At 71.8% G+C, this 57,671-nt stretch carries 48 protein-coding genes, 1 tRNA gene and 1 riboswitch (1 of these 50 running past the window's edge); of the genes, 30 read left to right on the top strand and 19 right to left on the bottom strand.

Annotated elements, in window-relative coordinates:
* Positions 1–77, top strand: partial view of a cation:proton antiporter gene (locus BGM09_RS22925; RefSeq protein WP_188283554.1) — the 3' portion only. Its footprint begins 1,237 nt before the window's first position; the window shows 77 of its 1,314 coding nt (coding positions 1,238–1,314); its start codon lies beyond the left edge, outside the window; the stop codon is at positions 75–77.
* Between the two features lie 33 nt (positions 78–110).
* Here the strand turns inward: BGM09_RS22925 and BGM09_RS22920 are convergent, their stop codons facing one another.
* On the bottom strand, positions 111–509 hold the full coding sequence (locus BGM09_RS22920) for an ArsR/SmtB family transcription factor (RefSeq protein WP_188283553.1): 399 nt from the start codon (positions 507–509) through the stop codon (positions 111–113).
* 145 nt (positions 510–654) lie between these two features.
* On the opposite strand from BGM09_RS22920, the gene BGM09_RS22915 reads away from it, so the two are divergent.
* A complete protein-coding gene (locus tag BGM09_RS22915; protein ID WP_188283552.1) occupies positions 655–1,425 on the top strand; it encodes a hypothetical protein in 771 nt (256 codons plus the stop codon).
* A 103-nt stretch (positions 1,426–1,528) separates the two neighbouring features.
* On the opposite strand, the gene BGM09_RS22910 is transcribed toward BGM09_RS22915, so the two are convergent.
* A complete protein-coding gene (locus tag BGM09_RS22910; protein WP_317452845.1) occupies positions 1,529–1,966 on the bottom strand; it encodes a Sec-independent protein translocase TatB in 438 nt (145 codons plus the stop codon).
* A 181-nt stretch (positions 1,967–2,147) separates the two neighbouring features.
* Between BGM09_RS22910 and tatA the strand changes: the two genes are divergently transcribed.
* Complete coding sequence (gene tatA / locus BGM09_RS22905; RefSeq protein ID WP_188283551.1) at positions 2,148–2,426, top strand: Sec-independent protein translocase subunit TatA; 279 nt, start codon at positions 2,148–2,150, stop codon at positions 2,424–2,426.
* A 62-nt stretch (positions 2,427–2,488) separates the two neighbouring features.
* Here tatA and BGM09_RS22900 read toward each other — a convergent pair whose 3' ends face one another.
* A complete protein-coding gene (locus tag BGM09_RS22900; protein ID WP_411158359.1) occupies positions 2,489–2,722 on the bottom strand; it encodes a hypothetical protein in 234 nt (77 codons plus the stop codon).
* A gap of 242 nt (positions 2,723–2,964) precedes the next feature.
* Between BGM09_RS22900 and BGM09_RS22895 the strand changes: the two genes are divergently transcribed.
* The 3 genes from BGM09_RS22895 (at position 2,965) to BGM09_RS22885 (ending at position 6,381) form a co-directional block, all read left to right on the top strand.
* Positions 2,965–4,623, top strand: a complete 1,659-nt coding sequence (locus BGM09_RS22895) for an LCP family protein (protein WP_188283549.1) — start codon at positions 2,965–2,967, stop codon at positions 4,621–4,623.
* Between the two features lie 218 nt (positions 4,624–4,841).
* A complete protein-coding gene (locus BGM09_RS22890) occupies positions 4,842–5,417 on the top strand; it encodes a TerD family protein (protein ID WP_188283548.1) in 576 nt (191 codons plus the stop codon).
* Positions 5,418–5,535: 118 nt separating this feature from the next.
* Positions 5,536–6,381 (top strand): undecaprenyl-diphosphate phosphatase, encoded by an 846-nt coding sequence (locus tag BGM09_RS22885; RefSeq protein WP_188283573.1) that lies wholly within the window; start codon positions 5,536–5,538, stop codon positions 6,379–6,381.
* Between the two features lie 18 nt (positions 6,382–6,399).
* On the opposite strand, the gene BGM09_RS22880 is transcribed toward BGM09_RS22885, so the two are convergent.
* From BGM09_RS22880 to BGM09_RS22870, 3 genes are read right to left on the bottom strand one after another with little or no spacing between them, the layout of a single operon-like run.
* A complete protein-coding gene (locus BGM09_RS22880) occupies positions 6,400–7,545 on the bottom strand; it encodes a bifunctional 2-methylcitrate synthase/citrate synthase (RefSeq protein WP_188283547.1) in 1,146 nt (381 codons plus the stop codon).
* Between the two features lie 52 nt (positions 7,546–7,597).
* On the bottom strand, positions 7,598–8,503 hold the full coding sequence (gene prpB, locus BGM09_RS22875; RefSeq protein WP_188283546.1) for a methylisocitrate lyase: 906 nt from the start codon (positions 8,501–8,503) through the stop codon (positions 7,598–7,600).
* Positions 8,503–10,023 carry an MmgE/PrpD family protein gene (locus tag BGM09_RS22870; RefSeq protein WP_188283545.1) on the bottom strand — a complete coding sequence of 507 codons (1,521 nt, stop codon included), beginning with the start codon at positions 10,021–10,023 and terminating at the stop codon, positions 8,503–8,505. The genes prpB and BGM09_RS22870 overlap by 1 nt, the downstream gene beginning before the upstream one ends.
* 287 nt (positions 10,024–10,310) lie before the next feature.
* Here BGM09_RS22870 and BGM09_RS22865 point away from each other — a divergent pair, with 287 nt between their 5' ends.
* Together BGM09_RS22865 and metE are read left to right on the top strand one after the other, a co-directional pair.
* A complete protein-coding gene (locus tag BGM09_RS22865) occupies positions 10,311–11,762 on the top strand; it encodes a short-chain fatty acyl-CoA regulator family protein (protein WP_188283544.1) in 1,452 nt (483 codons plus the stop codon).
* 66 nt (positions 11,763–11,828) lie between these two features.
* A riboswitch (cobalamin riboswitch) is annotated at positions 11,829–12,021 on the top strand.
* Between the two features lie 179 nt (positions 12,022–12,200).
* Complete coding sequence (gene metE, locus BGM09_RS22860; protein WP_188283543.1) at positions 12,201–14,510, top strand: 5-methyltetrahydropteroyltriglutamate--homocysteine S-methyltransferase; 2,310 nt, start codon at positions 12,201–12,203, stop codon at positions 14,508–14,510.
* Between the two features lie 97 nt (positions 14,511–14,607).
* Here the strand turns inward: metE and BGM09_RS22855 are convergent, their stop codons facing one another.
* The 3 genes from BGM09_RS22855 to BGM09_RS22845 form a co-directional block, all read right to left on the bottom strand.
* On the bottom strand, positions 14,608–15,705 hold the full coding sequence (locus BGM09_RS22855; protein ID WP_188283542.1) for a Gfo/Idh/MocA family protein: 1,098 nt from the start codon (positions 15,703–15,705) through the stop codon (positions 14,608–14,610).
* The gene (locus BGM09_RS22850) at positions 15,702–16,304 is read right to left on the bottom strand and encodes an alpha/beta hydrolase (protein WP_223187451.1); all 603 of its coding nucleotides are present in this window, start codon (positions 16,302–16,304) and stop codon (positions 15,702–15,704) included. Before BGM09_RS22850 ends, BGM09_RS22855 begins: the two co-directional genes overlap by 4 nt.
* 96 nt (positions 16,305–16,400) lie before the next feature.
* Positions 16,401–18,635 carry a hypothetical protein gene (locus BGM09_RS22845; RefSeq protein WP_188283541.1) on the bottom strand — a complete coding sequence of 745 codons (2,235 nt, stop codon included), beginning with the start codon at positions 18,633–18,635 and terminating at the stop codon, positions 16,401–16,403.
* Positions 18,636–18,861: 226 nt separating this feature from the next.
* Between BGM09_RS22845 and BGM09_RS22840 the strand changes: the two genes are divergently transcribed.
* From BGM09_RS22840 to BGM09_RS22830, 3 genes are all read left to right on the top strand, one after another.
* Positions 18,862–19,890: a LacI family DNA-binding transcriptional regulator gene (locus BGM09_RS22840; RefSeq protein WP_188283540.1), complete on the top strand. Its 1,029-nt coding sequence runs from the start codon at positions 18,862–18,864 to the stop codon at positions 19,888–19,890.
* Positions 19,891–20,044: 154 nt separating this feature from the next.
* Entirely contained in the window at positions 20,045–23,071 is a 3,027-nt protein-coding gene (locus BGM09_RS22835; RefSeq protein WP_188283539.1) for a glycoside hydrolase family 2 TIM barrel-domain containing protein, read from the top strand.
* An 84-nt stretch (positions 23,072–23,155) separates the two neighbouring features.
* Positions 23,156–24,256, top strand: coding sequence for a LacI family DNA-binding transcriptional regulator (locus BGM09_RS22830; protein ID WP_317452844.1), 1,101 nt, complete (start codon positions 23,156–23,158; stop codon positions 24,254–24,256).
* A gap of 123 nt (positions 24,257–24,379) precedes the next feature.
* On the opposite strand, the gene BGM09_RS22825 is transcribed toward BGM09_RS22830, so the two are convergent.
* Positions 24,380–25,357 carry an SMP-30/gluconolactonase/LRE family protein gene (locus BGM09_RS22825; RefSeq protein WP_188283538.1) on the bottom strand — a complete coding sequence of 326 codons (978 nt, stop codon included), beginning with the start codon at positions 25,355–25,357 and terminating at the stop codon, positions 24,380–24,382.
* 346 nt (positions 25,358–25,703) lie between these two features.
* Here BGM09_RS22825 and BGM09_RS22820 point away from each other — a divergent pair, with 346 nt between their 5' ends.
* The 9 genes from BGM09_RS22820 to BGM09_RS22780 all read left to right on the top strand — a co-directional run bounded on the left by BGM09_RS22820 (position 25,704) and on the right by BGM09_RS22780 (position 41,562).
* The gene (locus tag BGM09_RS22820) at positions 25,704–27,929 is read left to right on the top strand and encodes an alpha-galactosidase (RefSeq protein WP_188283537.1); all 2,226 of its coding nucleotides are present in this window, start codon (positions 25,704–25,706) and stop codon (positions 27,927–27,929) included.
* 19 nt (positions 27,930–27,948) lie between these two features.
* Positions 27,949–30,867 carry a hypothetical protein gene (locus BGM09_RS22815; protein ID WP_188283536.1) on the top strand — a complete coding sequence of 973 codons (2,919 nt, stop codon included), beginning with the start codon at positions 27,949–27,951 and terminating at the stop codon, positions 30,865–30,867.
* Between the two features lie 53 nt (positions 30,868–30,920).
* Positions 30,921–32,222: an enolase C-terminal domain-like protein gene (locus BGM09_RS22810; RefSeq protein ID WP_317452843.1), complete on the top strand. Its 1,302-nt coding sequence runs from the start codon at positions 30,921–30,923 to the stop codon at positions 32,220–32,222.
* Between the two features lie 119 nt (positions 32,223–32,341).
* The gene (locus tag BGM09_RS22805) at positions 32,342–33,688 is read left to right on the top strand and encodes an ABC transporter substrate-binding protein (RefSeq protein WP_188283535.1); all 1,347 of its coding nucleotides are present in this window, start codon (positions 32,342–32,344) and stop codon (positions 33,686–33,688) included.
* Between the two features lie 48 nt (positions 33,689–33,736).
* Entirely contained in the window at positions 33,737–34,636 is a 900-nt protein-coding gene (locus BGM09_RS22800) for a carbohydrate ABC transporter permease (protein ID WP_188283534.1), read from the top strand.
* Between the two features lie 11 nt (positions 34,637–34,647).
* On the top strand, positions 34,648–35,598 hold the full coding sequence (locus tag BGM09_RS22795) for a carbohydrate ABC transporter permease (RefSeq protein WP_223187450.1): 951 nt from the start codon (positions 34,648–34,650) through the stop codon (positions 35,596–35,598).
* Positions 35,595–39,755, top strand: coding sequence for a hypothetical protein (locus BGM09_RS22790; protein ID WP_188283533.1), 4,161 nt, complete (start codon positions 35,595–35,597; stop codon positions 39,753–39,755). The genes BGM09_RS22795 and BGM09_RS22790 overlap by 4 nt, the downstream gene beginning before the upstream one ends.
* Positions 39,749–40,621 (top strand): NAD-dependent epimerase/dehydratase family protein, encoded by an 873-nt coding sequence (locus tag BGM09_RS22785; protein WP_188283532.1) that lies wholly within the window; start codon positions 39,749–39,751, stop codon positions 40,619–40,621. Before BGM09_RS22790 ends, BGM09_RS22785 begins: the two co-directional genes overlap by 7 nt.
* 107 nt (positions 40,622–40,728) lie before the next feature.
* Positions 40,729–41,562: an SDR family NAD(P)-dependent oxidoreductase gene (locus tag BGM09_RS22780; protein WP_188283531.1), complete on the top strand. Its 834-nt coding sequence runs from the start codon at positions 40,729–40,731 to the stop codon at positions 41,560–41,562.
* Positions 41,563–41,697: 135 nt separating this feature from the next.
* On the opposite strand, the gene BGM09_RS22775 is transcribed toward BGM09_RS22780, so the two are convergent.
* Positions 41,698–42,789: an aminoglycoside phosphotransferase family protein gene (locus tag BGM09_RS22775; protein ID WP_188283530.1), complete on the bottom strand. Its 1,092-nt coding sequence runs from the start codon at positions 42,787–42,789 to the stop codon at positions 41,698–41,700.
* Positions 42,790–42,944: 155 nt separating this feature from the next.
* Between BGM09_RS22775 and BGM09_RS22770 the strand changes: the two genes are divergently transcribed.
* The 6 genes from BGM09_RS22770 (at position 42,945) to BGM09_RS22745 (ending at position 48,991) form a co-directional block, all read left to right on the top strand.
* Positions 42,945–43,937 carry an ABC transporter ATP-binding protein gene (locus tag BGM09_RS22770; RefSeq protein WP_188283529.1) on the top strand — a complete coding sequence of 331 codons (993 nt, stop codon included), beginning with the start codon at positions 42,945–42,947 and terminating at the stop codon, positions 43,935–43,937.
* The gene (locus BGM09_RS22765) at positions 43,934–44,749 is read left to right on the top strand and encodes an ABC transporter permease (RefSeq protein WP_188283528.1); all 816 of its coding nucleotides are present in this window, start codon (positions 43,934–43,936) and stop codon (positions 44,747–44,749) included. The genes BGM09_RS22770 and BGM09_RS22765 overlap by 4 nt, the downstream gene beginning before the upstream one ends.
* Before the next feature lie 120 nt (positions 44,750–44,869).
* Positions 44,870–46,213, top strand: coding sequence for a sensor histidine kinase (locus BGM09_RS22760; RefSeq protein WP_317452842.1), 1,344 nt, complete (start codon positions 44,870–44,872; stop codon positions 46,211–46,213).
* Positions 46,210–46,815 carry a DNA-binding response regulator gene (locus tag BGM09_RS22755; protein WP_188283527.1) on the top strand — a complete coding sequence of 202 codons (606 nt, stop codon included), beginning with the start codon at positions 46,210–46,212 and terminating at the stop codon, positions 46,813–46,815. Before BGM09_RS22760 ends, BGM09_RS22755 begins: the two co-directional genes overlap by 4 nt.
* 208 nt (positions 46,816–47,023) lie before the next feature.
* A complete protein-coding gene (locus tag BGM09_RS22750; protein ID WP_223187449.1) occupies positions 47,024–48,109 on the top strand; it encodes a YihY/virulence factor BrkB family protein in 1,086 nt (361 codons plus the stop codon).
* Between the two features lie 39 nt (positions 48,110–48,148).
* Positions 48,149–48,991, top strand: a complete 843-nt coding sequence (locus BGM09_RS22745) for a DUF1206 domain-containing protein (protein ID WP_188283526.1) — start codon at positions 48,149–48,151, stop codon at positions 48,989–48,991.
* Between the two features lie 57 nt (positions 48,992–49,048).
* On the opposite strand, the gene BGM09_RS22740 is transcribed toward BGM09_RS22745, so the two are convergent.
* Positions 49,049–49,225 carry a hypothetical protein gene (locus tag BGM09_RS22740; RefSeq protein ID WP_188283525.1) on the bottom strand — a complete coding sequence of 59 codons (177 nt, stop codon included), beginning with the start codon at positions 49,223–49,225 and terminating at the stop codon, positions 49,049–49,051.
* Positions 49,226–49,358: 133 nt separating this feature from the next.
* Between BGM09_RS22740 and BGM09_RS22735 the strand changes: the two genes are divergently transcribed.
* Positions 49,359–49,799 (top strand): type II toxin-antitoxin system PemK/MazF family toxin, encoded by a 441-nt coding sequence (locus BGM09_RS22735; protein ID WP_188283524.1) that lies wholly within the window; start codon positions 49,359–49,361, stop codon positions 49,797–49,799.
* Between the two features lie 48 nt (positions 49,800–49,847).
* Here the strand turns inward: BGM09_RS22735 and BGM09_RS22730 are convergent, their stop codons facing one another.
* From BGM09_RS22730 to BGM09_RS22710, 5 genes are all read right to left on the bottom strand, one after another.
* A complete protein-coding gene (locus BGM09_RS22730) occupies positions 49,848–50,852 on the bottom strand; it encodes a YdcF family protein (RefSeq protein ID WP_188283523.1) in 1,005 nt (334 codons plus the stop codon).
* A 67-nt stretch (positions 50,853–50,919) separates the two neighbouring features.
* Positions 50,920–51,585, bottom strand: a complete 666-nt coding sequence (locus tag BGM09_RS22725; RefSeq protein ID WP_188283522.1) for a response regulator — start codon at positions 51,583–51,585, stop codon at positions 50,920–50,922.
* A complete protein-coding gene (locus BGM09_RS22720; RefSeq protein ID WP_188283566.1) occupies positions 51,582–52,688 on the bottom strand; it encodes a histidine kinase in 1,107 nt (368 codons plus the stop codon). The genes BGM09_RS22725 and BGM09_RS22720 overlap by 4 nt, the downstream gene beginning before the upstream one ends.
* A 107-nt stretch (positions 52,689–52,795) precedes the next feature.
* Positions 52,796–53,320 carry a hypothetical protein gene (locus BGM09_RS22715; protein ID WP_188283521.1) on the bottom strand — a complete coding sequence of 175 codons (525 nt, stop codon included), beginning with the start codon at positions 53,318–53,320 and terminating at the stop codon, positions 52,796–52,798.
* 158 nt (positions 53,321–53,478) lie between these two features.
* Positions 53,479–53,563, bottom strand: a tRNA-Leu gene (locus BGM09_RS22710).
* A gap of 270 nt (positions 53,564–53,833) precedes the next feature.
* Between BGM09_RS22710 and BGM09_RS22705 the strand changes: the two genes are divergently transcribed.
* Both BGM09_RS22705 and BGM09_RS22700 read left to right on the top strand, forming a co-directional pair.
* Positions 53,834–55,171: a M20/M25/M40 family metallo-hydrolase gene (locus BGM09_RS22705; protein ID WP_188283520.1), complete on the top strand. Its 1,338-nt coding sequence runs from the start codon at positions 53,834–53,836 to the stop codon at positions 55,169–55,171.
* A 146-nt stretch (positions 55,172–55,317) separates the two neighbouring features.
* On the top strand, positions 55,318–55,551 hold the full coding sequence (locus BGM09_RS22700) for a chaplin (RefSeq protein ID WP_188283519.1): 234 nt from the start codon (positions 55,318–55,320) through the stop codon (positions 55,549–55,551).
* 120 nt (positions 55,552–55,671) lie between these two features.
* Here BGM09_RS22700 and BGM09_RS22695 read toward each other — a convergent pair whose 3' ends face one another.
* A complete protein-coding gene (locus BGM09_RS22695) occupies positions 55,672–55,860 on the bottom strand; it encodes a DUF5703 family protein (protein WP_188283518.1) in 189 nt (62 codons plus the stop codon).
* Positions 55,861–55,907: 47 nt separating this feature from the next.
* Here BGM09_RS22695 and BGM09_RS22690 point away from each other — a divergent pair, with 47 nt between their 5' ends.
* On the top strand, positions 55,908–56,516 hold the full coding sequence (locus BGM09_RS22690) for a hypothetical protein (protein ID WP_188283517.1): 609 nt from the start codon (positions 55,908–55,910) through the stop codon (positions 56,514–56,516).
* 149 nt (positions 56,517–56,665) lie between these two features.
* On the opposite strand, the gene BGM09_RS22685 is transcribed toward BGM09_RS22690, so the two are convergent.
* On the bottom strand, positions 56,666–57,671 hold a 1,006-nt coding region (locus BGM09_RS22685), incomplete at its 5' end, for an ATP-dependent RecD-like DNA helicase (protein WP_188283516.1).

The raw sequence follows: 57,671 nt of genomic DNA, 5'->3' as shown, positions 1-57,671 counted from the left end.
TGGAGCCGGTGGAGCCCGTCGAGCCGGTGGAGATCGACGTGGACGCGGATGCCGATCCGGCGCCCAGCCGTACCTGACCTCCGCGCGGCAGGGGGCCGGGGCGTGGCCTGTCAGGCCCCCAGCCCGCGGACGTCACGCGAAGGGGCGGAGCGGCGGTCGAGCTGACTGACCATCACCCGCACCACCGTCACGACATCGGGGTCGTCCACCAGATAGACCTGCCGCCGGCCCTCGCGCCGTGAGTGCACGAGCCCGGCGAGCTTGAGCTTGGCCAGGTGCTGGCTGACCGCGGGCAGGGTCGCGCCGACCCGCTCGGCCAGCCCCGTGACGTCGCAGTCGCCCTCGGACAGGATCCAGACGATCTGGAGTCGCATGGTGGACGCCAGCAAACCGAAGGAAGCGGCGGCGTTCTGGAACAACTCCGGGCTGGGGTCGCCGAACTCCGCGGCAGACCTCGTCACGTGAACCTCCCTGACCGCAGCGGCTTTTCCGAGCACCAGAGTACGCATTCGGCGCCCGCGGTCCGCGCCGCTGGCATGATACTCTCAGTCAGTTGCGTAATTATGCAATCATGCAACTGGGTAGATTATCCTGATGCGTACGCGCGGGCAGACAAGGTGACTTGCCGCGCGTCGACACACCGGGGCGGGGAATATGGACAGCGGCAAGCGGCCGGACGACATCTACCGGGCTGACTTCGCCCAGGTTCTCGATCAGGCGCTGCGCGGCGAACGCGTCCGGCGTGCGCTCCGCGCCCTGCCGGGCGCGCCCAACACCGAGCAACTGCGTACGGCCGCCCTGGCCGACGCCGACGCCATCGGTGCCACCGCGGCGCCCGAGTACGAGCGGTACACCAGCCTGCGCGCGTACTCCCGCGGCCGGGTCCGCCCGGTCGTGCGCGCGGTCGGCGGCCCCGGCGTCCTCGCCACCCTGGCCGTACTGGTGCCGATGCTGAGCGGTATCGCGGCAGCGATCTTCCTGGTGCTGGGGTACGGGATCAGGGCCGTCGCGAGCGGCGCGGGAATCAGCGCCCCGCTGATCGACATCGGTTTCCTGTGCGCGGCGGTCTTCGGCGTCAGCCTGCTGATCGGCCTGGCCGGACTGGCGCTGACCGCCCGGCGCGACGGCGCGGTCACGCGCGAGAGCCGGGACGTGACCGAGGCCCACGAGGCGTGGCGGCAGGCGTTGCTGGTGCGGGGCGTACTGCCGTATCTGCTCGACCGGTTGGCGCGGGAGGCGGGGGCCGCCGCTCCCCGCGCGCTCGGCCCGCCGCCGGTCGGCGTCGACCTGGTACGCCAACGGCCGCGCCTGGGGTACAGCAGCCCGAGCTTCAGCTCGGGCGACGGCGTCAGCCTGGTGCGGCAGCGGCCCCGGCTCGGCTACAGCAGCCCCGGCTTCAGCAGTCCGAACGACGGCGACCGGTGACAACGGCCTGACCCGCCAGGGCGCTTGACCCCTGAGCGCGCTCGGTGCGCCAGCCGAAGGACCGCGTACGCGCCGGGTCCCGGCGCGGGCCTGCGCGCCGGTCCTACGTGGCCTCGGTGTCATACGCGACGGGCTGGTGCGAGAGCGGCTCGGACGCCTCGCCCGCGCCTGAGGCGACCGGCGCGGCGGACGGCTTCGTGAGGTCCACACCGTCGCTGAGCGTCCGCGCCACCTCGCGCAACTCCTCGGCCTCGCCGTCCAGTCGCAGGCTGTCGCGGATCTCGCGCAGGCCGAGCGCGTCGCCGTCGCCGAGCAGATTCTTGGCGATGAACGTCCGCGGGTTCAGGTCCTCGAATTCGAAGTCCTTGAACTCCGGGCCGAGTTCGCGGCGCACGTCCTCCTTGGCGTCGTCGGCGAAGGAGCGCACCGCGCGGATGAGGTCTCTCGCCCGCGTGATCATGTCGGGCAGTTTGTCGCCGAAGACCAGCGTGGCCAGGATGAGCAGCGTCAGCAGCTTGAGCGGACCGATGTCGAAGATCACCTTCGGTCACCTCCGAGAAGGGTGCGTGCACGGGCGGGGACGGTCCGGACGGGGGCCCGTGCGGGCATTGCGCCTCGGTACCGCTACTCTCATAATTGCGCAATGTAGCAACTGTTGGGGCCGGGGCGGCACATCGCCGTCCGGCAACGGCAGACCGACGGATGTGGAAGCGGAGACGTTGATGCTCAGAAACGGACTTGAGCCCTGGCACCTGCTGGTGGTGGCGCTTGTGGTCATCGTGCTGTTCGGCTCCAAGCGGCTGCCGGACTCCGCGCGGGCGCTGGGCAAGTCGCTCCGCATCCTCAAGAGCGAGACCAAGGCGTTGAAGGACGACCCCGGACCCGGTACCGCGACGGCCGAGACGAGCGCGGACCCCGAAGTCCGTACGATCAAGTCCGCGCCCGGTGAGACCGTCGGCGCGCGCCCCGTGCGCGAACCCGAACGCGCGCCGCGGGACTGACTGACCTCCCTCCCGTGGCGCGCCACGGGCCCGCGTGATCCGGGGCGCGGGCCCGTATGACGTCAGGGGCTGGCGTGGTCCCAGCCGTAGCGCAGTGGCTGGCCGTGCTTGAGGCGGTAGACGTACAGCGCCTCGACGCGCAGTCCCCGTCCGTCGCTGTCGCCGTCGCCGTCGCCGTTGCCGTCGGCCTCGGCCGGGCATCCGGATGTGACTTGGAGCACGCGGGGCGGGCCTGTCACCCGTACCCGCATGCCGTCCGCCGGGCCTCCGTCGAGATGCGCCCACTCCCAGGCCACAGGTGTCCTTCCGGTTCGTCGTAGCGTTTCTGGCATAGCAGACACTTTAAAGGTTGCGTAAACCAGGAACTGTGTCCGGTGGGCAGGCCGGTCGCGGGTGCGACGCTCTCGGTTACCCCACAGAGCCATGATTTACCCTTGCCGCGTTGCGCAACCATGAAGCCTTGGGTGAAGCGCCGCTTCACCCGTCGAATCCGGCCGCACCACCCCACGGGGGCCGCCCGGGAGAGGGAGCACGGGAGATGACCGAGCCCTGGAGCGGCCGAGCGGCCGCGCGGGCGGCTGCCCGCGCCGAGAGCGGGCGGTCCCGGTCGTCGGGCCGCAGGGGCAGGCGCGCCAAGCAGGCCGGCCGGGGCCGGCGGTTCCTGAAGATCGGCGGCATATCCCTGGCCGCGCTCCTGCTGGTCACCGCGGGCGGCGGCTACTGGCTCTACCAGCACCTCAACGGCAACATCACGAGCGTCTCCCTGACCGACGGCGCGGGGAAGGGCAGCGCGGGCCAGGAGAAGGCCGACGCCTTCGGGCGGACGCCGATCAACATCCTGGTGATGGGCAGCGACGGCCGGACCTCCGAGGCCGACTGCAAACTGGGCGGCGGCTGCGCCAAGACCGGCGTCCAGACCGGGGGCAACGCGGATGTCGAGATGGTCGTGCACATCTCCGCCGACCGCTCCAACGCCACCGTGATGAGCATCCCGCGTGACACCCTCACTGACGTGCCCGCCTGCGAGAATCCCAAGACCGGCGCGTCCACCCCCGGCTACCACGGCATGATCAACAGCGCCCTGTCGTACGGCCAGGCGTGCCAGGTGGCCACCGTCCACAAATTGACCGGAATTCCGATCGACCACTTCATCCAGGTCGACTTCTCCGGCGTCGTCAGCATGTCCGACGCCGTGGGCGGGGTGTCGGTGTGCGTGGACGCCGACGTGTACGACACCTACTCGCATCTGAAGCTCTCCAAGGGCGCCCACACCCTCAAGGGCGTCGGGGCGCTGGAATTCCTCCGCTCGCGGCACGGCTTCGGCGACGGCAGCGACCTCGGCCGTACGTACGCGCAGCACATCTACCTCAGCTCGCTGATCCGCAAGTTCAAGAGCGCGGGCACCCTCACCAACCCGACGGCCGTCTACAAGCTCGCCAACGCGGCGACCAAGGCGCTGACCGTCGACACCGGCCTCGGCAGCATCAGCAAGCTGGTCGGCCTGGCCTCCGACCTCGACAAGGTCCCGTCCAAGCGGATCACCTTCACCACCATGCAGACCGGGCCCGACCCGACCGACCCCAACCGGGTGGTGGTCGGCCCCGGCGCGAAGACGCTGTTCGCCACGATCGCCAACGACCAGTCGCTGACCACCGCCTCGGGCGGCACGTCCGCCGCGGCCTCGGCGACCGCGTCGGCGAGCCCGACCGCGACGTCCGTCCCCGCCTCGCAGATCACCGTGAGGGTGCGCAACGGCACCGGCATCGGGGGCCGCGCCTCCGAGATCGTCGACACCCTGACCGGCAAGGGGTTCAACCCGGCCACCGCGGGCGGCAACGCCCCGGCGCCCGCCGCCACCACGACCCTCACCTACGGCCCCGGCCAGCGGTCCGAGGCGGGGACCGTCGCCCGTACGCTCGGCATCGCGTCGTCCCATCTCAAGGAGGGCGCCGTCGCGGGGCTCACCCTCGTGATCGGGGCGGACTGGCCGAGCGGCACCACCTTCCCCGGCGGGAAGTCCTCCGCGCCGCCCGCCGACACCAAGGTGGCGCTGGACAACTCCCACGCCCAGACCGCCGACGACTCCGACACCTGCGCCAAGGTCAGCCGCTACAAGACCGTCCAGATCAACCGGGTCCCGATGACGCCGACCCAGGCGTACGCCGCCGCCCACGCCAAGCCCGACTCGGACGACTGACCTGCGCACACGCCCGTAACGCTTAAGCTATTACGCAACCGTGGAACTGTTGTGGCGCGCACGCCGTTGACCTGGCAGAGGCGCACAGACAAACAACGACATACCGGCAGTCAACAACCGGTAATCACCGGTAATCACCGGTAATCAACAGTCGGCAACTGATTACCGACTACCGACTACCGACAACCGACAACCCCCAAGCAACCGGAGGTAATTTCGTGGGCGTGACTCTGTCCAAGGGCGGCAATGTCTCTTTGAGCAAGGAAGCTCCCGGACTCACCGCGGTCACCGTCGGCCTGGGGTGGGACGTACGGACCACCACGGGCGCCGACTACGACCTGGACGCGTCCGCGCTGCTGTGCGACGTGGGCGGGAAGGTCCTCAGCGACCAGCACTTCGTGTTCTTCAACAACCTCGGCAGCCCCGACGGCTCCGTGGTGCACAGCGGCGACAATCTGACCGGTGGCGGCGACGGCGACGACGAGCAGATCAAGGTCAGCCTCGCCACCGTGCCCCCGCAGGTCGACAAGGTCGTCTTCCCCGTGTCGATCTACGACGCCGAGAAGCGCGGCCAGAGCTTCGGCCAGGTGCGCAACGCGTTCATCCGTATCGTGAACCAGGCCGACGGCCGGGAGCTGGCCAGGTACGACCTGACCGAGGACGCCTCGACCGAGACGGCTATGGTCTTCGGAGAGCTGTACCGCAACGGCGCGGAGTGGAAGTTCCGCGCCATCGGCCAGGGGTACGCCTCGGGCCTTGCGGGCATCGCCACCGACTTCGGCGTCAACATCTGACGTCCTCGGCCGGGCCGGGGCCGCCCGAATTCCCTTCGGGCGGCCCCGGCCCGACTCCGCGCACGCCGTCACCCGCTTCACCCACCCTCCCCTCGAACTCTCCCCGGAGCACCCCGCCGTGTCCTGGTTCACCGCCGCTGTCCTGGGCCTTGTGCAGGGTCTGACCGAATTCCTGCCGGTGTCGTCGAGCGCGCACATACGCGTGGTCTCCGTCCTCGCCGGATGGGACGACCCCGGAGCGGCCTTCACCGCGGTCACCCAACTGGGCACGGAGACCGCCGTGCTGATCTACTTCCGCCGCGACATCGCCGCCATCGTCAAGGCGTGGACCGCGTCGCTGTTCCACCCCGAGCGCCGCAAGGACCACGACGCGCGGATGGGCTGGTTCGTGATCGTCGGTACGATCCCGATCGCCATCCTGGGCGCCGGTTTCCAGCACACCATCGAGACCAGCCTGCGCGACCTGCGGATCACCGGCACCGTCCTGATCCTGTTCGGACTCGTCCTGGCGGTCGCCGACCGCACCCGCGCCGTGCGCCGCCCCAAGCCGATCACCGAACTGACCTTCCGGCACTCCCTCTGGTACGGCCTGGCGCAGTCGCTCGCCCTGATCCCCGGCGTCTCCCGCTCCGGCGGCACCATCAGCGCCGGACTCTTCCTCGGCTACAGCCGCGAGGCCGCCGCCCGCTACTCGTTCCTGCTGGCCATCCCCGCCGTACTGGCCTCCGGCGGTCTGGAGCTGTTCAAGCTCGGCAGCGGCCCGGCGCCCGCCTGGGGCCCGACGATGCTGGCCACGGTCATCGCCTTCGCGGTGGGCTACGCGGCCATCGCCTGGTTCCTGAAGTACATCTCCCACCGCAGCTTCACGCCGTTCGTGATCTACCGGGTGCTGCTCGGCGTGGTGATCATCGCTCTGGTGGCGACGGGCGCGGTCGCGGCGGGCGCGGGCGCCACCTCCGGCTAGAGCGCGGACCTGACCGGGTCAGGACGCGTTCGGCACCGCCCGCTGCCCCTGACCGTCGTAGGACGCCAACGGTCGGATCAGGGCGTTGTGTTCGAGCTGCTCGGTGATGTGCGCGGTCCAGCCGGTGATGCGGCTCATCACGAAGATCGGCGTGAAGGTCGGGATGTCGAAGCCCATCAGGTGGTACGCGAGCCCCGCCGGATAGTCGAGGTTGGGGTGGATGCCCTTGCCACTGACCATGGCGTGCCGCAGCGCGGCGTGCAGGGTCGCCAGCCGGGCCGTCCCGGGGTCACCGGCGCGGGCGACCAGCCGGTCGGTGGCCTCCTGCATGATCGGGACGCGGGAGTCGCCGTGCTTGTAGACGCGGTGCCCGAAGCCCATGATCTTGCGCTTGGCGGCCAGCGCCTCGTCCAGCCACGCCTCGGCCTTTAGCGGGTCCCCGATCTCGTTGAGCATGTGCATCACGGCCTCGTTGGCACCGCCGTGCAGTGGCCCCTTGAGCGCGCCGATGGCGGCGGTGACCGCGCTGTAGAGGTCGGAGAGCGTGGAGGTGACGACCCGCGCGGTGAACGTCGAGGCGTTGAAGCTGTGCTCCGCGTACAGGATCAGCGAGATCTCGAAGCAGCGCACCACCTCGGGCTCCGGCACCCGGCCGAAGCACATGTGGAAGAAGTTCTCCGCGTAGCCGAGCGACGGATCGGGCTGTACGGGGGCCAGGCCGTGCCGCCTGCGGTGGTCGGCGGCGACCACGGTCGGCAGTTTGGCCAGCAGGGAAAGGGACTTGGCGCGGTTGGCGGCCGGGCTGCCGTCGTCCTCCGCGGGGTCCTCGGCGCCGAAGAAGCTGACGGCGGTGCGCAGGACGTCCATCGGGTGACAGCTCTCCGGCAGCCGGACCAAGAGCTCCGCGGTGGTGCGGTCCAGGGGCCGCAACGCCCTTTCGCGCGCCCGGAATTCGCCGAGCTGCGCGGCATCCGGCAGCTCTCCGAACCACAGGAGGTGGGCGACCTCCTCGAACGACCGGCGGGCGGCGAGATCCTGGACCGGATAGCCGCGGTAGGTCAGGGAGTTGGTCTCCGCGATGACGGTCGAGATCTCGGTGGTGTCGACGTAGACACCGGCGAGACCGCGGCGGATGTCGGGCGTGACGGGCACGGCGGTGGTCATGGGGGCTCCTCGGGAAGAGGGTGCGGGTGAGGTGAGCGGGGCGGTGCGGAGTTCAGGCGCCGGGCGGCAGGCTGAAGTCGAAGACCGCGGAGTCGAAGGCCGTGTAGTCCTCGTATCCGAGGACTTCGTAGAGCCGGGAGCGGGTCTGCATCCTCGGCAGCAGGGATGCCTGGGTGCCCTCGGCGGCCAGCGTCCGCAGGCCGTCCTCAATGGCGCCGTTGGCGAGCCGGAAGAGCGTGACCGGGTAGAGCGCGATGTTGTAGCCCAGGCTCTCCAGCCTGCTCGCGGACAGCAGCGGACCCTTGCCGAATTCCGTCATGTTGGCCAGCAGCGGTACGTCCACGGCCTCGCGGAAAGCGGCGAATTCGGCCTCGTCGGCGAGCGCTTCGGGGAAGACCGCGTCGGCGCCCGCGTCCACGTATGCCTTGGCGCGCTCGATCGCCGCGTCCAGTCCCTCGACACCGCGCGCGTCGGTGCGGGCCATCAGCAGGAAGCCGTCGTCGCGCCGGGCGTCGGCGGCGGCCCGTACCCGCTGCACCATCTCCTCGCGGGACACGAGCGTCTTGCCGTCGAGGTGCCCGCAGCGCTTGACGCCGGTCTGGTCCTCCAGGTGCATGCCCGCCAGGCCCGCGTCCTCGAAGAGCTGCACCGTACGGGCGGCGTTGACCGGCGCGCCGAAGCCGGTGTCGGCGTCGACCAGGACCGGCAGGTCGGTGACCCGGGTGACCTGCTGGGCGCGGGCGGCGACCTCGGTCGATGTCGTCAACCCGATGTCGGGCAGGCACAGTTCGGCGGCGAGTACGGCGCCGGACAGATACGCCGCCTCGAAGCCGTGGTCCTCGATGAGCTTCGCCGAGTACGGGCTGACCGCGCCCGGCATCTGCAACAGCCGCCCTGAAGCGAGCCGTTCACGGAGCGCCTGACGCCGCTCGGCAGGAGTGGTGCGGGTGTGCAGCATCAGAACAGGCCCTTCGGGAGCTGCGCGTCGTACGCGGCGACGGCGGCGGTGTCGACGGCCGGGAAGAGACCGGCGAGTCCCGCGGTGTCGAGGTCGGCGAGCCGGCCCGCCGCGTCCAGGAACGCCTCCTGCGCGCCGGGGGAGACGACGCCCTCGGCGAGCGTGCGGAATTTGCCGGTGTAACCGGCCCGGTCGAATGGCCGGGCGCCCGCCGGGTGCGCGTCGGCGACGGCCAGCTCGTCCTCGATCACGGTGCCGTCGGCGAGGGTGATCACGGCCCGGCCGCCGAAGGCCCGGCGCCGAGGGTCCGGGTCGTGGTAGCGGCGGGTCCACTCCGGGTCCTCCACCGTGGAGATCTTCCGCCACAGCTCCACGGTCTGCGGCCGCCCCGCCCGCTCCGGCGCGTAACTGCGCTCGTGGTGCCAGGCGCCGTCCTCCAGCGCGACGGCGAAGATGTACGGCACCGAGTGGTCGAGCGTCTCGCGGCTGGCCTTCGGGTCGTACTTCTGCGGGTCACCGGCCCCGGAACCGATCACGTCGTGCGTGTGGCGGCTGGTGTGCAGCACGATCTCCCGCACCCGCGCCAGCGGTCCGGCCTTCTCCCGCATCCTGCGGGCCAGATCGATGACCGCCTGCGCCTGGTACTCGGCAGAGTGTTCCTTGGTGTACGTCTCCAGGATCGCCCGGCGCGGCTCACCCGGCTCCGGCAGCGACACCGTGTACGACGCCTTGGGGCCGTCCAGCAGCCAGGCGAGGAAACCGTCCTCGCCCTCGTAGATCGGCGACGGGGCGCCCTCGCCGCGCATCGCTCGGTCCACCGCCTCGATCGCGGCCTTCCCCGCGAAGGCCGGGGCGAACGCCTTCCAGGTGGAGATCTCGCCCTTGCGGGACTGCCGGGTCGCCGTCGTGGTGTGCACCGCCTGCCCGACGGCCTGGTGGACGACCTCAGTCGGCAGCCGCAGCATCGCGCCGAGCCCGCAGGCGGTCGCCGCGCTCAGGTGCGCGACGTGGTCGATCCGGTGGGCGTGCAGGCAGATGGCCTTCACCAGGGCGACGTGGATCTCGTACGCGGCGACCACGCCGCGCAGCAGATCGGCCCCGGAGCGACCGGTGTGCTGGGCCACGGCCAGCAGCGGCGGGATGTTGTCCCCGGGGTGGGAGTAGTCGGCGGCGAGGAAGGTGTCGTGGAAGTCCAGCTCGCGCACCGCCGTGCCGTTGGCCCAGGCCGCCCATTCGGGGGAGACGCGGCGGCCGGGGTCCGTGCCGAAGACCGACGCGCCGGGCGCGGCGGTGTGTGGAGCCGCCTGCGCCCGCGCCACGGCGACCGGCCTGCGGCGCAGGGACGCGGTCGCGACCGCCGCGTTGTCGATCACCCGGTTGACGGCCATGTCCACGGCCGCCGGGTCCAGCTCCGCGGCCTCCTGCGTGCCGGTCGCGACGGCGGCCAGCTTCCACGCGAGCTGCTCCTCGCGCGGCAGCCGGTCGGCGCTGGGATGGACACGTACCTGGTGGTCGATCACGGGACTCCTCGCGGGTTCGTCACTGTCAGTTCATCGCCGGCTGTTCGCCGATGCCCGTACGCGCCGAGGCTCCGCCCCGCTCCTCGCGCGACGTACGCACCGTCACGAGTCGAGCATTCCCCCTCGCGCGGCGCGGTGCGACGGCTCCACGCTGCGGAATCCGTACCGTCGTGTCCTGCGGATCTGCGAATTCTGCGAATTTTGCGGATGATAGCTTCGCAGGTGCCGGGCGCGTGCGACACGCCTTCGGAGGGCACACGGAAGCGGCGGAGAGGCACGGGGCGAGCATGGCGGTACGGAAGATCTACGCACACGCCAAGCTGCGCAGGCTGCGGGCCGAGCGCGGTATGAACCAGGTCGAACTGGCCCGCGCCCTCGGCATCTCGACCAGCTATCTCAACCAGATCGAGCACAGCCAGCGCCCGCTGACCGCCCCGGTGCTGCTGCGCATCGCCGAGGTGCTGGGCGTGGATCCGGAGTTCTTCTCCGAGGCCGCGCAGGAGCGGCTCGGCACGGACCTGCGGACCGCGCTCGGCGACGAGGCCACCGGCGTGTCCGTCCCTGCCGACGAGGTCGCCGAGATCGTCCGCGACCACCCCGAGGTCGCCCGCGCCCTGGTCGCCCTGCACCACCGCTACCGGGACGCCGCGGAGCAGGTGGCGGCGCTGGCCTCCGCCGACACCGGCGCGTCCGGCGCCCCGGCCCCGCTCAGCACCCTGCCGCCCGCCGAACCGCACGACGAGGTCAGGGACTTCTTCTACGCCCACCACAACCACTTCGAACAGCTCGACAGCGCAGCCGAGGACGCGGCGCGGGCCTGGGGTCTCGACTCGGCGCGTACGGCCGCCGACGTCCTGCGGCGGCACTTGGCCGAGCGCCACCGCGTCACCGTGGTCGAGGCCGCCCCCGAACGGTCCGCCGACGTACGCCGCTTTGACCCCGCGCACGGCCTGCTGTTCCTGTCGCCCTGGCTGACCGACGGCCGCCGGGCCTTCCAACTCGCCACGCAGATCGCCCTGTTGGAGCACCGCCCGCTGCTCGACACCCTGGTCGGCTCCGCCGCCCTGACCTCCGCCCGGTCCGCCGACCTGGTGAGGATCGGCCTCGCCAACTACTTCGCGGGCGCCCTGCTGATGCCGTACACCGCGTTCCGGAGCGCCGCCGAGGAATTGCGGTACGACATCGAACTGCTCCAAGCCCGCTTCGGCGTCGGCTTCGAGACCGTCTGCCACCGCCTCAGCACCCTGCAACGCTCCGGCGCGCGCGGCGTCCCCTTCTCCTTCCTGCGGGTGGACCGGGCGGGGAACGTCTCCAAACGCCAGTCCGCCACCGACTTCCACTTCTCCCGCTTCGGCGGCACCTGCCCGCTGTGGACGGTCTACGCGGCCTTCTCCGCGCCGGGCCGCGTCCTCACCCAGGTCGCCGAAATGCCCGACGGCAAGCGCTACTTCTGGGTCGCCCGCACCGTCACCCGAGGCGGCGCGGGCCACCGCGCGCCCCGCGCCGAATTCGCCGTCGCCCTCGGCTGCGAACTGCGGCACGCCCACCGCCTCGTCTACGCCGAGGGCGTCGCCCTCGACGACCCCCGCGCCGCCACCCCGATCGGCCTGGGCTGCCGCAGTTGCGAACGCCGCGACTGCGCCCAACGCGCCCGCCCCCCGGCCGGCGGCCGCCTCTCCGTCGACCCCGACCGCCGCACCTTCGTGCCGTACCCGGTGGAGACCTCCGCCGGCGGCTGAGGTCACGGTCCGGAATGTGGGCCGAGGTGACCGCAGGGGGGTCCGCGCTCTAGCCTGGCCGGTGCGACAGGTTCGCGTCCGTCAGCCAGGCGGTCGCGTCGTAAGAGGGAACCCGGTGGGAATCCGGGACTGCCCCGCAGCGGTGAGTGGGAACGACCGCCGTCATACGCACTGGGTCCGACGTACCGGACCTGGGAAGCGACGGTCAGTAGGTGTCCGCCTCAGGCGGACGTGCCCGCGAGTCCGAAGACCTGCCCGTCGCCCGTGCGCGACCGTTCGCGTACGGATATCCCGGTGACCTCGTGGGCGGGTCGGCGTGCATATCGGACGGACCGCTGCCTTTCCACGGCACTGTGGGTCCGTCGGGTCTGTCACCTCCCTTTCGCGCTCGCGTCCCGTCGCCGGGAGGCCAGGAGTCATCTCGCGAAGGAGATTTCCGTGACAGCGAAGTCCGCAGCCGCGGCAGCACGGGCCACCGTGTACGGCTACCCCCGTCAGGGCGGGAACCGTGAACTGAAGAAGGCCGTCGAGGGCTACTGGAAGGGCCGCGTCACCGCCGACGCCCTCCGGGAGACCGCGGCGGACCTGCGCCGCTCGAACTGGCGGAAGCTGGCCGAAGCGGGCATCCACGAAGTGCCGACCGGCGACTTCTCGTACTACGACCACATGCTGGACACCAGTGTCATGGTCGGCGCCGTCCCCCCGAGGCACCGGGCCGCCGTCACCGCGGACCCGCTCGACGGCTACTTCGCGATGGCCCGCGGCACCCAGGACGTGGCGCCGCTGGAGATGACCAAGTGGTTCGACACGAACTACCACTACCTCGTCCCCGAACTGGGCCCCGACACCGTCTTCACCGCCGAATCCGCCCAGCAGGTCGCCGAGTTCAAGGAGGCCGCCGCGCTCGGCCACACCGCCCGGCCCGTCCTGGTCGGCCCGGTCACGTACCTGCTGCTCGCCAAGCCCGCCCCCGGCGTCGCCGCCGACTTCGAGCCGCTGACGCTGCTCGACCGGCTGCTGCCCGTCTACGCGGAAGTCCTCGCCGACCTGCGCGCCGCGGGCGCCACCTGGGCGCAGCTCGACGAGCCCGCGCTCGTCCAGGACCGCACCCCGGCCGAACTGAACGCCGCCGCCCGCGCCTACCGCGACCTCGGCGGCCTCACCGACCGGCCGAAGCTGCTGGTCGCCTCGTACTTCGACCGGCTCGGCGAGGCGCTGCCCGTCCTGGCCAAGGCCCCGGTCGAGGGCCTGGCGATGGACTTCACCGACGCCGCCGCCGCGAATCTGGACGACCTCGCCGCCGTCGGCGGACTGCCGGGCAAGCGGCTCGTCGCGGGCGTTGTCAACGGCCGCAACATCTGGATCAACGACTACGAGAAGTCGCTGGCCACCCTCGCCACCCTCCTCGGCTTCGCCGACCGGGTCGACGTCGCCGCGTCCTGCTCGCTGCTGCACGTCCCGCTCGACACCGCGCCGGAGCGGGACATCGACCCGCGGATCCTGCGCTGGCTCGCCTTCGCCGCGCAGAAGACCGCCGAGATCGTGACGCTCGCCAAGGGCCTGGCCGGGGGCACCGACACCATCGCCGCCGAGATCGCCGCCAACCGCGCCGCCCTCGCCTCCCGCGCCGCTTCCCCGATCACCCGCGACCCGGCCGTACGCGCCAGGAGCGCGGCCGTCACCGACGCCGACGGCCGCCGCTCGCAGCCGTACACCGAGCGCGCCGCCGCCCAGCGGGCCCGGCTCGGCCTGCCGCTGCTGCCGACCACCACCATCGGCTCGTTCCCGCAGACCGACGAACTGCGCGCCGCCCGCGCCGACCTGCGGAGCGGCCGGATCGACACCGCGGGGTACGAGGAGCGGATCAGGGCCGAGATCGGCGAGGTCATCTCCTTCCAGGAGAAGACCGGCCTCGACGTGCTCGTACACGGCGAACCCGAACGCAACGACATGGTGCAGTACTTCGCCGAGCAGCTCACCGGCTACCTCGCCACCCGGCACGGCTGGGTGCAGTCCTACGGCACCCGGTACGTGCGCCCGCCGGTCCTGGCCGGGGACATCTCCCGGCCGGAGCCGATGACGGTGCGCTGGACGTCGTACGCCCAGTCGCTCACCGACCGCCCGGTCAAGGGCATGCTCACCGGTCCCGTCACCATGCTGGCCTGGTCCTTCGTCCGCGACGACCAGCCGCTCGGCGACACCGCGCGACAGGTCGCCCTCGCCCTGCGGGACGAGGTCACCGACCTCGAAGCAGCGGGCGCCGCCGTGATCCAGGTGGACGAGCCCGCGCTCCGCGAGACCCTGCCGCTGCGCGCCGCCGACCGGCCCGCGTACCTGGACTGGGCCACCGAGGCGTTCCGGCTCACCACCGGCGCCGTCGCTCCCGGCACCCAGATCCACACCCACATGTGCTACGCCGAGTTCGGCGACATCGTCCAGGCCATCGACGACCTCGACGCCGACGTCATCAGCCTGGAGGCCGCCCGCTCCCACATGCAGGTCGCCACCGAACTGGCCGGGCACGGCTACCCGCGCGAGGCGGGACCCGGCGTGTACGACATCCACTCGCCGCGCGTGCCCGACGCGCGGGAGGCGGCCTCGCTGCTGCGCAAGGGCCTGCTCGCCATCCCCGCCGAGCGGCTGTGGGTCAACCCCGACTGCGGCCTGAAGACCCGCGGCTGGCCCGAGACGAAGGCGTCGCTGGAGAATCTGGTGGCGGCGGCCCGTACGGTGCGCGCGGAGCTGTGACGCTCCGGCCGACGGCTGCGTGACGCGGTGACGGCCGGGAGGGACGCGCGGATCTTTCGCCGTCTCTCCCGGCCGTCGCCGGCGGGCTCGGGAGCCGTCAGGAGGGGAGCGGGGCGCCCCACCAGGACCGGTGGAAGGGGTCGTCCGCGCCGATCGAGCCCCGGGGGACCGGGCGGCCGGTGGCGGCCGACTTGTAGAGGGCGGTGACGAATTCGGTGGTGCGGCGCGCGTCGGCCGCCGTGTGCTCGGGCGGCTCGCCCCGCCGCATCCGCGCGACCAGGTCCGCGAGCTGCGGCGCCTGGTGCGCGGGCACCTCGGCGCCGATGGTGTCCCAGCCGGGCGTGGCCGGCGGCCGGTCGGGCGCGGGGGTGAAGGTCCAGTGCTCGTTGCCGTACGCGTACAGGTGGCGCAGCTCCGTACTGGCCCGCGCGCAGTCGATCCGCAGGTACGACTCCTGGCGCGCCGACACGACGCTGTTCACGATCGACGCCTGCGCGCCGGAGGCGAACGCGACATGGGCGAGGGACACGTCCTCCGTCTCGATGTCCCGGTCGACCGTCGCGATCCGCGCGCTCACCTGCGCCCAGTCGGGCATCAGCCACAGCATCAGGTCCATGGCGTGGATGCCCTGCGTGACGGTGGCACCGCCCAGTTCGGTGGCGCGCCGACCGCGCCACGGCGCCGCGTAGTAGTCCGCGCCCCGGTACCAGGTGGTCTGGCACAGCGCCAGCAGCGGCGGCCCGAGCACACCGTCGCGCAGCAGACCGCGTACGTGCGCGGCGCCCGACCCCGCGCGCCACTGGAAGACCGGCGCGCAAAAGCGGCCGGTCGCGCGCTCCGCGGCCAGAATCCGGTCGTGGTCGGCCAGCGAACCGCACAGCGGCTTCTCGCAGTAGACCCAGGCGCCCGCCTCCAGCGCGGCCACCGTCAGATCGGTGTGGGTGAACGACGGGGAGCAGATCACCACCAGGTCGGGACGCTCGACGGCCAGCATTTCCACCGGGTCCTCGTAACCGCGCGCGATGCCGTGCCGCGCCGCGAAGTCCCTGGCTCGCGCCGGGTCGGAGTCCGCGACCGCCACCAGGTCGAGTCGCCCGGACAGCGCCCGGATCGCGGGGAGATGGGCGTCGTCGGCGATGCTGCCCGCGCCGATCAGCGCCGTACGGTACGGCAGGTCTCGTGTCGGGCGGGTCATGCGGTGCCCCCCTGGGCTGTCATGCCGCGCGCGAGCCACCGCGCGGTCACGGAGATCGCCTCGGACTCGTGTTCGGGGGAGTGGAAACCGTGGCCCGCGCCGGGCAGCGGGCGGAATTCCCAGTGCGGGAGCGTCGCCGCGACGTCACGGGCGATGTCGAAGGAGACGCAGTCGTCGCGGTCGCCGTGCAGGACGAGCGCGGGCGGGCCGCCCGCGGTGAAGGCGTCGACCGGCCGGTGGGCCGCCAGTTCCGCGAACAGCACCCGGCCCAGGGCGAACCGGCCGCCGATCAGCAGCTCCCCGTGCTCGGCGAGGCCCTTCACGGGTCCCGGGCCGAAGTTCGCCACTCCCCAGGGCAGTTCGGGTTCGAGGAAGGTCCGCCGCAGGTCGAGCACCGGATTCCACAGCACCAGCCGGGCCAGCCGCTGGGCGAGCCGCATGAACGCTCCGCCCTCGTCCAGATCCGCGCAGATGCCGTGCACCAGGAGGACCGTGCCACGAGAGCCGTCCGCTCCGGGCCCTGACGCGGGCCGGTGCACGACGGTGTCCAGCTCGATCCCGTCGGGTGCGACCACCCGCACCCGTTGTACGTCCGTCACGGAGACTCCCTGCCTGCGCGGCTCGTCGACTTCACTTCGGCATGTGTGTGCTGACGTGCGCGGGCGGTGCGGCCCGCCCGCGCACGTCAGCGCCGCTCACGGCGTCCAGCGGTACAGCAGCACCTTGTTGAACAGGTCGTCCTCGACCTGGACCAGATAGTCGCCGTTGGACCTGCGGGTCGCGGTGATGCCGTACGGCACGTCGACCCACCCCGTACGTTCCACACCGCCGACGTCGGCGCCGGGCTGCCAGGTCCCGACCGGGCTGGCGTCGGCGGCCTTCCACACCCAGATCTGCCCGCGCGTCGCGATACCGGAGACGAAGACGTAGTCGCCCGCGAAGGCCAGACTCACCATGGTCACGATCGGGCTGGCGGCGGTGTCCCAGGGCAGCAGCAGCGTCCAGGCCGGGGTGCGGTTGCCGGTGCTCCACTTGTCGTAGCGCACCAGGACCTTGCCGCACTCCTTCCAGTGGGCGTTGTCGAAGACCTGGTCAGGGGTGTAGCCGACCATGTACATCACGTCGGTGGCCACGTCGTAGTGCAGGCGGCGGACGACGCTGAACGGCGCGGGCAGCGCGATCGTCTCCCGGCTCGCGTACGTGTAGACCGGGTTGCCCTGCGCGTCGAAGCCCTGCAACGGGTAGCGGCGCAGGTCGCGGTCGCCGCCCTCCCAGATGTCGCCCCGGTCGTCGACGTACCAGACCCAGCAGTTGCCGGGGGAGTTGCTGCCGTCGCCCGGCTGGATGAACTCCCCGGCCTCGAAGGCGCCGTTGCCGCTCAGGTCGCGCCAGATCCACTGCCCCGAGGCGGGCTGGTTCGGCGGCCAGTTGGGGTCGTCGCCCGGATCGGCGCCCGACCAGTGCGCCTTGAAGATGGCCCCCGACGGCTTCGCGATCTCGCCCTGGAACCGGTAGATGAGCAGGTGGCCGCAGTACATGCCCGTCACGTACATGTACATCTGCCCGTTGAGCCGCTTCAGGAAGGGCGATGTGGCGTGGTGGTGATGGCCGGGCAGGAACAGCCGGGCGTCCTGCGGGTAGTTGACCGAGTCGAGGGTGTAGCCGCGCCAGGTCGCGTCGGTGCCGGGCTGCCGCGTGTAGTTGACGGTGTAGTGGTTCTGCTTGGTGTAGACCTCGACGCCGTCGGACGCCGGGTCGAAGTCGGCGGAGTCGACGAAGGCGCTGCCCTGGAGCTGCCACACCACGGCTCCGGCCGCGGTGAACTTCCGCAGCCACGTGCCGAATTCGTACATCGCGACATAGACGTTGCCCGCGGAGTCGCCGCCGACGCCGACGATGCCGAAGAACTTGTCCGCGGTGACCCGGCCCGGTGTCCCCGCGCCGATGCCGCCCGCCTGGCCGAGGCTGCGGGCCCGGGTGGGCGTACCGGACAGGCCGGTGTACGTGTGCACTTGGCGCAGCGGGCCGTTGTCGCCGACGAGGAGGTCGCCGTGGACGTCGACGGCGAGCGAGGTGGGCAGCCAGTCGGCGGAGGGGCCGCTGATCGTTCCGGCCAGCGCAGCGCCGGTGTTGGAGAAGTGCAGGATCTGCGCCGGGTGCGCGGGGTCGGCGTGCCAGAAGTGGCCGTCGTTGGCGTCGCGCGTGACATTCGCGACCACCCAGATCTCGCCGTTGGCGCCGATCGCCACCGCGCCGGGCTTGTTGACGCTCCAACTGCGCAGCAGCGACCCGCTGGCGGCGTCGAAGACCTTGACGAGGTTGGCCGCCCGGTCGGTGGCCACCACCTGCGTCGCCGAGGCCGCCGCGGCGGCGGGCGAGCTGCCCACGGCGTAGGTCAGCGAGGTGGCGGTGCCGGTCAGGCCGAAGCGCGTCAGGCCGTTGCCGACGCTGAGATAGACGTACGAGTCGTTGACCGCCACCGCGTCGCCGTTCGCGCCGTGGCAGTTCCCGATGAGATGGCCGTCCTTGTAGATACCGGCGTAGTTCCCGCCCTCGTCCCAGAAGCTGACGGTGTAGACGGTGCCGTCCTTGGCGACGGCGATGTTGAAGACGAAGTCCTGCACCCACTCGGTGGCCCCGGAGAAGGTGTTCCCGGTCCAGGAAGTGACCACGTTCGGCAGGGTGTTGGTCGGGATCGCCGTGGCCACCGGGGGCGCGGCGAGCGGTCCTGACGCGCCGGTGGGTGCGGCGACCGAAGGGGCGGCGGCCTGCGCGGCGGCGGTGACAGCGGCCGGAAGCGCCACGGCGGCTCCGGCGACGATCGCGGCGTTCCTGCCGTAGGCCAGCATCCGCCGGCGGGAGACCGCGCCGGTGGCGCGCGGGGTGTGACGGGGTGCGGGGGGATTGTCTGCGGGTTCCTGCTCGCTCATGTTCGGGGTCCTCCGTCGTGGGGCCGACACCTTCGAGCCGGTCTGGCGGTACACGAGTGACCGTTCACTTGACGGGAGGTAAAGCTAGGTCTCGCCGCACCGGGCGTCAATGGCAAATGCCTCTTCCGCTCGGCGGCGATCGGTTCTACGATGAGTGACGCGTCATGTGAACGGTCACTGGAAGACAGTCACTGAAGAACGGTCACTGAAGAATCGAGGATGCCGCGTGTCGGACCGGCCGACCCTGCGTACCGTCGCGGCCGAGGCGGGTGTCTCCCACCAGACGGTCTCCCGGGTGATCAACGGCGACCGTACGGTCACCGACGCCGTACGCGACCGGGTGCTGGTCGCCATGCGGACGCTCGACTACCGGCCGAGCGCCGGCGCCCGCGCCCTGGCCAGCGGCCGTACCGAGGTCATCGGCGTCGTCCTCCCGCACAACCCCGGATTCGCCTTCTCCAACGACCACTTGATCCGCCTGGTGCAGGGCGCCGACCAGGAACTGACCTCGCGCGGCTACGGGTTGCTGCTCTCCACCCGCGAGGTGGCCGACGAACCCGCTTCCGCCTACCGCCGGTTCGTACAGCGCCGCCAGGTCGACGGCCTGCTGGTCGAGGCCGGAACCGGCGGGGAGTCGCTGCCCGCCCTGCGGTCCGCCGGATACCCCACCGTGGTCATCGGCTACACCGCCGAGGACCTCACCTGCGTCCACCCCGACGACGAGGGCGGCGCCTACGCCGTCGCCCAGCACCTGCTGGCCCTCGGCCACCGCCGGATCGGCGTGGTCAACGGCCCGCGGGAGAACCGGCTCGCGATGGCCGCCCGGCTGCGCGGGCTGCACCGCGCCCTGGCCGACGCGCACCGCGCCGTCCCCGACGACCTCATGGAGCACGGCGACTTCACCGCCGCGTCCGGCTACGCGGCGGCCGAACGGCTCATGGCCCACCCGGAGCCCCCCACCGCGATCTTCGCCTTCAACGACGGCATGGCCCTGGGCGCGGTGCGCTGGCTGCGCGAGCACGGACACGCCCTGCCCGCCGACGTGTCCGTGGCGGGCTTCGACGACACCGAGGCCGCCGACCTCGTCGACCCGACGCTGACCAGCGTCAACCTGCACAGCGTCGACGTGGGCCGGCGCGCCGCGCAGATCCTGCTCGACCTGCTGGACGGCCGCCCGCCGGCCCAGCGCGAGAACGTCATGCCCAGCACGCTCAAGGTCCGCGCGTCCACGGCGCCGCCGCGCGCGGCCGGTTGAGAGCCCGCCGCCGCGCGTAAGCCTGCCCTGCGCCAGCCCCGACTCGTACACCTCAACGGGTACGCCCCAGGGCTCCGAACCCCCAGAGCCTCCGAAGCCCCAGTGCTCCAGACCCCCCAGAGCCCCAGACCCCCGGAAAGGACCGGTCGCACCGATGGACCACGCCCAGAACCGGAGCGAAAGCCCGGACGCCTGCGCCTACGTCGAGGACGTATCGCCCGGCAACGGCCGGATGCGGCCCCGCGCGTCGTTCGACTCCGACGCACCCGCCCTCGACCTGGACGGCGACTGGAACTTCCGGCTCGGCGACGGACTCCACGACGTGACCGTGGGGTTCGAGGCCCCGGAGTTCGACGCCGCCGAGTGGACGACCATTCCCGTGCCCTCGTCCTGGCAGATGGACGGCGTTCCAGGACCCGGCCGCTTCGGCACACCCGCGTACACCAACGTCACCTTCCCGATCCCCGTCGACCCGCCGCGCGTGCCCGACGAGAACCCGACGGGCGAGTACCGCAGGGAGTTCGACGTCGCGGAGGGCTTCGCCGACGGCGGCACCGCGGTGCTCCGCTTCGAGGGCGTCGACTCCGCGTTCGCGGTCTGGCTCAACGGCCGGCCGCTCGGCGACGGGAAGGGCAGCCGGCTGCCCACCGAGTTCGACGTCACCGACACCCTGCGGACCGGCCGCAACGTGCTGGCCGTACGGGTCCACCAGTGGTCGTCCGCAAGCTACTTGGAAGACCAGGACATGTGGTGGCTGTCGGGCGTCTTCCGCCCGGTACGGCTGCTGGTCCGGCCGGCCGGCGGCATCGCCGACTTCTTCGTGCACGCCGACTACGACCACCAATCCGGCACCGGCACCCTGCGGGTCGACGTCGACGGCGCGGGCGACGCGCGCCTGAGCGTTCCCGAACTCGGCATCACCGACGCCGATCCCGCCGGTCCGCACACCCTGCCGGGCGTCACCCCCTGGAGCGACGAACAGCCCCGGCTGTACGCGGGCGAACTCGTCACGGCCACCGAACGCGTCCCGCTGCGTATCGGCTTCCGCCGGGTCGGGGTCGAGGACGGGGTCGTCACCGCCAACGGCAGGCCGCTCGTCTTCCGCGGGGTCAACCGGCACGAATGGGACCCGGTCCGAGGCCGCGCGCTGACCCGCGAGACGATGCTCGCCGACGTGCTGCTGATGAAGCGGCACAACATCAACGCCGTGCGGACCAGCCACTATCCGCCCGCCGCCGCCTTCCTCGACCTCTGCGACGAACACGGCCTGTGGGTGGTCGACGAGTGCGACCTGGAGACCCACGGCTTCTCGGAGAACGGCTGGCGCCGCAACCCCTCCGACGAGCCCGAGTGGCGCCCCGCGCTGCTCGACCGGGCCGCGCGGATGGTCGAGCGCGACAAGAACCACCCCAGCGTCGTGATGTGGTCGCTCGGCAACGAGTCCGGCGTCGGCGCGAATCTCGCGGCCATGGCCGAGTGGATCCGCGACCGCGACCCGGACCGGCTGATCCACTACGAGGGCGACTGGGACGACTGCGCCTACACCGACGTGTACTCGGTGATGTACCCCGACTACGCGTTCGTGGCGGCGGTCGCCGCGCGCCAGGAACCGCTCACCGGCGACCCGGCCAACGACGCCCGCAGGCGCGCGATGCCGTTCCTGCTGTGCGAGTACGCCCACGCGATGGGCAACGGACCGGGCGGACTGCGCCAGTACCAGGAGCTGTTCGAGAGCAGCCCCCGGCTGGCGGGCGGCTTCGTCTGGGAGTGGATCGACCACGGCGTCGCCCAGCGCGACGACGAGGGCACGCTGTTCTACGCCTACGGAGGCGACTTCGGCGAGCCCGTCCACGACGGCAACTTCGTCGCCGACGGCCTGGTCTTCCCCGACCGCACCCCCTCTCCCGGACTCCTGGAGTACGCGAAGGTCATCGAGCCGGTCAGGATCACCGCCCGCCGCGACGGCGGCGGCGTCGAGATCCGCAATCTGCACCACACGCGGGACACCGGCTATCTGCGCTGGGTCTGGCTGCTCGAAGTCGACGGCGAGCAGGCGGGGGAGGGCGCGTGGGAGATCCCGGTGACCGGCCCCGGCGCCACCCGCCGCGCGGACTGGCCCGACAGCCTGGCCAAGGCGCTCGCCGCGGCGGGACCGGGGGAGCGCTGGGTGACTCTCAGCGCGCGGCTCGGCGGGGACGAGTCGTGGGCCGGGGCCGGGCACACCGTCGCCTGGTCCCAGTTCGCCCCGGACGGCGACGGCGCGACCACGCTGACGACGGGACCGACGGGATCGACGGTCGGGACTTCCCCCACGACCACCCCCCAGGCGCGCCGCCGCGGCACGATCACCCTCGGCGCCGGACGGTTCGACGCCGCCGACGGACGGCTGCGCCGCCTCGGTGACCTGGCACTCGAAGGCCCCCGCGTCGACCTGTGGCGGGCCCCGATCGACAACGACGGCCGGTCGCCGCTGCTCGCGGCCTGGCACCGCAGCGGCCTCCACCGGCTCCGGCACAAGGTGCTGGACATCTCGGCGGGCGAGGCGAGCCTCACGGTGCGGACCAGGATCGCCCCGGCGGGCCTGGACCTCGCGATGCTGGCGGACTACCACTGGACCACCGCGCCCGGAGACCGGCTCGTGCTCACCGTCGACACCCGGCCCGTCGGCACCTGGGACGTACCGCTGCCCCGGCTCGGCGTCGCGCTGACCCTCCCGGCGGCGCTCGACCGGCTGAGCTGGTTCGGCCTCGGTCCCGGCGAGTCCTACCGGGACAGCGAGGAGGCCGTCCGCGTCGGGAGGTACGCGACCACGGTCGCCGAGGCGCAGACGCCGTACGTGTACCCGCAGGAGAACGGCAACCGGCGCCATGTGCGCTGGGCCCGCCTCACCGGTCCCGAAGGCGACTGCGCGGAGCCCGGTCTGGAGATCACCGGCAGCCCCTGGTTCGACCTGACCGCGCGGCCCTGGTCCACCGCGGACCTGGCGGCGGCCCGGCACACCGCCGACCTCAGGCCCGACGGCCGTATCCACCTCAATGTCGACCTCGAACACCACGGCCTCGGCAGCGCCTCCTGCGGACACGCGTTGCAGCCACGGCACCACCTGGCCGCCGTACCGGGCCGCTTCACGCTCGGGTTCGGTCTGACGCAACGGGAGGCGGCGGCCGATGGCGTAGGGTGATTTCGGCGACCCCGGTGCGGAATGACCCGAGTGTGAGACAACGTTGGCCTCCCCTCGGCGCCGTGTCGCCGAGGGGAGCAGCACGTGAGTACACCGAGCCCGAGCGCGGCTCCACGGCGGCCGACGATGACCGACGTCGCCCGGGAGGCCGACGTCAGTCTCAAAACGGTCTCGCGTGTGGTCAACGGCGTGTCCACCGTCGATCCGGAGATGGCCGAGCGGGTCAGGGCCGCCGTGGTGCGGCTCGGTTTCCGCCGCAACAACATGGCCAGGGACCTGCGCACGCAGTCCACCTCGGCCACGGTCGGCCTGCTCATCGAGGATCTGGCCAACCCGTTCTACGCGGGCATCGCCGCCGCCGCGGCGCAGTGCGCCCTGGAGAACGACACCCTGCTGATCACCGCGAGTTCCGAGGAGGACGCCGAGCGGGAACGGCGACTGTTGTTGCAGATGTGCGAGCGACGCGTCGACGGGCTGCTGGTCGTACCGGCCGGCAACACCGCCGACCACGTCTACCTGCGCGCGGAGATCGACATGGGCACCCCCGCGGTGTTCCTCGACCGGCCGCCCACCAACCTGCGCGCGGACACCGTGCTCATCGACAACGCGGCGGGCGCGCGGTCCGCGATCGAGCATCTGACGGCCCGCGGCCACGAGCGGATCGGCGTGGTCTCTGACTGGCTGAGCATCCACCCCATGGTCGAGCGGCTGTCGGCCGCCGAGACCGCGCTGGAGCGGGCCGGGGTGCCGTACCGCCCCGACCTGATCAGATACGGCCTGCACACCGTGCGGGACACCGAGGCCGCCGTCGAGCGGATGCTCACCGGGCCGCAGCCGCCGACCGCGCTGTTCGCGCTGAACAACCGGCTCACGCTCGGCGTGCTCAGCGCGCTGAACCGGCTCGGCGGCGAGGCGGGTGCGGTCGGTGCGGTCGGTGCGGTCGGTGCGGGCAGCGCGGGCAGCGCGGGCGGCGCGGTTGAAGTAGTGGGCTTCGACGACTTCGAGACCGCCGCGCTGATGGCCCACCCGCTGACCGTGGTGTCCTACGACGCCCGCGCCATCGGCCGGATCGGCGCGGAACTGCTCTTCAGGCGGATCGCGGGGGACAAGTCGCGGCCCCAGACGGTGGTCATCCCCACCACCCTGGTCGAGCACGGCGTGGCGCGGCCGGGCGCCGGACGGTGACGGGCGCGGGGCCGCCGGGTCCCGCGCGGGACCGAACCGGGGCGCCGTCGGTCCTGTTCAGGCCCCGACCCACGGTCCCGGTCGCGTTCCCGCCGCCGGCCCGCCGTATCTCCCTCCGCACGCTCACCCCGTGAACGTCCCCACCGGAACCCCGCCGTAGCGCGTGCCCGGCAGCGCGAAGACGGAGCCGGCCGACGGCTCGGCGCCCGGCCGGATTCCCTCGGCCGCCGAGGTGACGTAGAGCGTGCCGTCCGGCCCGAACGCGCAGGAGGACGGCTGCGACACGGGCATCCGCAGGACCGCGAGACAGCCGCCGCGCGGGTGGTAGCGGCGTACCTCGCCCGCGCCCCAGACGGCGATCCACAGGCAGCCGTCCGCGTCCACGCACAGGCCGTCCGGCATGCCGTCGCGGTCGTCGAACCGCAGCAGTTCGCGCAGCGGCCCGAGGTGTCCTTCGGCGACGTCGAAGGGCGCCTCGTACACCACCCGCCGGACGCTGTCGGCCAGGTAGAACCGGGTGCCGTCCGGGCTCCAGCCGAGCCCGTTGGGCAGGGTGAGGCCGCGCAGGACCGTACGCACGGAGCCGTACGTGCCGTAGGTGCCGTCCGCGCCGTACGTGCCGTCCGCGCCCGCCGCGCCCGAGGGGCCGGCCCGCCCGGCCGGGTCCCAGCAGTGCAGCGCGCCGCCGCCCGCGGGGAATCCCAGCGTCGTGCTCCCGGCCCAGAAGCGGCCCGCCGCATCGCACTTGGCGTCGTTCATCCGCCGCTCGGACTCCGGCAGTTCGGGGTGTACGACGGTCAGGCCCGCGCCCTCTGCGTCCCCCGCGGCCCCTCCGCTCTCGCCGATCACCCCGAACCCCGCGCCCACCGCCGCCACGTACCCGCCGCGGTCCCGTACCGCGACCGCGCCGAGGCTCATGCCGATACGGGCCGCCTCGTACGCCGTTCCCCGGCCGGTGAGCGCGGCGCGCCACAGCGCGCCCGACGGGATGTCCACCCAGACCAGTTCGCCGGTGCGGTGGTCCACGACGGGACCCTCGCCGACCACGGCCCTGCCGGGGACGAGGATTTCCGGGGCGGGCAGGTAAACGGTTTGTGACACGGTCGCTCTCCGGATCTCTGCGCAGGATTTCTCTGTCACTCGCGCGCAAACTCTAGGCAACGTTGTCTCAGGTGGCTAGGGTTCAGCACGACCGCCAGCGGAGGGCGGCCGGGTCGGACCTGCTGCCCCGGTTCTCCTTCCGGTATGCGGTGGTTGATGTGCCGACAGCAGTCAGGACGTATCTGACCAGGCATGAAGGTGCCATCTGTCGGTGTGCGCGCGCGGCCGGAGCCGTGGCGCGGGCGTCGCGATCCCCTCCAACCCCCTGGGGGAACGCCGTTTGTCTCGTCAGGCAACGTTGTCTCAGCTGGTCAGACATGTTTCCCCACCTCGGAAAGGAGCGGTGATGGCCGACTTCGCCAGTCCGGCGCAGTTGTGGGCCGCACGCGACACGCTGCGTGTGCGGGGCGCCGCGGTCAGCCTGCTGACGGACGGCGCGCGGCTGAGCGTCGGGCCCGCGGGCGGCCGCATGGCCGGTGAGGACGGGGACGCCGGGCGTCCGGTGGACGCCGACGTGCTCGAACTGCGCGCCGACACGGCCACAACGGCCGTACTGCGGCTGGACGTTCCACTCGGCGACGCGGCGGGGTACTGGCATCCGGGGGCGGGTTGGGACCGGCACCTGGTGGCGGACTGGGCCAGCCCCTGGCGCACCGTCGGCCTGGTGGACTCCGCGCCGCTGGGCTGCCTGTACGACACGGCGGCCCGCGCGCTGCTGGCCTTCGCGTCCGACCGGATCGTGGCCACCACCCGGGTCAGATTCGGCGTCGGCGAGGAGTCGGCCCGCTTCGGGGTGTGGCTCTCCATGGACCTCGCGGCGGGCGAGACCTGTCGTATCCGCGTCCAGGCCCCGGGCCGCCCGTGGGCCGACGCCGTACGGGAGGTGACCGGCGGTCTCGCGGACGCCGAGCCGCTGCCCGTACCCGACGCGGCCCGCGCCCCCGCGTACTCGACCTGGTACTCGATGCACCGCGAGCTGACCGCGGCGGGCGTCGAGGCCGAGGCCGTGCTCGCCGCCGAAATGGGCTGCGGGGTGCTGCTGTTGGACGACGGCTGGCAGTTGCACGCGGACGGCCCCGGCTACTCCGGCAGCGGCCAGTGGACCCCGGACCCGGCCAAATTCCCGGACTTCGCCGCGCACGTGAAGACCGTGCAGGGCCTGGACCTGCGGTACATGGCCTGGATCGCGCCCCTGCTGGTCGGCGAACGCACCCCGGCGTACGAGGAGTTGGCGGAGGTCGCGCCGCACAAGGTGACGCGGCTCGGCTGCCGGGTCCTCGACCCGCGCCGCCCGGCGGCCCGGCGGTTCGCCGTCGACTCCTGCGTCGACCTCGTCCGGCGCCACGGCCTGGACGGACTCAAGATCGACTTCCTGGACTTCGCGATGGCGTACGCGGCTGAGGAGGACGCGGCCATGGATCACGCGGCCGAAGTCTATGTCGCCGACGGGCGGGCCGCCGAAGCGATCGCCGCCGAAGCGAACGCCGGAGCTGAGAACGCCGCGGCTGAGAACGTCAGGACCGGCCGCGATGACGGCACCGGTGCGGGCCGTGGTGCCTCCACAGACGCCGGTACCGGTGCCGCCACCGCCGCCGGACCTCGTACCGGTGCCAGACCTGGTACCGCCGCCGGACCTGGCACCTGCGGCGGCACCGGCACCGGTAAGGACGCCGGTCGGGGCGTCACCGCGGAGGCGACCGCCGACCTCGCCGCCGCGGACGTCACCGATGTGGGCCTGGGCATAGGGCTGTTGCTCACCGAACTGCGCGAGCGGCTGCGCGAACTGCGCGGCGACGAGCTGCTGATCGAGCTGCGACAGCCCTACACCGGCCCCGGCATGCGGCGCTTCGGCAACATGCTCCGGGCCGCCGACTGCCCGGCGGACGCCACCGCCAACCGGGTCCGCACGCTGGACACCGCGGTCCTCGCCGGATCGGCGGCGGTCCACTCGGACATGCTGATGTGGGACCCGGCCGCACCGGCGGAGGCGGCGGCCCGACAACTGCACTCCGCGCTGTTCTCGGCACCGCAGATCTCCGTCGCACTGGCCGGACAGAGTGCGGAGCACCGCGCGATGACCGCCTTCTGGCTCGGCTTCCGGCGGACGTACGCCGATGTCCTCAGCCGGGGCGAGATCCGCGCCGGGCGCCCCGACCAGCTCCACCAGACGGTGGTGGCCGCCCTGGGCCGGCGTGCCGTCATCGCCTGCTACGCCGAACACCACGTCGTCCCGATCCGGTTGGCGGAGTTCACCGACGTCGCCCTGGTGAACTCCACCGCCGGGTCGCGCGTGGTCCTGGACATCGAGGACCCCGCCGTCGAGCGGCCGGGCGTGGCGGACCCGGACATCGAAGCTCCGGGCATCGAAGCTCCGGACGTCGAAGCTCCTGGCGTCGAAGTTCCTGGCGTCGCCGGGCTCGGGCTCCGCGTCCGGCTGGACGTCTTCGACGCCTGCGGCAGACCCCTCGCCTCGGGCCCGCGCACGCTCGGCCCCGGACTCACCCCGATCGCCGTCCCGCCCTCCGGCCTCTGCGTCATCCGGCCGGTGGCACCCGAACAATCCCCGCGCTGAACCCTGGAGAGGACCGACCGTGACAGACAGCCACGCCAGATCCGACCGCACCACCCCGGCAGCGCCGACCTCGGCCGCGGTCACCCCCGCGGAGGTCTCCCGGCGCAAGGTCGTGGGCTACGGAGCAGCCGCCGTCGCGGGCGCCGCCGCCGCGAGCGCCATGGACTGGGGCCTGGCGCCGAGCGCGCGGGCCGCGGCGCCCGAGGGCACGGCGGCAGCCGCCGCACTGCCCGTGGTCGCCTTCGGATTCTCCGACCCGACCGGCCTCTACCCGGTCACCGGTACGGCGAAGGCCGCCCCCGACCTGCTCGTGGTCTTCAACCCCACCACGGCGCTGAGCGGTTCGGTCACCTGGTCGATCGCCGCCCGCGCCGGGGCGCCGCTGAACAGCGGCACCACCGCGTTCACCGCCCCGGCCGGTACGCAGACCACCACCACGATCCCGCTGGGCTCGTACGATCCCGACCACTACGCCGTCACGGCCACCGTCACCACCGCGTCCGGTAGCCAACTGCTCGCGCAGACGCTCGGGTTGGGCGTGATCCGGCCGACCGTGGCGGGCCGCAGGCCGAACTCGGCGTTCGGGTTGGGCATCCGCTCGGAGTCGACTACCGCCATCACCCGTCAGATCGCCCAGCGCATCGGCGTCAAGTGGTGCCGGGGCATCGACGCCGTGCAGCCGGACACCGTCTGCCCGTCCCCCGGTGTCTTCTGGCAGCAGCCGCAGATCGACGCGGCGCGGGCCGAGATCGCCGACTGGCACGCCCACGGCATCGAGGCCCTCGCCGGCATCAACTACAACATGTCGTGGAATGTGCAGCCCGGCCCGGACGGCAAACCGGTGAAGACGTATCAGAACCGGCCCAAGGACCTGGTCGCGCACGCCGAGATGGTCTACCACTGCATCGCGCCGCTCCAGGACCTGGTCCCCAACTGGGAGGTGTGGAACGAGCCGTGGGTGCACGGCTGGGCCTGGATGACCGGTGACGCCCAGGACTACCGCGACATGTGCAAGCTGATCTGGGACCGGGTGAAGCCCGAGTTCCCCGACGTGAATCTGATCGGCGGCGGCTCCGTCACGTACAACCGCGACATCGTGTACGCGCGGGGCTCCAAGGACACCGGCTACATCGACGGCTCCGTGAACCACGCCTACGGCTACCCGGACGCGACGCAGTACGCGATGACCAAGACGCAGGTCACGATGGACCGCCTCTGGTCGCGTACGCACGGCCGCGCCGGGCAGTGGCAGACCGAACTGGGCAACGCCGACGCCAACTTCACCCATCTGCCGGCCGGACAGGCCGGGTACGGCGTGGCCCGCACGGTGGCGCCGACGTACCTGCTGCACATGCTCGCGGGCGCCGAGGAGGACTCGCCGATCCGGATCTTCTGGTTCTCGCTGTCCTACGACAAGACCTACTCCGGCGTCGAGTTCAACATCTACGACATCGCCACGAAGTCCCCGAAGCCCGCCGTCGTCGCCTACGCGACCATGACGAGCCTGCTCGAAGACGCCACGCTGGAAGAGGAGTTGTACCCGAACGCCAAGTCGACGTGGGGCTTCCTGTTCCGCGGCGCCGACGGCAGGGGCCGCGCCGCCGTCTACGCCGACCAGCTCTACGACGGCACGATGGAGGACCAGAGTGCCGGCTACAAGGGCACCGTCACCCTCAACGGCGCGCAGGGCGTCCGGGTCTACGACTACCTCGGCCGCCGGCTCGCCGACGGCGGTTCGTCGTCCGTCACGCTCCAGGTCAAGCCGTGGGAAGTCCTCTACTTCGACAGCGATCTGAGCCCCGAGGCGCTGAAGTCGGTGCTGACCACGGGCGCCGGCTTCGACTACGACACCCCGCTGAAGGTCGAGGTCCCGTCCTTCACCAGGCCGCTGGGCGCGAGCAGCACCATTGACGTCCTGGTGGAGAACGTCTCGCCGCAGACGCAGAACGCGAAGGTGCTGATCACCCCGCCGTCCGGCTGGCAGACGTCGCTGTCGGTCTCGCCGTGGATCAGCCTCAAGCCCGGCCAGTCGAAGACGCTGACCTTCCCCGTGACGTCGTTCACGGCCAACTCCGCGAACCAGTACGAGATCGGCTACGACATCACGGTGCCGCGCGGCTCGGCGCAGGTGCACCAGACCGGGACGCGGAAGGTGCAGCTCGCGTATCTGCCGTTCCGTCAGATCACCGTCGGCGCAAGCGCCAGTCAGTGGAACGACGTCGTCCCGGTGACGATGACCAGCACCGGCACGGCCGGTGACACCAGGACGTACAGCCTCCAGGCCGCCTGGGACGACAGCTTCCTGTACTTCAGGGCGCTGATCGAGGACGACGTCCAGCTCTCCAACGTGCCCTTCGCGGCGAACGAGTACCTCTTCCCGTTCAAGGCGGACAGCATCCAGCTCGGCTTCGACGCCGTCGCGCACAAGACCGAGGATCTGCTGGTCGGGGACGCGCACTACGAGAAGTGCCTGCGGTCGCTCTCCCACCTGTACGTCGTCACGCTCGCCACCGGAGGCGTCCCCGAACTGCACCGCCAGCTCGCGCCCGGCACCAACTACCAGACGTACTACCCGACCAACGCGGCGCTCCCGACGCCGCTTGGCCCGATGGACGCGACGACGGACAGCGGCACCGAGGGCCGGGTGCTGGTGTCGCGGGACGACGTCAACAAGGTGACCAGGTACGAGGTCGCGCTCGCGTGGAGTCAACTCCCCGAGGTGGCAGCCGCGGTGAAGAACGCGCAGCCCGGCGCCGTCACCCCGATGTCCTTCGCCTTCCAGGTGACGGACGCGGGAACCGGCGGTCACGGAGCCACGTACTGGACGACCGTCGCGGAGCCGCCCACGTCGGGCTGCTACAACTTCGCGCCGTTCTGGGGCACCGGCGCCCAGTTCACCGGCGGTCGCGTGGACACCCGCTGGGGCATCGGCGGTTGACCGTCACCCGTACTCCGTAACGCCTCTTCGCACAGAACCAGGAGCACCCTCCCGTGACCGACCACGCCGCCGATTCCGCCGGACCCGTCGAGGAGTCCGTGCCCGCAGAGCCACCGTGGGCACAGCCGTCCGGAGTCCGTATCACCGGGGTCAGGACGATCCTGACCGCGCCCGCGGGCACCACGCTCGTCGTGGTGCGGGTCGACACCAGCGAGCCCGGCCTGTACGGACTCGGCTGCGCGACCTTCACGCAGCGGGCGAAGGCGGTCGCCACGGCGGTCGACGAGTACCTGGCGCCGCAGCTCATCGGCCGCGACCCGGCGGACATCACGGACATCGCGTCGACCCTGCACGTCAGCGGCTACTGGCGGTCGGGTCCCGTGCTCAACAACGCGCTGTCCGGCGTGGACATGGCCCTGTGGGACATCAAGGGCAAGCAGGCGGGACTTCCGGTGTGGCAGCTCCTCGGCGGGCGCTGCCGCACCGCGGTCCCGGTGTACGCGCACGCCGCGGGACGGGACGCGGCGGAGGTCACCGACGAGGTGCTGGCCCTGATGGCCGACGGGTACGGGCACGTCCGCTGCCAGGTCGCCGTGCCCGGCGCGGGCACCTACGGGGCGCCGGCCGCCGCGGCCACGGCGGGCGCCGCCAGGGCGCTGACCCCCAACGCCTGGGACCCGGCGGCCTATCGGCGTACGGTACGCGGCCTCTTCGAGCACCTGCGGGAGCACGCGGGCTCCCAGGTCGAGCTGATCCACGACGTGCACGAGCGGGTGCACCCCACCGACGCCGTACGGATCGCGGCGGACCTGGAACCGTACGACCTGTTCTATCTGGAGGACCCGGTCGCGCCCGAGGACATCGAGTGGCTGCGCGTCCTGCGCGGCCGCTCGGTGACCCCGATCGCGATCGGCGAGCTGTTCGCCAACCCCGCCGAGTACCGCCCGGTCGTCATGGAGCGGCTGTGCGACTTCATCCGGGTCCACGTGTCGGCGATCGGCGGCATCACCCCGGCCTGGCGGCTCGCCGCCGCCTGCGAGATGTTCGGCGTGCGCACCGCCTGGCACGGACCCGGCGACGTCTCGCCGGTCGGGCACGCCGCCAACCTCGCCCTCGACCTGGCCGCCCCCAACTTCGGCATCCAGGAACAGCACCTGTTCGGCCAGGCCGCGCGGGAGGTCTTCCCCGGCTGCCCCGAGATCCGCGACGGCCACCTGTGGCCGAGCGACGCGCCCGGTCTCGGCGTCGACCTCGACGAGCGGCTGGCGCTGAAGTACCCGCCCAAGGCCACGGCGGAGCCCGGCCAGGCGTGGAAGCCGCCGCGGCGGGCCGACGGCGCGCTCCAGCGCCCCTGACGCGCACCCACCTGCCCGGCACCGACCCTCGCACCGCATCTCGCACCGAACTCACCGCATCTCGCACCCCACTCGCACCGCATCTCGCACCCCACTCGAAACGAAGGAGCCCCACCCTCATGCGACCCCGTACCTTCGTCACGCTGCTGGCGGCGACCGCCTGCGTGTCGGCCGCGCTCACCGGCTGCGGCTCCTCCTCGTCCGACAGCGGCGGCGCCACCACCACGCTGACCGTCGCCGAGTGGACCAACCCGGGCGCGATCGAGTTCACGCAGGACCTCAACGCCAAGTTCGAGAAGGCCCATCCGGGCGTGAAGGTCAAGCTCCAGCAGGCGCCGAACAACAACGGCGCCTGGCAGCAGCTCTGGAACAGCCTGCTCCAGTCCAAGTCCGTTGACGTACTGGCCCTTTCCGCGCCGACCCAGGCGGGCTTCGCGCCCAGCTACACCAGCCTCAAGCCCGCGGGCGCCGCCGCGCTCATCGACGCCGGGCAGATGACCGACCTGTCGGCGCAGCCGTTCATGAAGAACTACGACGCGACGGCCCAGGCCGCCGCGGTCGGGCGGAACGGGAAGGTCTACGGCGTCATGGCCGCGCAGTACGCCGCCGCCGGGTCGATCTGGTACAAGAAGGACCTCCTCGACAAGTACCACATGAGCGTGCCCACCACCTTCCAGGAGTTCCTCGACGACTGCGAGACGCTGAAGAAGGCGGGCAAGACCCCGATCTTCGTGGCCGCGAAGGACAACATGCAGGGCGGGGTGTGGCAGGGCTCGGTGAACCAGACGCTCATGCAGGGCCGCCCGGCCACGGACTCGGTCAAGGTGTCGAGTGAGCGGGCCGACGCGTTCTGGAAGGGCACGCAGTCCTGGACCGACCAGGTCTACAAGGACGCGGCAGGCCGCTACGAGAAGGTCATGAAGTACATCGAGCCCAACGCGGCCGGTGTCGCGCAGCTCACCGCGCCCGGCGTCTGGGCCGCGAAGTCCGACGACTACCCGTTCCTGCTGGACGGTTCGTGGGACGGCGCGCTCATCCAGAAGGCCAACCCCACCCTCAACCTCGGGTTCTTCACCATGCCCGGCACCGACACCCCGGCGGCCAACCGCCTCATGCTCAAGCCCGACCTGACCTGGATGGTCCCGACGACGGGCAAGCACAAGGACCTGGCCATGGAGTGGCTGACGATGTTCTCCGACCCGGAGAACTACAAGGAGTGGCTGACCAAGACCGGTTCCATCTCCACCCAGCCCGCGCTGAAGAACACCGGACTGCCGTGGATGGACTGGCAGAACGCCCATATGGACGACGCCTTCCAGCAGCTCAGCAACCCGTGGGTGCCCGCGGGCGCGCCTGTGGACGCGGGCGGTCCCGACTTCTCCAAGATGACGCCGATCGGCGGTGACGGCGCCGACACGATCCTCAGCCGCTCGGCGAGCGCGTACCGCAAGTCGGTCGGCAACTGACCACCGCCTCCCAGGCACCTTCAGGCACCACGAGAAAGGAGGCGCGGCGTGGCACGCTGTCCCTTCGGAACCCAACGGACGCGGCGGTTCATTCCCTGGGCCAGCATCGCGATTCCGGGAGCGGGCTGGCTGCTGTTCGGGCTCTACCCGTCCCTGGCCACCATCGGATACTCCTTCACCAGGTACTCCGGGCTCCCGGGCACGCCGCTCAACTTCTGCGGACTGTGCAACTACGACGCGGCGTTCACGTCGCTGTCCACTCAACTGTGGGCCGCCGTACGGGTCACGCTGATCTACGTGATCGGCGTGACCGTGCTCCAGAACGCGATCGGGCTGGGACTGGCCCTGCTGCTCAATCGGCCGGGCCGCTCCCTGACCTTCTACCGCGCGCTGATCTTCATGCCGCAGATCTTCTCCGTCACCGTGGTCGGCGCGGTCTTCTCCCTCATGCTCGACCCGTACTCGGGACCGGTGGAGAAGGTCGTGCACGGCCTGTTCGGCGTCGACTCCGCGTTCCTCGGGTCGAGTTCACTGGCGCTGTGGCTGGTGATGACGGTGAACGTCTGGATGTTCTCCGGCTACTCGATGCTCATCTACATCGCGGGACTGCGGAACATCCCGCGCTCGGTGTACGAGGCCGCGGCGATGGACGGCGCGGGGCGGTTCCGGGTGTTCCGGCATGTGACGTGGCCGCTGCTGGCCCCGGCCACCACCGTGAACGTCTTCCTCACCGCCATGGCGACGCTGGGCGAGTACGCGCTGATCATGGTGCTGACCGCGGGCAACTTCGGCACCAAGACCCTGGGGTTGTACATGTTCCAGTCCGCGTTCGGCAGCGACAGCCAACTCGGCTACGGCTCGATGCTGGCGATGATCCAGTTCGTGCTGACCGTCGCGATCGGCGGCGTCCTGCTGTACGGCCTGCGCAGGCGGGAGGTCTCGCTGTGACGACGGCGCAGATGGCACAGACAGCCAAGTCCCCTTCCAGCGCTCCGAATCCGCCCGCGACGCCGACCCGGCTGCAACGGCTGATGTCGGCGAAGACCACCAAGGCGGCGGGGCTGAATCTGCTGTGCTTCGCCATCGCGGCCGGACTCTTCGCCCTGCCGCTGGTCTACGTCCTGCTCCAGGCGTTCAAGACATACACCGGATTCCTCCAGAACCCCACCGGGATGCCGCACCCGTGGACCACCGAGAGCTTCTCCGCGGCCTGGAGCCAGGGGCACTTCGGGCGGCAGATGATCAACAGCCTGGTCTACGCGGTCATCCCCGACGTCGTCACCCTGATCCTCGGTGTCTTCCTGGCCTTCCCCATCTCCCGCGGCTACTTCAAATACTCCAACGGGCTGTACACCTTCTTCATCTTCTCCGGCTTCCTGCCCGGCGGCCTGATCCCGCTGTTCATCGAGGCCAGGACGCTGGGCCTGTACAACAGCATGGTCGGCTACCTGATCCTGACCAGCCTGTCCGGCGCGGGGTTCTTCTTCTTCGTCGGCTACATCAAGGGCATCCCGCGCGAGATCGACGAGGCGGCGGCGCTCGACGGCTGCGGCTACATCCGGTTCATCTTCACCATCATCATTCCGCAGATGAAACCGGCCCTGGCCACGTTCGCGATCTTCGGCTTCGTGCACGCCTGGAACAACCTGATCCTGCCGCTGGTGATGCTGTCGGACTCCGCGCTGTGGCCGGTCACCCGGGGGCTGTACTCGTTCTTCGGCGAGTACTCGCAGAACTGGCCGCTGATCGCCGCGGGCACCTTCATCGTCGCGGCGCCCATCATGCTGCTGTTCATCCTGCTCCAGCGCTACCTCGTCGAAGGCGTCGCGGGCGGCGCGGCGTTCGGCACGCAGGGTGTCGCGCCCGGCTCGTCGGGCGCCGGGGGCGCCGAAGTGGGAGGGGGATCGTGACGTCCGCCGTCACGCACTGGCCGGCGGACGGCGACGAGGTGCGGTTCGTGCTCGGAGACCCCCTCGACCACCCGGACTTCGCCTGGCCCCGGACCCTGCTGCACTACCCGGTGCGGTGGGCGGCGCCCTCGGTGCGCGCCGGACAACTGCGGCTGCTCGACGCGTCCGGCGCGCCGGTGCCCTTCCAACTCTCCGAGGTGACCACGGACTCGGCGGGCGACGACGCGTTCCTGACGTCCGCCGCTGTCTGCTTCTTCGCCGGCCTCGCGCCCGGCGCCCGGCACGAGTTCACGCTGCGGGCGGACGGGACGCTGCCACCGGCGCGGGGCGCGGGGCCGGTCGAGGTCACCGAGGACGGCGACGGCATCGTGGTCGACGGCGGGGCCCTGCGGGTCCGGCTGCCGTCCGCCGGCCGGTTCGCCGCCGGGGACGTGCCGGGGCCGGTCCGGCAGCTCGACCGCGGGCACGGCTGGGTCGGCAGATCCGTACTGCGCTGCGGCGCCGAGCGGCTGGACCGCCTCGACGTCCAACTCACCGAGGCCGGACCACTGTTCGCGACCCACGTCCTCACGTACGCCTTCACCGGCGGCGCCCGCTACACCGCGACCGTCCGGGTGCTGCGGGACTGCGACTTCCTCGAACTGTCCGAGGAGATGGTGTCGTTGGACGCGTCTGCGACGACGACCGCGACCGCGATGGCGTGGGAGCTGGACTGGGAGGGGTGCACGCCCACTCACCGGTTCTCCTCCGCCTGGCCGCTCTCGCAGTCCGCCGCCGACCACGCCGACCCCGGTTCGCCCGAGCTGTACCACTGGCTCGGCATCGACGAGCCCGTCGTCGTCGGCGACTGCGGCGAGGACCCGTCCTTCTCCGGGCCGGGCGGCAGGGAGCACCCCGGGACCGACATGGCCTTCACCGTCGGCCCCTACGCCCCGAGCTTCGCATGGGACATCCGGCCGCACGCCGCCTTCTGGGACGCCGAACAGCGCGACGCCATGGGCGTGTTCGTCCGCGACCACAGCCGGTGGGACGACCGTGCGTACGCCTCGTGGGCGTCGGCCGACACCCTCCGGATCCGCTTCCGCCACGACGGCGTCCTGCGCTGGACCTGGCCGCTGCGCACCGGCGCCCGCAGCACCGGCATCGCCTTCTACGACCACGAGCGCGACCTGGAGGTCCTGCGCGCGCAGCGGTCGACGGCCTACCAGTCCACGTACGTCCGCCACCTCCAGCACTGGCAGGGCACGCTCAGCCTCGACCGGGTCAAGGACTGGAAGCTCACCTACACCGGCAAGCGGCCGGAACCGCTGTGCCGGGAGGGCGAGTTCGGCAGCGCGCGGGAGTTCGCCGACGCCCTGCTGGCCGGCCCCGAGGGACCCCGGCTGATCGCCCACGGGGTCAACGACGTCGCGGGCTATCTCAACATCGGCCAACGCCCGCTCTACGACCGGCTGCTGGACGGCTACGACCGGTTCGCCGGACAGCTCGACAGCGCCGAGCATGAGCGCGTGGACGCCCTGCTCCTGCTGACCGGATACGTCTCGGCGGGCGAGGAGATCGGCCCGCTGCTGCGGATGGCGGGCGGCCACCCCAACTTCATGGCCGACGGCAAGGCGGCGCTGGCCTGCCTGGCCTGGCTCTTCCCCGAGCACGAGGCGGCGGGGGAGTGGCTGGACCAGTTCGAGCGGTTCGCCGAGCTGTCCGGCGTGTTCCACACCCGCCCGGCGCTGCCCTCCCGCCGCGCCCGGCCCGGCCGTTGGACCGAGAGCCTGGCCACGTACGTATGGGCGTATCTGCGGCCCCTCGGCCAGGGCAACCACCTGGCGCGGGAGGTTGACGGCCGCAACCGGGCCGTCACCCCCGAACTCGCCGCCCTCGGCGACTGGTTGGTCAACGCGCTGACCGCGCCGGTCGACGTGACCGGTACCGGCGACATGCGGCGGCTGCACCCCGCGCAAGGCGCGCACGCCTACTGGCCGCGCCGCCCTCCCATCGAGATGCGGCTGCTCGGCGAGACCCTGCACCGCTACCGCCCCCTCGTTGCCGAACACCTGTTGTGGGGCAGCGATCCCGCCGCCCGGCGCCTGGACAGCCCGCACCACGCACCCGACCCCTGGCGCGTCACCGTGCGCACCGAGGGCAACCCCGGCACCAACCCCCGGCTGCGCAGCGCCAAATACACCGGATACGGGATCACGCTGCGCGCCGACGTCGACCGGCCGGGCGAGGTCGCCGTCTTCCTCCAGCAGGTGGACCGCGGCCCCAACTACCGCTGGGGCATCGCCGACGACAACGGGAGCGGCCACCTCTACTACTACGCGGCGGGCGCTTCCTACAGCGGCCACGGCCCCGAGGACGCCGGGGACCGCCGCGTGCCGGACGCGACCTTCGCGACGTCCTGCGCGGTCTGGAAGGACGGCGCTTTCCGCGGCATCGGCTGCCACACCCTCGACCGGCCGATGTACGACCTGGGCGGCGCGCAGTACGCGGAGATCGTCCCCGATCCCGACGGTCCGGTCGGCGACCTGTACCTCGGCCGCAGCGTGCTGCTCGTCGGCAGCGACTACCTCGTCACCTACGACTCCTTCGCGCCCAACCAACGCATGGTGTGGACCTGGTCGGTGCTCACCGAGGCCACCGGGCACGACGCCAACAGTTACACCCACCTGCCCGAGCGGATGCCGTTCATCCACCTCGTGCGCGGTGTGCGCGAGGACGGCGCGGTGGGGGAGGGCGGCGCGGCAGGTCAGGGCGGCGCGGTACGGGAGGCCGGCGCGCTCGGGGGCGCCTTCGCCACCGACGTCACGCACGGTGTACGCCTCGAAGGCCGCGCCGACGGGTCCGACGGCAACACGCTCGCGGTCGTCAGCCACCGCGACGACCTGGTGGTCGACCCCGCGGCCAGCACGCCCTGGGGCGCCAGGATCCGCACCCCGCACAGCCTCGACCTCGTCTTCCGCCACCAGTCCGCGAGGCCCTACGAACCGGCCGCCGTCGAATTCGCCGAGGACGGGCTGCGGTTCACGGGGACGGCGGGCACGATCCGGCTCTTCGAGAGCGGGCGGCGCGAACTGACGCTCTTTCACGGCACCGCCATCGGCACCCCGGACGTCCTGCTGACGACCGACGACCGCGACCTGGGCATCAGTCTCGGATACCTCCACCCCACGGAACTGCGCGGCACGTACGACGCGCGGACGGACACCGAGATCACCCTGCGCCTGCCTGCCGGGCTCGACACCGCGGCGGACTTCTCCGTGGACGGCGCGCCCCTGCGCCCGCTCGGCCGGACGCATGACACCGTGCGGCTGGCACTCCCACGGGGCCGCCACGCGTGGGAGTCGACCGCGCGCCGCCCGGAACCGGTACCGCCGCGGGTGACCCGTACCGAGACCGTCCCCGGCGGCGCCGTCGTGCACTTCACCGCCGTCGCCGCGGCCGACTCCTACCTGCTCGAAATCAGTACGGACGGCGGTCTGACCTGGGCACCGGCCGTCACCGCCGCCGACAGCCCCGGACTGCTGAGCGGACTGTCCGACGGCGTGAAGTACCACGTCAGGGTCGCCGCGAGGAACACCGACCGGCAGGGCCTTCCCGGCGCCGACTACCCGGTCTACGCGACCGACCGGGCACCGGAGCCGCCGGACGGTCTGAAGGTCAGGCTCAACGACGGTGCGGTGAGCGTCAGTTGGGGCGAGGTACTGGGCGCCGGACGGTACCGGCTGTACCGGCGGCGCCAGGGCGAGGCCGACTACCGTGAGGTCTTCGCGGGCACGGCCTTCGCGTACGTCGACCGCGTGCCCGGTGTCGTACCGGCGACCGGCGATCCGCGCGGGTCGGACGGTTCGGACAGGTCGCACGGATCGGATGGATCGGACAGCGCTCGCGGTAACGGGAGGCCGGGACCGGCACCCGTCCTGGAGTACGCGGTGGCCGCCGAGAACGGAAACGGTACCGGCCCCACGTCGCCCCCCGTCGACACCGACCCCGGCAGCTGGCGGCACTGGAATCCGCCGGTCGACGTCGCCTTCCGCCGCCACCACACCTACAACCAGCCGCCGTACGCACCCGCCTCCGCGACCCCGCGGCCCTACGACGAACAGCGCCCGCCCGCCCAACTACCCGACTCCATGGACCCGTTGGAGCGGACATGGTGACGGCGCAGCGCATTCTCGTCACCGGGGCCGCGGGCCGCATCGGCCGGGCGCTGCGCCCGCGCATGGCGCGGCCGGGACGCACACTCCGGCTCCTGGACATCGCCGAGATCGAGCCGCCCGCGCCGGGCGAGGACGTGGAGACCGTACGGGCCTCGTTCACCGACCCGGACGCGATGGACGCCGCCTGCCAGGGCGTCGACGCGGTGCTCCACCTCGGGGGACTGGCCGGGGAAGCGCCCTGGGAGCGCATCCAGGAGATCAACATCGACGGCACGCGGCGAGTGCTGGAGGCCGCGCGCCGCCAGGGCGTGCCGCGGGTGGTGCTCGCCTCCAGCATCCACGCGGCGGGATTCCGTACGCGGGACGACGCCGTGCCCGTACGCGAGGATGGCGCCGCCGCAGGGACCCCCGCCGCTGAGCGCGCCGAGCTGCCCGCGGACATCGCCCCGCGCCCCGACACCTACTACGGCGCGGGGAAGGCCGCGGTGGAAGCGCTCGGCGCGCTCTACCGGAGCCGCTTCGGCATCGACGTCACCTGCCTGCGGATCGGCGCCTTCCGGCCGCGCCCGCTCGCTCCTGAGGATCTGGCCGCCTGGCTGTCGCCGGACGACGCGGCCCGGCTGATGGAGGCGTGTCTGCGCGCGGAGCCCGCCGGATTCCGGATGCTGTGGGGCATCTCCCGCAACACCCGCCGGTGGTGGTCCCTTTCGGAAGGCGAAGCCATCGGCTACCACCCGCGGGACGACGCCGAGGAGCACCTGGCCTCGCTCCTGGAGTGCGGGGCCTTCGGTCCCGCGGACTTCGACCCGGCGGCCGACCGCAATTTCCGCGTCGGCGCCAATTTCTGCACTATGCCGTTGGGCTGACGACATGGGCCTGCCGTCGGCAGCAAGCTCGGACGGCAACAGTTTTCGGTCATCCGGCCGCGCAGGCGCCCCGGTTGGCGAACAACGTGGGACTGGAGAGGGAACGTATGAGTGAGGAACACGCCGGTCGCGTCGCGCTGGTCACCGGCGGATCGAGCGGTATCGGCCGCGCCGCCGCGGAACTGCTGGCCGCGTCGGGCGCCGCTGTCGCCGTCTGCGGTGTGGACGCCGACGACACGGAGAAGACGGCCGCGGCCATCGCGGAGGCGGGCGGCCGGGCGCTGCCCGTCGTCGCGGACGTCTCGGACCCCGACGCGGTCGCCGAGGCGGTGGCACGGACCGTGAGCGAGTACGGCGGTCTCGACGTGCTGGTGACCTCCGCGGGCATCCAGCGTTACGGGACGGTCGCCGACACCGACGAGAAGACCTGGGACGAGGTGTTCGCCGTCAACGTCAAGGGAGTGTTCCTGACCGCCCGCGCCGCCCTGCCCCACCTGCGGCGCAGCGCCTCCGGCGGCTCCGTCGTCGTGGTCTCGTCCGTGCAGTCGCGCGCCGCGCAGTCCAACGTGGCGGCCTACGCGGCGGCGAAGGGCGCGCTGAACGCGCTGGTCCGGTCGATGGCCGTGGACGAGGCCCCCTTCGGGGTACGGGTCAACGCGGTCTGCCCCGGCTCGGTCGACACCCCGATGCTGCGCCACTCGGCGGCCCGGTTCAGCGACGGCAGCGACGAAGGGGTGCGGCGGCTGCTCGGCGAGTGGGGCCGCAGCCACCCGATAGGCCGCATAGCCCAGCCCCGCGAGGTCGCCGAGGTGATCGCCTTCCTGGCCGGCACCCGCGCCGGATTCGTCACCGGCACGGACATCCCGGTCGACGGCGGCGTCCTCGCGGCCCTGGCCGTCACCCTCCCCCAGGACACCCCGGAGCCCTCCACGACAGCCTGACCCCACGGCCGGACCGATGACGGCGACGAGGGGGCGGGGGCCCTTGTCGGCACGGCGAGGCTGGTTGCCGTGCGCTGCGCCGGGCGCGGCGGGGCGGGCCCATCGGCGTCTCGGCGGAGCGCGAGCCGTCGTTCTCTACGTCCTGCGGGCGGGCGGCGGTTGGAGGGTGGGCCAGCGCGTGAGCATTGCTTCGCGCATCGCGGGAGCCAGGTGGCCGAGGGCCGGCAGACGGCCCTCTTGGGCGGTCATGCGGCCGACGACGCCGAGACGGTGGACCAGACGCTGACGCGCCGTCACCGTGCCCCACTCCCAGTCCTGGTGAGGAATCCGGGCCAGGTGGTCGGTGGCTCCGCGCTCGGCCCGCTGCACCAGCGCGTCACCGCGCAGCAGCCAACCGGCGCAGGCGTCGGTGAGATCGCCCTGGACGTCGGTTCCCGTCGCCCGTCGCCAGGCGTCGCGATACGTGGCCTCCGCCGCTTCCAGCAGCGGGTGAGCGGGGGCGGTGACGCACCAGCAGGTCGGGAAACCGACGCGCAGATAGGCGAGTTCGACGATTCCGTCACCCAACGCGGCCTGTTCGAAGTCGATGAACCTGACGCCGTCGTCGGTGTGCATGTCGTTGCCGGGGCACGGGTCGCCGTGCAGCAGGGCGCGGCCCCGCGCCTGCGACGTACGGTCCACGAGGTCGTCCAACTCGCCCCGCACGGCGGGTGGTACGGCGACGCCGAGGGCCTGGGCGAGCGTGAGGAAGGAGCCGACGTCCGCCTGCGCCGGGCCCGACCAGGCGGCGAGTACGCCCAAGCCGTCGCTGCCGTCGCTGCCGTCGCTGCCGTCGCCGTCGCCGTCGCTGCCGTCGCCGTCGTCCGCAGCGCCGCTGGTCGCCGCGTGGAGCCGGGCCAGCGCCCCGGCGTAGTCGACGATCCACTCCTCGCGCGGCGGCCGGTGCTCCACGTACTCCAGCACCAGCACGCGCTCCCGCGCGTCGGTGCCCAGCAGCGTCGGCACGACCCGCGGATCGACGCGGCCCGCGAGCCGCAGCGCGGCCACCTCGCGGGCGTACCTCTCGTCGGCCTCGGGCGCGTCGACAAGTTGCTTGACGACCACGGGAGTTCCGGCCAGCTCGGCCCGCCACACCCGCGACCGCGGACTGCTCCCCAGCCGGCGGCCCCGCCGGGGCGCCCCCAACTCGTCCCGCAACTTCTCCCCGAGGGGCAGCCGTGACCGCATGGCGGCATCCTCGCACGGGCGGGGACGACGCCCGGAGCGATGTGCGGCGCGGCGGCCCCGCCCGGTTCGTGCGGGCCCCCGCCCATGACATTCGTCATGAACAGTCATGACAGACCACACGGCCACAAGCGCCGACGGGCGGACAGCCTTGAGACATGGACACAGTCATCGAAACCACCGGCTTGCGGCGGAGCTACAGCGGCTTCGAGGCCGTACGCGGCGTCGACATCAGCGTGGGGCGGGGCGAACTGTTCGCCCTGCTGGGGACGAACGGCGCGGGCAAGACCTCGACGCTGGAGATCCTGGAGGGGCAGGCGGCCGCCAGTTCGGGAACGGTACGGGTGCTGGGCGCCGACCCCTACCGCGAGCGGGCCGCGGTGCGGCCCCGGATCGGAGTGATGCTCCAGGAGGGCGGCTTCCCCACCGAGCTGACCGTCGCGGAGACCGTCGGCATGTGGGCGGGCTGCACCAGCGGCGCCCGGCCCGTGGCGGAGGCCCTGGAGCTGACGCGGCTGGAGCAGCGACGCGGGGTCCGGGTCAAGCAGCTCTCCGGCGGTGAACGGCGCCGCCTCGACCTCACGCTCGCGCTGCTGGGACGGCCGGAAGTGCTCTTCCTCGACGAGCCCACCACCGGTCTCGACGCCCAGTCCCGGCACGACACCTGGGAGCTGATCGGAGAGCTGAAGCGGCAGGGCACCACGGTGCTGCTCACCACGCACTACCTCGAAGAGGCGGAGCAGTTGGCGGACCGGCTGGCCATCATGCACGCGGGCCGGATCGCCAGCACCGGACGCGTCGCGGACGTGGTCGCCGAGCGGCCCGCGCGGATCACCTTCGAACTGCCCTGGGGCCGCTTCCCCGCCGACCTGCCGCCGCTGCGGTCGATCGGCGTCACCGCACACGACGTCACCGGGCAGAAGATGCGCCTGGAGACCCGCGACCTCCAGCACACCACCACCGAGCTGCTGTGCTGGGCCCGTGACCAGGGCGTCGAACTGACCGGCCTCGACGTCCGTTCCGCGTCGCTGGAGGAGGCGTTCATGGACATCGCCAAGGACCTCGACCACCGGGACCGCGACCGTACCGACCGCCGAGCTGACCGCTGGGACGAGCACCGAGCCGACGACCTCCAGGAGACGACGCGATGACCTCCGCGACCACGACGACCACCGCGCCCGCGGACAGCGCCCGCCGGTCCCGTAAAAGCACCGAACGCCTGGCCGCGCTCGCCCGCGCCGAACTGATCCTGCTGGTCCGCAGCAAGGCCGCCCTGATGACGGCCCTCGTGCTGCCCGGCGTCATCGCCGTGTCCATGCGCAGCGCCGTGAAGAGCCTGGACCTGGGCGGCACCGGCCTGTCCGTCGCCACCGTGCTGGTGCCGGGCGCCCTGGGCATGGCGCTGTTCTTCGCGGTCTACACCAACATGGTCGGCGTGTACGTCACCCGCCGCGAGGGCCTTGTCCTCAAGCGGCTCCGCTCGGGAGAGGTCCGCGACGCCGAGATCCTGACCGGCGGCGCGCTGCCCGCGGTCCTGATGGCGATCGCGCAGTCCCTGCTGCTCGGCGTCGGACTCGCCGTCCTGCTCGACATGCCCGCCCCGGCAGCGCCCCACCTGCTGATCCTCGGCCTGCTCCTCGGTATCGTGCTGCTGGTCGTGGGCGCCGCGCTCACCGCCGCCTTCACCCAGACGGCTGAGAGCGCCCAACTGACGTTTCTGCCGTTCATGCTGCTGAGCATGGCCGGTTCGGGGATGTTCCTGCCCCGCGACACCCTGCCGGACACGATGGCGCGCATCGGTGCGTTCCTGCCGTTCACCCCGGTCATGGACCTGTTGCGCGGCGGCTGGACGGGGAATGTGGACGGGACGGACCAGCTCCGACTCACTCTCACGGCGCTGGTGTGGATCGGCGTGGCCGTCCTCGGCGTACGCAAGTGGTTCCGTTGGGAACCTCGGCACTGAGCGCCGCGCCGCCGGAAACGTAGGACTCGAAGGACCGAAGGACCGAGGGACCGTAGGACCGAGGGACCGTAGGACTGAAGGACCGTAGGACTCGAAGGACGAAGGGACGAAGGGGCGACGGTGACTGCGGGAACCACAGGGACCACGACGGGACCCAAAGGAACGGCCGGGCTGGCGAGCGTGCAGAGCTGGGTGGAGTGGCTCGGCCACCGGCACGGCACGGACCGCTACCGTCGCTACACCCTGAACTCCCTCACCTGCTTCGCCTTGTTCGAGGGGGGCCTGTGGACGCTGTGGGTCGTCACGAACGACGTGGGCCCGCTCCGGATCGCGGTCGCGGTCCTGGGCGCGGCCCACGTCGTCGTCCAGGTACTGCTCTCCCGCGCCGGACTCCGCGCCTACATCGGCCTGGCGCCCCGCCCCTACCCGCTGGCCGCCCTCTACACCGCCGTCACGGTCGCCGCCGTCGCGGTCGGCTGCGTGTTGCAGGCGAAGGACCGCGTCGAGGGGAAGGACCTCGCGCCCTACCTGCTGTGGCTGATGATGTTCTACGCGGGCCCGCCCATGCTGGCGCTGTCCCTGCGCGCGGGAACGGCCCTGGTCTCGACCGTCACGCTGGGCTCGCTGGCCGCCGCCTTCGCGACCGGACTGCGCGGGGAGTCGCTGGCGGTGGTCGTCGGCGGGAGCCTGTTCCTCGTCCCGTTCATGGCCCTCGCCCTGCGGGCCTCCGGCTGGAGCGTGCTCCTGATCGAGGAGCTGGCCGCGGCCCGCGGGACCCAGGCCCGGCTGGCCGTGGCCGAGGAACGCCTGCGCTTCGGCCGCGACCTGCACGACATCCTTGGACGCAACCTCGCCGTGGTGGCGCTCAAGAGCGAACTGGCCGCCAAGCTCGCGGAACGCGGCAGCCCCGAGGCCGTCGACCTCATGTACGAGGTGCAGCGCATCGCGCAGGACAGCCAGCGCGAGATCCGTTCCGTCGTGCGCGGATACCGCACCGCGGACCTGCACACCGAACTCGCGGGCGCCCGCGCGGTGCTGAAGGCCGCCGGGATTCCCTGCCGTATCAGCGACGGTCCCGCCGCCCGCCTCCCGGACGACATCCAGGCTGCGCTCGGCTGGGTCATCCGCGAGGCCGTCACCAATGTGCTGCGCCACGCGCAGCACGCGACCCGCTGCGAGGTGTCCCTGCGCGACACCGGCGAGGGCGCCGTCACGCTGGTCGTGGAGAACGACGGCAGCGACCACCGGGGCAGGCGCGGCCACCGCGCCGGGAACACCGGAGACCGGAGCGGGCCCGTCACCACGGCGGGAAGCCGTACGGCGGACGGGACCCCGCCCGCCGGAAGCGGTCTCGCCGGACTCGAAGAGCGCCTGACGCAGCTTCAGGGCACACTCACGACCAGCGAACGCTCCGCCGGCGTCTTCCGCCTGACCGTGACCGTCCCGTGGGAGGAAACACCATGATCAGGGTCCTGCTCGCCGACGACGAGCACCTCATCCGCGGAGCGCTCGCCTCGCTGCTCGCCCTGGAGGACGACATCCTCGTCGCCGCCGAGGCGGGCTCCGGCGACGAGGCCCTCGCCATGGCACGGGCCCACCGGCCGGACGTCGCCGTCCTCGATCTCCAGATGCCGCGCGGTGACGGAATCAGCGTCGCGGAACACCTGCGCACCGAACTCCCCGACTGCGCGACGATGATCGTGACCAGCCACGCCGGGGCCGGGGCGCTCAAGCGCGCCCTGAGCGCGGGCGTGCGCGGCTTCGTACCCAAGACCGTCTCCGCGCAAGAGCTCGCCCGCATCATCCGTACCGTGCACGACGGCGGACGCTACGTCGACCAGGAGCTGGCCGCCGACGCCATCACCGCGGGCGACTCCCCGCTGACGCCCCGCGAGGCGGAACTGCTCGCCATGGCCGAGGAGGGGGCGCCCGTCGCCGACATCGCCGCCCGCGCCATGCTCTCGGTCGGCACCGTACGCAACCACCTGTCGTCCGCCGCCACCAAGGTCGGCGCCGAGAACCGCCATGTCGCGGCGCGCCTCGCCCGCGAGCGCGGCTGGCTGTGACCGCACAGCCGACCGGGAACCGCGGGCAGGGGCCTCCACGACCGGGCCCACCGCCTCAAGGACACCGCTGAGGCCGGGGCCGGCCGCGCTGCCGCCTCCTGAGCCGTGGTCTGTACCGGCGCTCACGGGGAAACCGCCGTGACAGGGACCAGGCCGCGTGAGGTGCGGCGGCAGGCCCGACGACGACGAATTGGTGGCGATCGTGGGCATGGTCCGAAGATTCGACGCCTATCAGCGCGAGCACACATGGCTCGGGCTGCCGCTGGCGGTGGTGTACAAATTCGCCGAGGACCAGGGCGGCTACCTCACGGCGCTGATCGCCTACTACGCCTTCCTGTCGGTCTTCCCCCTGCTGCTGCTCCTGGTGTCGGTGCTCGGCTTCCTGCTGCACAACGACGCGCACTTCCAGAAGCAGGTCGTCGACTCGGCCCTGCACCAGTTCCCGGTGATCGGCGACCAGATCGGTGAGAACGTCCAGTCGTTCCACGGCAACACGCTCGCGGTCGCCACCGGTGTGATCGGCGGCCTGTACGGCGCCCTCGGTGTCGCCCAGGCCGCGCAGAACACCCTGCTGAAGATCTGGGCCGTGCCGCGCCACGACCGGCCGAACCCCCTGCGCTCCCGGCTGCGCAGCCTGCTGGTGGTGGGGGTCTTCGGCGTGGGCCTGGCCGCCACCACCGCGCTGACCTCGCTCGCGTCGGACGCGCGCGCGTTCGGCATCCACCCCGTCGTCCTGCTGCGGATCGCCGCGACCGTACTGTCCACGGCCGTCAACACCGGCCTGCTCCTGTTCGCGTACCGCTACTTCACGGTCGGCACCGTACGGCTGCGCTCCTCGGCGGGTACGGCGCTGGCCGCCGCGCTGGCCTGGCAGTTCGTGCAGTGGGCGGGCACGTACTACGTCCGGCACGAGCTGCGCGGGGCGACGGCCACGTACGGGCTGTTCGGCATCGTCCTCGGCCTGATCACCTGGATCTACCTCGGCGCGCTGATCTTCGTCCTCACCGCGGAGGTGGCGGCGGTGCGGGCCCGGCGGCTCTGGCCGCGCAGCCTGCTCACCGCGTTCACCGACAATGTGGTGCTCAGCCGCGCGGACCGCGAAGTGTACACCTCGTACGCCGCCACGGAGGTCTTCAAGGGCTTCCAGCACGTCGACGTCAGGTTCGACCCGCCGACCGTGCCCTCGCCGGCCGGTACGGCGACCAGTCCGGCAACCGGTGCGCCGCCGCCGGCGCCCGGCGTCGCGCTTCCCGCGCAGGACGGTTCGGGGGACGCGAGGGACGTCGTCCCGTAGCGGGTGCCTCAACTCCGCCGATCGGGGAAGTCGGCCTGTGTGAAGACGCAAGCAGCGGTATCGACGGGCCGGCACAATGCCAGACGCGCGGCCGACAGCAAGGCGGTCGCCGTCGCGGGCCGCGCGGGGTTCGCGGCCCGAGGGGTGATCTACGTCCTGGTGGGCGCACTGGCGGTGCGCATCGCCTTCTCCGACGCCGGAGGCCAACAGGCCGACCGCGGCGGCGCGCTCGCCGAGATCGCGCACAAGCCGTTCGGGGACGTCCTGCTGTGGCTGCTGGGGATAGCCCTGGCCGGAATGGCCCTGTGGCGGCTGTCGGAAGCGGCCTTCGGACAGGCGGGACCCGACGGCGACAAGCCGACCAAGCGGGCGATGGCCGCGGGCCGCTGCGTCTTCTACGCCTTCGTCTCGTACTCGGTGCTCGCCTACGCGGCCGGCGAGAAGGGCAGCGGCAGCGGGTCGACCGACAAGAGGACCGACGACGTGACGGCCAAGGTGCTCGACTGGCCGGGCGGCCAGTGGATCGTCGCCATCGCCGGTGTCGCCGTGTTCTGCGCCGGTGTGTGGATCGCGGTCCGTGCCCTCATGCGCAAGTTCCACAAGCACCTGAAGATGGGCCGGATGTCGCGGCGCCAGCGCCAGGCCGTGGACTTCCTCGGCATGTTCGGCGGCACCGCGCGGGGCGCGCTGTTCGCCACGGCCGGCGGATTCGCCGTGGCCGCGGCGGTCAAGCACCAGGCGGGCAAGTCCAAGGGCATGGACGACACGCTGCGCTCGTTCGCCGACACCCCGGTCGGCCCGTGGCTGCTGGTGCTCATCGCGGTCGGCCTGATCGCCTTCGGGCTGTTCTCCTGGGCCAACGCGCGCTGGCGCGAGCTCTGAGCGGCGCCTCGCGGCTCACGTCTGGCTGATCACGACTGGCGGCTCACGCCTCGCGGCTCACAGTTCGCGGATCTCCTCGGGCGGGCGGCCGACGGCGTCCGCCACCTCGTGTTCGTCGCCGCCCCTGGCGAGGACCGCCGCGCTCTCGGCCTTGAGGTCGATCGCCGCCGCCTGGAGGGCGTCCTCGGCCTCGGCGTAGCGATGCGCGGCCAGTTCAAGTTTCGCTGTATCCACAGCGCAAGCATGCCACTACTCACCGCTGTCGCGGCGCACGGCCGGGGCAGGTGTCGGCCGGTCCGGCCGTCCGCAGATGTGTCCGTACATATATCCGTACATCCGTACATCCGTTCACGAAGAGGAGAAGTCGATGAGCACGCCGATGTGGGTCGTCCTGGGCGCCGTGGTCGTCGTCGCGCTGGTGGCCGCCGTGGTGGCGGGCGGGCGCCTGCGGCGCGGCGGAGGAACCCCCGCCCGGCGGACGGGCGGTGCGTCCGCCGGTGGCGCCGCGCCGCGCAGGGGCGAGGTGTGGTGGGCGGACGTGCCGTACGAGGACACGGCCGGCTCGAAGGACCGTCCTTGCCTGGTCGTCTCGGTACGCGGCGGGACCGCGCGGGTCGCCAAGATCACCTCTCAGCACCACGAGGAGCTGCCCGGAGTCGTACCGCTTCCCGCGGGCACCGTCGACGACGCCCGGGGTCGGCAGAGCTACCTGGAGACCACCGAGCTGCGGCGCGTCCCCGTCTCGGCCTTCCGGCGCCGCGCGGGCGCTCTCGACCCGCGGGTCATGAAGCGGCTGAATCTGCGGTGACGTGCCGCCGGGCGAGCGGCCGTCGCGGACGCGGGGCCGGTCCGGCGGTCAGCTCAGCCACCAGATGAAGAAGCCTCCCGCGAAAACTAGGAGGCAGATGGTGAGATTGGTGCGCCAATACGTCATGAGCATCGCGACGAATTCGCGGATGGTCGCACTCGGCCAGAAATACGCGGCGGTCGGCGCCCCCACGACATGTCCTCTGACGCCCAGCCGCCGCGCGGTCACCGCGGCGCGCAGGACATGGTAGTTGTTCGTGACGACGACGCAGCGGTAGTCCGCTTTGTTCCGCTCCATGATGGACTTGCTGAATCGCAGATTCTCCTCGGTGGTCGTCGACCGGTCCTCGCGTTCGATCAGATCCGCCGGAAAACCCTGCGCCACAAGGTAGTCGGCCATCGCGTGCGACTCCGGCAGCTTCTCGTCCGGGCCCTGTCCGCCGGAGGTGAGCAGCACCGGCCGCCTGCCGCGGGACGAGAGCCTGCGGTGCACCGTACGGGCCCGGTCGAGGCGGCTGGCCAGCAGCGGCGGCACCTTGGTACCGCCGATGAGCCCCGAGCCGAGAACGACGACGAAGTCGGCCTTGCGCCGGACGGTCAGCCATCCGTAGAGCGACCCGTAGACGATGAAACAGAGGAAGAGGAAGACGACATAGCCCGCGAGGACGGTGGCCGTCCCCGCGACCACGAGAAGTGCGCGGGTGTGCATCACCGCCGCGGTCACCAACAGCGCTATGAGCGCCAGCAGCGCGAACCCGGCCAGCAGGGACAGCAGGTTGGCGGGGCTTCTGCCCTCTTTGCGTACCATGGCAACGCCGTTGGACATCAGAAACCACGACATGGCGACCACGCCCACCGCCATGAGCGTCAGCAGCGCCACCCCGAGATCATTGCCCAGCGTCGGGTGTTCCCTGCCTATGTCAAAGAGCCACGCACCCAGAGCGAAGACGGGTGAAAGCCCGAGCAGAATCGCATTGCTGAACCGACGCCGCTCCCGCAGCACTCCGACACAGAACCCCAGAAAGAACAACACCGCCGGAAGGTACGCCCACATGCCCACATGTTAGTGGCCCGCCCGGCCCCCCTCGCCGCCCGCCAACCCGCCCGGCCCCCCTCGCGGTTCAGGTCAGGCCCGCTTCGATGGCGCGGCGGACGGCGTCGGCGCGGTCGCGGATCGCGGCCTTGGCGAAGAGGTTGTTGATGTGGGTCTTGACGGTGGCCTCGCTGATGAAGAGCTTCTCGGCGATGCCCCGGTTGGGCAGGCCCTGGCCGATCAGCGCGAGCACCTCGCGTTCGCGGGGTGTGAGATCCTCCGGCAGGGCCTGGCCCACCATCGGGGCCTTGGTCCTGACGGAGGCGAGCAGCCGGTTCTGCACCTCGCGGTCGAGCACGGACTGCCCGGCGGCGGCGGCACGGATCGCCCGGATGATGTCCTGGCGGCCCGCGTTCTTGGTCAGATAGCCGCGGGCGCCCGCGCTCAGCGCGCCGAGGATCGAGTCGTCGTCGGCGAAGGTGGTCAGCACGACCACCGCCACGTCCGGGTGCTCCTCGCCGAGCCGCCGGGTCGCCTCGATCCCGTCCATCACCGGCATGCGCAGGTCCATCAGCACCACGTCCACCGGCCCGGCGGCGACAGCCGCCAGCACCTGGCTCCCGTCCGCGGCGGACGCGACGACGTCGATGTCCTCGGACAGCCCGAGCACCGCGGCGAGCGGTTCCCGTACGGCGGCCTGGTCGTCGGCGACGACCACCCTCAGCCGCTGCGGCTTCCCGGTCGGTTCGCTCATACCGGAATCACTGCTTCCACCTTCCAGCCGCCCTGGTCGGGGCCGGCTGTGACCGGGCCCGCCGTCACCGTTCCGCCCAGCAGGGCGACGCGTTCGCGCATTCCGATCAGCCCCATGCCGCTGCCGACCACCGCGTTCACCTCGCGGGCGGCGGGGCCGTTGCGCACCGCCAGCGTGATCGACGCGGCGGCGTACGTCAGCTCCACGCCGACATCGCCGCCGGGAGCGTGCCGGGCGGCGTTGGTCAGCGCCTCCTGGGCGATACGCAGGAGATTCTGGACCACCCGGGCCGGGACCTCGCGGGCGGTCCCGGTGACGGTGAGGACATCGCGGTGCCCCGACGACTCCAGCATCGCCGTCAGGCTCTCCAGCAGCGGCAGCGAGTCCTCGCGCAGCGCGTGTACGGTCCACTGCGCCTGTTTCAGGCTCTCCCTCACCAGACCGTGGGCCTTGTCGTTGGCCTCCCTGACCTTCTCCAGGTCCCCGGTGTCGAGCAGCGCGTCGGCCAGTTCCAACTGCATGTTGATCCCGGCCAGCGAGTGCGCCAGCACATCGTGCACGTCCCTGGCGATCCGGCTGCGCTCGGTCAGCGCGGCCGTCCGCGCCTCGGCCCGCGCGGCGCGTTCCGCCGACTCGGCCGCCGCGATCACCGCCCGTACGGCCTGGCGCTGGCTGCGGTTGAGTATGCCCACCAGCACCGGAGTGCCGCTGGCCAGGCCGAGCACCCAGGGCAGCTCGTCGTGCCCGGGACCGAGACGGAAGTACAGCACCCCGCCGCAGAGCAGACTGCAGATCCCGGCGAGGACGAGAGCCGGTCTGGTCTCCAGCCGGTATCCGATGTGGCCGGAGAGGAAGAAGGCGAAGAGATAGCCCGTTCCGCTGCGGCTGACGCCGATCAGGGCGACCGCCGCGGCGATGCCGACCGTCAGCCAGAGAAGAACGAGGCCCTGGGGAATCCTGTCCTCGGGCAGCCGCCGGGCCAGCAGCACCAAGGAGTTGATGACGAGCAGGACGGCGACGAGCAGACCCCGGCCGCTGAGGCCCAGGGGGCGGATCGTCAGGATTCCGGCGGCGATGACCGCGAGGGTCATCGCCCACTGCATCCACGGGTCCTGTCCCGGCACCTGCCGCGCCCCCGCCTCCTGGGCCAGGGTCCTGCCAGGAGGCGGGGGGCTGTCTGTCGCGGGCACGGGGAGAACATAACGCACGGTCAGGCGCGGTGGGTGAGGGCGGGTGCGGTGTGGGGTGTGGGCTGGATGCGGCTGCGGAGGAAGATGGTGGCGAGGCGTGTCACGACTTCGGTGAGGGCCATGAGGACGAAGGCCGCGACCCATGCCTGATCGCTGGTGATGTGGTGGGCGATGCTGAAGCGGGCGACCTGGTGGGCGCCGCCGGCGTGTTCGGTCCACAACTGGAAGCCCATCCGTGCGCCCATGCCGACCACCCACAAGATCGCGGAGACGGCGCCGGCCTTGATGAGGATGTGCTCGCCGGCGGTCCGGATGCGGGTGTAGACGCCGCCGGCGATGCCGAGTGCGGCGCCGACGCCCATCAGTGTTCCGATGAGCACCAGGTCGTTGCCCGCGGTGGGAATGGTGTCCAGATACGAGTGGGCGACGAACGCCACGATGCCCAGCGGGATCAGGAAGGTCTTGAGGTCGAGCCGGCCTTCCCGCAGTTGCCGGAAGACGACGAGGAGGAGAGCGATGTCGGTGATCCACTCGGTCGATGTCATGCCCCAAGACTGCTGCGACCAGCCACGAAACACCTGGACCCACGGGTGGAACCACGGGTGGAGACGACTCCCGCCCCGCCCTCCACCCCCTACGGGGCCGCCGCGCACCGGACACCGAAAAGGGCCGCCCGAAGGCGGCCCTGTAAGGAGAGAATATGTGTCCGAGGGGGGACTTGAACCCCCACGCCCGATAAAGGGCACTAGCACCTCAAGCTAGCGCGTCTGCCATTCCGCCACCCGGACCGGGTGTGTCACCTCGGCCTATGGGCCGTGGCGACGAGGTAAACCATAGCAAAGATCCGGTCACGTCCATCACGGGCGCGGAGCGGGCCGAGGGGGCCGATACCGAGGCTGCGCGCGGGGTCCGGGATGCGGTCCGGGATGGGGGCCCAGGGGCGGGGCCCGGAGGGGAGCCTTGGGCGGGGTGGGGGTGTCGGGGGAGGATGGGGGAGGCATCGGCCGCGGTCGCCCGGGTGGTGGACGGACGCGGCAGGCAACGAGCGAGGAGACAGCGTGAGCGAGTCGGGGCCGGGCAGGGCGGAGAACGGGACGGTCACGGGCGAGGACGAGGTCGTCGACCTGTGCAGTGAGCTGATCCGGATCGACACCAGCAACTACGGCGACCACTCGGGGCCGGGGGAGCGGGCGGCGGCGGAGTACGTCGCGGAGAAGCTCGCCGAGGTCGGCCTCGAACCGCGGATCTTCGAGTCGCACCAGGGCCGGGCGTCCACGGTGGCGCGGATCGAGGGCGAGGACCGGTCACGGCCCGCGCTGCTGATCCACGGGCACACCGACGTGGTCCCGGCCAACGCGGACGACTGGACGCACCACCCGTTCTCCGGCGAGATCGCCGACGGCTGCGTGTGGGGCCGGGGCGCGGTCGACATGAAGGACATGGACGCGATGACGCTGGCGGTCGTACGCGACCGGCTGCGCGGCGGGCGCAAGCCGCCGCGCGACATCGTGCTCGCCTTCGTCGCGGACGAGGAGGCGGGCGGTGTGTACGGCGCCCGGCACCTGGTGGACAAGCACCCCGACCTCTTCGAGGGCGTGACGGAGGCGATCGGCGAGGTCGGCGGCTTCTCCTTCACCGTCAACGAGAACCTGCGGCTGTACCTGATCGAGACCGCCCAGAAGGGCATGCACTGGATGCGGCTCACGGTGGACGGCACCGCGGGGCACGGCTCGATGACCAACAACGACAACGCGATCACCGAGCTGTGCGAGGCCGTCGGGCGGCTCGGCAGGCACAAGTTCCCGGTCCGCGTCACCAAGTCCGTACGCGGCTTCCTGGACGAGCTGTCGGACGCCTTCGGGGTGGAGCTGGACCCGGAGGACATGGAGACCACGCTCGCCAAGCTCGGCGGCGTGGCCAAGATGATCGGCACGACGCTGCGGAACACCGCGGCCCCGACGATGCTCGGCGCCGGCTACAAGGTGAACGTGATCCCCGGGCAGGCCACCGCCCACGTCGACGGCCGCTTCCTGCCGGGCTACGAGGAGGAGTTCCTGGCCGACCTCGACCGGATCCTCGGCCCGCGCGTCAAGCGCGAGTCGGTGCACTCCGACAAGGCGCTGGAGACGGACTTCGACGGCTCCCTGGTGGACGCCATGCAGCTCGCCCTCAAGGCGGAGGACCCGATCGCGCGCGCCGTGCCGTACATGCTCTCCGGCGGCACCGACGCGAAGTCCTTCGACGACCTGGGCATCCGCTGCTTCGGCTTCGCGCCGCTCCAGCTCCCGCCGGAGCTGGACTTCGCCGGGATGTTCCACGGCGTTGACGAGCGGGTGCCGGTGGACGGCCTGCGGTTCGGGGTCCGGGTGCTCGATCGTTTCATCGAGAACTGCTGACGCTTCGGCCGCCCGTACGAGTACGGGCGGCCCGGATCGCTGGGACGAGTGAATGATCCAGTGCTTTCGTAGCTCTATTCCTCCGGCTTCGTTACGACGTGTGTGGTCCGCGGCTGGGACCGCACTTGTCAATCAGGAGGAAGAAAATGATCAAGAAGGTCGTAGCCACTGCGGCGGTCGCCGGCGGTCTCGTGCTCGCGGGTGCGGGCCTGGCGGTCGCCGACTCCGGCGCCCAGGGCGCCGCTGTGCAGTCGCCGGGCGTGCTGTCCGGCAACCTGATCCAGATCCCCGTGCACGTGCCCGTGAACCTCTGCGGCAACACGGTTTCCGTGATCGGTCTGCTCAACCCGGCCTTCGGCAACTACTGCGTCAACAAGTAGTCCGAAGGCGTTCGGAACCCCAGTGGTCCGAACCGCCGGAACCGGCCCCGGAGGCGCGTATGCCGCGCTCCGGGGCCGGGCCGTGTTTCCGGCGGACCGCGCGTCTGACCGTCGCGCGTCTCACCACGTGGCCCGCACCTGGCGGATGATCCGGCGGCGCAACCGCACCCTGCGGCTGCCGTCGGGGTAGAGGCGCACCCGGTCCAGTTCCCAGTGCCCGTACTCGGCCTCGTCCGTGAGCAGTCGTGTCGCGTCCTTGCGGGAGACCCCGCGTGCGACGTACATCTCTCTGAATTCGTATTCCGGCATCGCATCTATTGTGCGGGCAACGCCCCGGTGCGGATAGCGTCTGCCTCATGTCTGATGACGTGCAGCCCACCGTTGCCGAGGTCCGAGCCGCTGTCGAGGCGGTCAAGGCCGCGCTGGACCGCCACCTCGAGGCGATCGAGAACCGTACGGGCGAAGACGATCCCGCCGTCTACGCGGCGTTCGAGTCGCTGGCTTCGGCCGCCGAGTCGTATGACGAGTTGCTGTACGACACCTATGACGAGGTGACTCCCTTCGAGGTGCCCGCGGGCGACTCGCTGCCGGAGTACACCGGTCCCGAGGACCCGGAGGCCATCAGTGTGCTGATCCGCCGCGACTACACGATCGTTGAGCCCGATCGGCTGTTCGCGCAGGCCAGAAGGGCCGATGACGGCGACGGCGCGGCGGACGCCACGGTGAACGCGGCGGTCGGGGTGATCTTCGGCGAGTACGAGCCGGACGAGATCGCCCAGCGCCACAAGGAGTTCGGCCTGGAGGAGGGCGACTCCACGGTATGGGTGTCGGCCGTGCCGGAGGCCGCGGAACCGGGGGAGTGGCTGGACGCGCCCTTCGAGCAGGCCGACCCGCAGCTCGTCATCTGCCGCTTCGACGTGAGCGCCGTCTTCGACGACGAGCTGAGCGTGCTCGACCCGGACTGACCGGACTGACCGGGTCACCCGGGAGCCAGGAGGGGGCGGACAGCGGGCGCTGTCCGCCCCCAGGCGCGTCCGGAGCCGGTGGACGGCGGATGGTCCCGTACAGGCCGGGTGGGCCGCGGATGAGCCGTACGGGGCCCGCGCCGCACCCGTCAGTCGGCGGCCAGCTCCCGCAGTACGGTCACCAGCCGGGTCGTGCGCGGCGCGGCCTGGGGACCGGCCACGGCCTGGGCCAGGCCCTGATCCGCGCCCTGGACGACCGACAGGTGCCGCTCGCCGCGCGCGAACGCCGTGTAGACCCAGGACCGGGTGAGCAGCGGCCCCGCGTCGCCCGGTACGACCACCACGACCGCCGGCCAGCGCATCCCGGCCGCCTGGTGCCCGGTGATCGCCCAGGCGTGCCGTACGGTCGTCGCCACGTCCGCGCGCGGCACCAGCACCGGTCCGTCCTCGCACTCCAGCCGCAGTCCGTCGGGCTCCGCGCCGACGACCGTGCCGGGCAGCGTACGGCCGGGGACCGGCACGTGGACGACGCGGTCGCCGGGGTCGAAACCGGCGAAGCGGCCGGGGCCGGGATTCAGCCGTTCTTTGAGCGCCGCGTTGAGCACGCGGGTGCCGACCGCGCCGCCGTGGCCGGGGGTGATCACCTGGGTCCGCTCCGCCGGTACGCCGATGGCGCGGGGTACGGAGTCGGCGACGAGCTGCACCGTACGGTGAACGGCCTCGCGCGGGTCGCGCACGGGTACGACGACGACCTCCTTGTCCGGAGCCTCGACCGGGGCCAGTTCGCCGATGCCGATCAGCGAGACCAGCTCCCCGATCGGGCCGGGGTCCGGGGTGCGGGAGGCCACCCGCGGGCAGGACTTGGCGGCCAGCATGTCGGCGAAGGCCATACCGGGTCCCGCCGACCACATCGCGTGCTCGTCGCCGCTGAACACCAGCCGGGCGCCGTCCGGCACCGCCTCCACCAGCGAGGCGGCCTCCTCGATGCCCAACTGCTGGGCGTCGAGCACCGCGAGCAGGTCGAGGGCGAGGGCGCCGTCGCCGGACCTGCCGGGGCCCTGCGTACCGGCCAGCAGCGCCTCGACCGTCACGGCCGCGTCCTCGCCGAGCGCGTCGGCCAGCCGCCGCCTGCCGTTCGCCGTGTACGCGGCGGCG

Source organism: Streptomyces sp. CBMA29 (genome assembly GCF_014596445.1).
Lineage (GTDB): Bacteria > Actinomycetota > Actinomycetes > Streptomycetales > Streptomycetaceae > Actinacidiphila.
This window is presented reverse-complemented; position numbering and strand designations above follow the sequence as displayed.

Coding starts and splice junctions, on each gene's coding strand:
- BGM09_RS22920 (WP_188283553.1), bottom strand. CDS start 509: ATGCGTACTCTGGTGCTCGGAAAAGCCGCTGCGGTCAGGGAGGTTCAC.
- BGM09_RS22915 (WP_188283552.1), top strand. CDS start 655: ATGGACAGCGGCAAGCGGCCGGACGACATCTACCGGGCTGACTTCGCC.
- tatA (WP_188283551.1), top strand. CDS start 2,148: ATGCTCAGAAACGGACTTGAGCCCTGGCACCTGCTGGTGGTGGCGCTT.
- BGM09_RS22895 (WP_188283549.1), top strand. CDS start 2,965: ATGACCGAGCCCTGGAGCGGCCGAGCGGCCGCGCGGGCGGCTGCCCGC.
- BGM09_RS22880 (WP_188283547.1), bottom strand. CDS start 7,545: ATGACCACCGCCGTGCCCGTCACGCCCGACATCCGCCGCGGTCTCGCC.
- prpB (WP_188283546.1), bottom strand. CDS start 8,503: ATGCTGCACACCCGCACCACTCCTGCCGAGCGGCGTCAGGCGCTCCGT.
- BGM09_RS22865 (WP_188283544.1), top strand. CDS start 10,311: ATGGCGGTACGGAAGATCTACGCACACGCCAAGCTGCGCAGGCTGCGG.
- BGM09_RS22855 (WP_188283542.1), bottom strand. CDS start 15,705: ATGACCCGCCCGACACGAGACCTGCCGTACCGTACGGCGCTGATCGGC.
- BGM09_RS22845 (WP_188283541.1), bottom strand. CDS start 18,635: ATGAGCGAGCAGGAACCCGCAGACAATCCCCCCGCACCCCGTCACACC.
- BGM09_RS22835 (WP_188283539.1), top strand. CDS start 20,045: ATGGACCACGCCCAGAACCGGAGCGAAAGCCCGGACGCCTGCGCCTAC.
- BGM09_RS22820 (WP_188283537.1), top strand. CDS start 25,704: ATGGCCGACTTCGCCAGTCCGGCGCAGTTGTGGGCCGCACGCGACACG.
- BGM09_RS22805 (WP_188283535.1), top strand. CDS start 32,342: ATGCGACCCCGTACCTTCGTCACGCTGCTGGCGGCGACCGCCTGCGTG.
- BGM09_RS22795 (WP_223187450.1), top strand. CDS start 34,648: ATGGCACAGACAGCCAAGTCCCCTTCCAGCGCTCCGAATCCGCCCGCG.
- BGM09_RS22785 (WP_188283532.1), top strand. CDS start 39,749: ATGGTGACGGCGCAGCGCATTCTCGTCACCGGGGCCGCGGGCCGCATC.
- BGM09_RS22780 (WP_188283531.1), top strand. CDS start 40,729: ATGAGTGAGGAACACGCCGGTCGCGTCGCGCTGGTCACCGGCGGATCG.
- BGM09_RS22775 (WP_188283530.1), bottom strand. CDS start 42,789: ATGCGGTCACGGCTGCCCCTCGGGGAGAAGTTGCGGGACGAGTTGGGG.
- BGM09_RS22770 (WP_188283529.1), top strand. CDS start 42,945: ATGGACACAGTCATCGAAACCACCGGCTTGCGGCGGAGCTACAGCGGC.
- BGM09_RS22765 (WP_188283528.1), top strand. CDS start 43,934: ATGACCTCCGCGACCACGACGACCACCGCGCCCGCGGACAGCGCCCGC.
- BGM09_RS22755 (WP_188283527.1), top strand. CDS start 46,210: ATGATCAGGGTCCTGCTCGCCGACGACGAGCACCTCATCCGCGGAGCG.
- BGM09_RS22750 (WP_223187449.1), top strand. CDS start 47,024: ATGGTCCGAAGATTCGACGCCTATCAGCGCGAGCACACATGGCTCGGG.
- BGM09_RS22735 (WP_188283524.1), top strand. CDS start 49,359: ATGAGCACGCCGATGTGGGTCGTCCTGGGCGCCGTGGTCGTCGTCGCG.
- BGM09_RS22730 (WP_188283523.1), bottom strand. CDS start 50,852: ATGTGGGCGTACCTTCCGGCGGTGTTGTTCTTTCTGGGGTTCTGTGTC.
- BGM09_RS22725 (WP_188283522.1), bottom strand. CDS start 51,585: ATGAGCGAACCGACCGGGAAGCCGCAGCGGCTGAGGGTGGTCGTCGCC.
- BGM09_RS22720 (WP_188283566.1), bottom strand. CDS start 52,688: ATGCAGTGGGCGATGACCCTCGCGGTCATCGCCGCCGGAATCCTGACG.
- BGM09_RS22715 (WP_188283521.1), bottom strand. CDS start 53,320: ATGACATCGACCGAGTGGATCACCGACATCGCTCTCCTCCTCGTCGTC.
- BGM09_RS22700 (WP_188283519.1), top strand. CDS start 55,318: ATGATCAAGAAGGTCGTAGCCACTGCGGCGGTCGCCGGCGGTCTCGTG.
- BGM09_RS22695 (WP_188283518.1), bottom strand. CDS start 55,860: ATGCCGGAATACGAATTCAGAGAGATGTACGTCGCACGCGGGGTCTCC.
- BGM09_RS22690 (WP_188283517.1), top strand. CDS start 55,908: ATGTCTGATGACGTGCAGCCCACCGTTGCCGAGGTCCGAGCCGCTGTC.